The 50,417-nt window shown below is 60.6% G+C and carries 42 protein-coding genes, 2 tRNA genes, 1 rRNA gene and 1 pseudogene; 19 read left to right on the forward strand and 27 right to left on the reverse strand.

Annotated elements, in window-relative coordinates:
• Positions 1 to 85: 85 nt before the first annotated feature.
• The 3 genes from KHO23_RS32190 to KHO23_RS32200 form a co-directional block, all read right to left on the reverse strand.
• Complete coding sequence (locus tag KHO23_RS32190) at positions 86 to 544, reverse strand: HAD domain-containing protein (protein WP_211616748.1); 459 nt, start codon at positions 542 to 544, stop codon at positions 86 to 88.
• A 562-nt stretch (positions 545 to 1,106) separates the two neighbouring features.
• Positions 1,107 to 1,340 carry a hypothetical protein gene (locus tag KHO23_RS32195; RefSeq protein ID WP_211616749.1) on the reverse strand — a complete coding sequence of 78 codons (234 nt, stop codon included), beginning with the start codon at positions 1,338 to 1,340 and terminating at the stop codon, positions 1,107 to 1,109.
• 326 nt (positions 1,341 to 1,666) lie between these two features.
• Complete coding sequence (locus KHO23_RS32200; RefSeq protein ID WP_211616750.1) at positions 1,667 to 2,125, reverse strand: hypothetical protein; 459 nt, start codon at positions 2,123 to 2,125, stop codon at positions 1,667 to 1,669.
• 242 nt (positions 2,126 to 2,367) lie between these two features.
• On the opposite strand from KHO23_RS32200, the gene KHO23_RS32205 reads away from it, so the two are divergent.
• The 3 genes from KHO23_RS32205 (at position 2,368) to KHO23_RS32215 (ending at position 5,797) form a co-directional block, all read left to right on the forward strand.
• Complete coding sequence (locus tag KHO23_RS32205; protein ID WP_211616751.1) at positions 2,368 to 2,655, forward strand: helix-turn-helix domain-containing protein; 288 nt, start codon at positions 2,368 to 2,370, stop codon at positions 2,653 to 2,655.
• A 542-nt stretch (positions 2,656 to 3,197) separates the two neighbouring features.
• Entirely contained in the window at positions 3,198 to 4,169 is a 972-nt protein-coding gene (locus tag KHO23_RS32210; RefSeq protein WP_211616752.1) for a DNA-binding protein, read from the forward strand.
• The gene (locus KHO23_RS32215) at positions 4,166 to 5,797 is read left to right on the forward strand and encodes a tyrosine-type recombinase/integrase (RefSeq protein ID WP_211616753.1); all 1,632 of its coding nucleotides are present in this window, start codon (positions 4,166 to 4,168) and stop codon (positions 5,795 to 5,797) included. The genes KHO23_RS32210 and KHO23_RS32215 overlap by 4 nt, the downstream gene beginning before the upstream one ends.
• Positions 5,798 to 6,210: 413 nt before the next feature.
• Here the strand turns inward: KHO23_RS32215 and KHO23_RS32220 are convergent, their stop codons facing one another.
• The 11 genes from KHO23_RS32220 to fdnG form a co-directional block, all read right to left on the reverse strand.
• Positions 6,211 to 7,635 (reverse strand): TniQ family protein, encoded by a 1,425-nt coding sequence (locus KHO23_RS32220; protein ID WP_211616755.1) that lies wholly within the window; start codon positions 7,633 to 7,635, stop codon positions 6,211 to 6,213.
• 108 nt (positions 7,636 to 7,743) lie between these two features.
• A complete protein-coding gene (locus KHO23_RS32225; protein WP_211616757.1) occupies positions 7,744 to 9,072 on the reverse strand; it encodes a TniQ family protein in 1,329 nt (442 codons plus the stop codon).
• On the reverse strand, positions 9,065 to 10,219 hold the full coding sequence (locus KHO23_RS32230; protein ID WP_211616759.1) for a TniB family NTP-binding protein: 1,155 nt from the start codon (positions 10,217 to 10,219) through the stop codon (positions 9,065 to 9,067). The genes KHO23_RS32225 and KHO23_RS32230 overlap by 8 nt, the downstream gene beginning before the upstream one ends.
• A complete protein-coding gene (locus KHO23_RS32235; RefSeq protein WP_211616761.1) occupies positions 10,200 to 12,905 on the reverse strand; it encodes an integrase catalytic domain-containing protein in 2,706 nt (901 codons plus the stop codon). The genes KHO23_RS32230 and KHO23_RS32235 overlap by 20 nt, the downstream gene beginning before the upstream one ends.
• A 377-nt stretch (positions 12,906 to 13,282) precedes the next feature.
• Positions 13,283 to 13,375 (reverse strand) — tRNA-Sec (locus KHO23_RS32240).
• Between the two features lie 48 nt (positions 13,376 to 13,423).
• Positions 13,424 to 15,337, reverse strand: coding sequence for a selenocysteine-specific translation elongation factor (gene selB, locus KHO23_RS32245; protein WP_211616764.1), 1,914 nt, complete (start codon positions 15,335 to 15,337; stop codon positions 13,424 to 13,426).
• Complete coding sequence (gene selA / locus KHO23_RS32250) at positions 15,334 to 16,764, reverse strand: L-seryl-tRNA(Sec) selenium transferase (protein WP_211616766.1); 1,431 nt, start codon at positions 16,762 to 16,764, stop codon at positions 15,334 to 15,336. Before selA ends, selB begins: the two co-directional genes overlap by 4 nt.
• 50 nt (positions 16,765 to 16,814) lie before the next feature.
• Positions 16,815 to 17,810: a formate dehydrogenase accessory protein FdhE gene (gene fdhE, locus KHO23_RS32255; protein WP_211616820.1), complete on the reverse strand. Its 996-nt coding sequence runs from the start codon at positions 17,808 to 17,810 to the stop codon at positions 16,815 to 16,817.
• A 115-nt stretch (positions 17,811 to 17,925) separates the two neighbouring features.
• A complete protein-coding gene (locus KHO23_RS32260; protein WP_211616768.1) occupies positions 17,926 to 18,600 on the reverse strand; it encodes a formate dehydrogenase subunit gamma in 675 nt (224 codons plus the stop codon).
• Positions 18,587 to 19,519, reverse strand: coding sequence for a formate dehydrogenase subunit beta (gene fdxH / locus KHO23_RS32265; RefSeq protein WP_211616770.1), 933 nt, complete (start codon positions 19,517 to 19,519; stop codon positions 18,587 to 18,589). The genes KHO23_RS32260 and fdxH overlap by 14 nt, the downstream gene beginning before the upstream one ends.
• Positions 19,520 to 19,528: 9 nt before the next feature.
• Positions 19,529 to 22,597 carry a formate dehydrogenase-N subunit alpha gene (fdnG, locus tag KHO23_RS32270; protein WP_211616772.1) on the reverse strand — a complete coding sequence of 1,023 codons (3,069 nt, stop codon included), beginning with the start codon at positions 22,595 to 22,597 and terminating at the stop codon, positions 19,529 to 19,531.
• Positions 22,598 to 22,846: 249 nt separating this feature from the next.
• Between fdnG and selD the strand changes: the two genes are divergently transcribed.
• The 4 genes from selD to KHO23_RS35505 all read left to right on the forward strand — a co-directional run bounded on the left by selD (position 22,847) and on the right by KHO23_RS35505 (position 26,329).
• The gene (gene selD / locus KHO23_RS32275; protein ID WP_211616774.1) at positions 22,847 to 23,911 is read left to right on the forward strand and encodes a selenide, water dikinase SelD; all 1,065 of its coding nucleotides are present in this window, start codon (positions 22,847 to 22,849) and stop codon (positions 23,909 to 23,911) included.
• A 128-nt stretch (positions 23,912 to 24,039) separates the two neighbouring features.
• Positions 24,040 to 25,107 carry a tRNA 2-selenouridine(34) synthase MnmH gene (gene mnmH / locus KHO23_RS32280; protein ID WP_211616776.1) on the forward strand — a complete coding sequence of 356 codons (1,068 nt, stop codon included), beginning with the start codon at positions 24,040 to 24,042 and terminating at the stop codon, positions 25,105 to 25,107.
• A gap of 28 nt (positions 25,108 to 25,135) precedes the next feature.
• Positions 25,136 to 26,191 (forward strand): permease, encoded by a 1,056-nt coding sequence (locus tag KHO23_RS32285; RefSeq protein WP_211616779.1) that lies wholly within the window; start codon positions 25,136 to 25,138, stop codon positions 26,189 to 26,191.
• 3 nt (positions 26,192 to 26,194) lie between these two features.
• Positions 26,195 to 26,329, forward strand: coding sequence for a hypothetical protein (locus KHO23_RS35505; protein WP_268963968.1), 135 nt, complete (start codon positions 26,195 to 26,197; stop codon positions 26,327 to 26,329).
• A gap of 15 nt (positions 26,330 to 26,344) precedes the next feature.
• Here the strand turns inward: KHO23_RS35505 and KHO23_RS32290 are convergent, their stop codons facing one another.
• Together KHO23_RS32290 and KHO23_RS32295 are read right to left on the reverse strand one after the other, a co-directional pair.
• The gene (locus KHO23_RS32290) at positions 26,345 to 27,655 is read right to left on the reverse strand and encodes an MFS transporter (RefSeq protein ID WP_211616781.1); all 1,311 of its coding nucleotides are present in this window, start codon (positions 27,653 to 27,655) and stop codon (positions 26,345 to 26,347) included.
• Positions 27,656 to 27,980: 325 nt separating this feature from the next.
• Positions 27,981 to 28,724: a GntR family transcriptional regulator gene (locus KHO23_RS32295; RefSeq protein ID WP_211616821.1), complete on the reverse strand. Its 744-nt coding sequence runs from the start codon at positions 28,722 to 28,724 to the stop codon at positions 27,981 to 27,983.
• A gap of 155 nt (positions 28,725 to 28,879) precedes the next feature.
• Here KHO23_RS32295 and KHO23_RS32300 point away from each other — a divergent pair, with 155 nt between their 5' ends.
• Entirely contained in the window at positions 28,880 to 30,178 is a 1,299-nt protein-coding gene (locus KHO23_RS32300) for an MFS transporter (RefSeq protein ID WP_211616783.1), read from the forward strand.
• Between the two features lie 2 nt (positions 30,179 to 30,180).
• Complete coding sequence (locus tag KHO23_RS32305) at positions 30,181 to 31,068, forward strand: amidohydrolase family protein (RefSeq protein ID WP_211616785.1); 888 nt, start codon at positions 30,181 to 30,183, stop codon at positions 31,066 to 31,068.
• A gap of 93 nt (positions 31,069 to 31,161) precedes the next feature.
• Here KHO23_RS32305 and KHO23_RS32310 read toward each other — a convergent pair whose 3' ends face one another.
• Positions 31,162 to 32,484 (reverse strand): MFS transporter, encoded by a 1,323-nt coding sequence (locus KHO23_RS32310; RefSeq protein ID WP_211616787.1) that lies wholly within the window; start codon positions 32,482 to 32,484, stop codon positions 31,162 to 31,164.
• Between the two features lie 165 nt (positions 32,485 to 32,649).
• Here KHO23_RS32310 and KHO23_RS32315 point away from each other — a divergent pair, with 165 nt between their 5' ends.
• The 7 genes from KHO23_RS32315 to KHO23_RS32345 all read left to right on the forward strand — a co-directional run bounded on the left by KHO23_RS32315 (position 32,650) and on the right by KHO23_RS32345 (position 38,360).
• On the forward strand, positions 32,650 to 33,471 hold the full coding sequence (locus tag KHO23_RS32315; RefSeq protein WP_236067077.1) for an IclR family transcriptional regulator: 822 nt from the start codon (positions 32,650 to 32,652) through the stop codon (positions 33,469 to 33,471).
• Between the two features lie 75 nt (positions 33,472 to 33,546).
• Positions 33,547 to 34,599, forward strand: coding sequence for a cyclase family protein (locus tag KHO23_RS32320; RefSeq protein ID WP_211616789.1), 1,053 nt, complete (start codon positions 33,547 to 33,549; stop codon positions 34,597 to 34,599).
• A gap of 33 nt (positions 34,600 to 34,632) precedes the next feature.
• Positions 34,633 to 35,334 (forward strand): SDR family oxidoreductase, encoded by a 702-nt coding sequence (locus tag KHO23_RS32325; RefSeq protein WP_211616791.1) that lies wholly within the window; start codon positions 34,633 to 34,635, stop codon positions 35,332 to 35,334.
• Between the two features lie 2 nt (positions 35,335 to 35,336).
• Complete coding sequence (locus KHO23_RS32330) at positions 35,337 to 36,296, forward strand: 3-hydroxyacyl-CoA dehydrogenase (protein ID WP_211616793.1); 960 nt, start codon at positions 35,337 to 35,339, stop codon at positions 36,294 to 36,296.
• A 95-nt stretch (positions 36,297 to 36,391) separates the two neighbouring features.
• Positions 36,392 to 37,720: a short-chain fatty acid transporter gene (locus KHO23_RS32335; RefSeq protein WP_211616794.1), complete on the forward strand. Its 1,329-nt coding sequence runs from the start codon at positions 36,392 to 36,394 to the stop codon at positions 37,718 to 37,720.
• Positions 37,721 to 37,768: 48 nt separating this feature from the next.
• Positions 37,769 to 38,053, forward strand: a complete 285-nt coding sequence (gene catC / locus KHO23_RS32340; RefSeq protein WP_211616796.1) for a muconolactone Delta-isomerase — start codon at positions 37,769 to 37,771, stop codon at positions 38,051 to 38,053.
• Positions 38,054 to 38,063: 10 nt separating this feature from the next.
• On the forward strand, positions 38,064 to 38,360 hold the full coding sequence (locus KHO23_RS32345) for a YciI family protein (protein WP_211616798.1): 297 nt from the start codon (positions 38,064 to 38,066) through the stop codon (positions 38,358 to 38,360).
• Between the two features lie 106 nt (positions 38,361 to 38,466).
• Here the strand turns inward: KHO23_RS32345 and dhaK are convergent, their stop codons facing one another.
• The 9 genes from dhaK to KHO23_RS32390 all read right to left on the reverse strand — a co-directional run bounded on the left by dhaK (position 38,467) and on the right by KHO23_RS32390 (position 48,148).
• Positions 38,467 to 40,173 (reverse strand): dihydroxyacetone kinase subunit DhaK, encoded by a 1,707-nt coding sequence (gene dhaK, locus KHO23_RS32350; RefSeq protein ID WP_211616800.1) that lies wholly within the window; start codon positions 40,171 to 40,173, stop codon positions 38,467 to 38,469.
• Positions 40,174 to 40,478: 305 nt separating this feature from the next.
• Positions 40,479 to 40,555 (reverse strand) — tRNA-Val (locus KHO23_RS32355).
• 124 nt (positions 40,556 to 40,679) lie between these two features.
• Positions 40,680 to 42,170, reverse strand: a complete 1,491-nt coding sequence (locus KHO23_RS32360) for a M81 family metallopeptidase (protein WP_211616802.1) — start codon at positions 42,168 to 42,170, stop codon at positions 40,680 to 40,682.
• Positions 42,167 to 43,447: a Zn-dependent hydrolase gene (locus tag KHO23_RS32365; RefSeq protein ID WP_211616804.1), complete on the reverse strand. Its 1,281-nt coding sequence runs from the start codon at positions 43,445 to 43,447 to the stop codon at positions 42,167 to 42,169. Before KHO23_RS32365 ends, KHO23_RS32360 begins: the two co-directional genes overlap by 4 nt.
• A gap of 33 nt (positions 43,448 to 43,480) precedes the next feature.
• Positions 43,481 to 44,182, reverse strand: coding sequence for an ABC transporter ATP-binding protein (locus KHO23_RS32370; RefSeq protein ID WP_211616806.1), 702 nt, complete (start codon positions 44,180 to 44,182; stop codon positions 43,481 to 43,483).
• Positions 44,179 to 44,946 carry an ABC transporter ATP-binding protein gene (locus KHO23_RS32375; protein ID WP_211616808.1) on the reverse strand — a complete coding sequence of 256 codons (768 nt, stop codon included), beginning with the start codon at positions 44,944 to 44,946 and terminating at the stop codon, positions 44,179 to 44,181. The genes KHO23_RS32370 and KHO23_RS32375 overlap by 4 nt, the downstream gene beginning before the upstream one ends.
• Positions 44,943 to 46,010, reverse strand: a complete 1,068-nt coding sequence (locus tag KHO23_RS32380; protein WP_211616810.1) for a branched-chain amino acid ABC transporter permease — start codon at positions 46,008 to 46,010, stop codon at positions 44,943 to 44,945. The genes KHO23_RS32375 and KHO23_RS32380 overlap by 4 nt, the downstream gene beginning before the upstream one ends.
• The gene (locus tag KHO23_RS32385) at positions 46,007 to 46,867 is read right to left on the reverse strand and encodes a branched-chain amino acid ABC transporter permease (protein ID WP_211616812.1); all 861 of its coding nucleotides are present in this window, start codon (positions 46,865 to 46,867) and stop codon (positions 46,007 to 46,009) included. The genes KHO23_RS32380 and KHO23_RS32385 overlap by 4 nt, the downstream gene beginning before the upstream one ends.
• A gap of 72 nt (positions 46,868 to 46,939) precedes the next feature.
• Positions 46,940 to 48,148 carry an ABC transporter substrate-binding protein gene (locus KHO23_RS32390; protein ID WP_211616814.1) on the reverse strand — a complete coding sequence of 403 codons (1,209 nt, stop codon included), beginning with the start codon at positions 48,146 to 48,148 and terminating at the stop codon, positions 46,940 to 46,942.
• A 275-nt stretch (positions 48,149 to 48,423) separates the two neighbouring features.
• Here KHO23_RS32390 and KHO23_RS32395 point away from each other — a divergent pair, with 275 nt between their 5' ends.
• From KHO23_RS32395 to KHO23_RS32405, 3 genes and pseudogenes are all read left to right on the forward strand, one after another.
• On the forward strand, positions 48,424 to 49,269 hold the full coding sequence (locus KHO23_RS32395; protein ID WP_211616816.1) for a FadR/GntR family transcriptional regulator: 846 nt from the start codon (positions 48,424 to 48,426) through the stop codon (positions 49,267 to 49,269).
• Between the two features lie 266 nt (positions 49,270 to 49,535).
• Positions 49,536 to 50,000: a hypothetical protein gene (locus KHO23_RS32400; protein WP_211616818.1), complete on the forward strand. Its 465-nt coding sequence runs from the start codon at positions 49,536 to 49,538 to the stop codon at positions 49,998 to 50,000.
• 57 nt (positions 50,001 to 50,057) lie between these two features.
• Positions 50,058 to 50,180 (forward strand): annotated as a pseudogene (locus tag KHO23_RS32405) (lipocalin family protein); the annotation flags it as partial.
• Positions 50,181 to 50,318: 138 nt separating this feature from the next.
• Here the strand turns inward: KHO23_RS32405 and rrf are convergent.
• A 5S ribosomal RNA gene (gene rrf, locus KHO23_RS35755) occupies positions 50,319 to 50,417 on the reverse strand; the annotation flags it as partial.

Consider the following 50,417-nt stretch of genomic DNA (forward strand, 5'->3'; position numbering starts at 1 on the left):
TTCAGTGACTCTGTCCATGATCTCCCTTTATGGACACAGTGACATTTGTGCCCAACGAAAGCATGGGGTGCGATGCGACCAGAATCTAGACGGTCAAGATCGGACGCTTACGCCAGGCAGCTGGTTTCCTGCGCAGCACATCTGCCCATACCTGCATGCCTCTTGGCGCCTGCCGGAACGACTCCTCGTCCATGTCTTCGTGATACGTCGCCCCGATCACCCGGGCTTTCAGCTCGGGCGGCAACTTGCGCGCGACGCGATGGACGCTTCTGTACCAGCGCACCCATGACGTGGACAGCACAATGCGGATATCCGGATACGGTCGCAGGGCGTCGGCAAGCAGCGGAGCGTGTTCAAAAAACATGTGACCGGAGGGACTGGCAATGTACGGACCCCGGCCGGTGCGCCGGCGCACGTCTTCCGGGTGCAGCACGCCGTCGAAGTCAAGGTATAGCACCCGGCCGCCGGTGGCGACTGGCGGTGGGATGGTGTGCGGCGGTTGCACGTCAGTCAGCGTAAATCGGCCGCGATACGTGGCGTGCATAGTGCCTACTCCCCGTCTGAGTCCGGTTGATCGATGGATTCGACGCGCGCAGCGAGGATCGGTACAGGTGTCCCCGATGACGTCGAAGGCCGGTTCTCCAGCGGGGCTCGCGGCCCGCGACGTCAGGTGGTGCCAGCACGGCGGATGGCTTGCCGGCCCGACAGATGACGAAAGCCCGACCTGTGCTGACGAGCGGCATCAGCCGCTCGATGCCTGCCTTGACGCTGGACATGCTGTATCGGCGTTTTCTCATTGACCGTCGCTGGGCTCCATGGATGACCGGTTCGCTTTCGCAGCGGCCAGTGCAGGGGATGGACCCGACATATGGATTGCGACGGGCTGGGCCGGCGAGTACGACGATGTTCGAAGGCGAACCCGCATTGATCGCCTGTTTCTCTATCCACGGGTCCGGTCCACGGATATGTCCAGGCACTGCCGCAGCGCATTGGGGAAATCATCGATCTGTCTGCAACCGTGATAAGCGATCGGGGAAGTTGACCAGCTTCGACTCTCTGCCGGAAAAAGCTCGCAGCCGTGTGCGTGCAGCTTCGACCGGCCCACATCACCATCGTGGAAAGCGCCCGGTCAGCCAGTCCGTCCAATCCCAGGCATGGGCGCAATCCCCTTCATCGCTATGGACGGGGCATGCTGATCCTGTGAGCGCCTTGTCAAACTGGCTACGCCACGGTTCGGGAATATCCGCGAGCCGCACGTACGGCGGTCGGCCATCGCTCTCGATGATCGGCACGGCGAGCCTCAGTGACTGTCTTTCATCTTCGTTAATGCTGAGCTTCATGGGAAATTTTCCTCAAGCAGTGTTTGTGTGTTGAGCCCGGCGACCGGCATGGTGGATCAGGTCAGCGATAAAGTTGTCGTTATTGCATCGGGGTGCCGAACACCATTCAGCCTAGCCAGCCCGTGACGCGATGTCGCCAGCGAGCACGAGCAGATCGGCAGGTGATGGCACCACCGGGTTGGAATCCGGAAAGCTGCGGTGGAGCATTTCAGGTGAAGGTCTGACACGATCTGGATGCGCATGCTGCCTGGCGTTCCGGCGGAGGACCGGCCGGTGCAGTTCAACGCGACAGGCGCGCGGTGACAGATCGCGGCTGACGGTTCGCCCTACCGGTTCACCTGCGGGGAAACGGCGCGCGCGTCGATGATCAGCTCGCTGACCAGTTCGGGTAGAGCTTCCGAACGCCGCCGGAAGCGGGAACAGGGTTGGGGCTCGCCGCCGCCAATGGCGTACCAGAATGAAGGTACATCGCCCATCTGGTTCCGCTCGCGCCAGATGCCCGTGACCTGGTCAAAACTCACGTTCCCGTCGTCAGTGGCGCGGCCCACGACATAGACGGAAAAGGAGCCCTTCTCCATCTGCGCGGTAGCTTCGAGCAGTGCCTCCGGCCCGCCCACCAGCCAGCCGTCCGGCAGTTGCACGTGGGAACGCGCGCCAGGCGACGCCACGATCAGGAAGTTCATCGTCTCGCTGGTCCAGCCAACGCATCGCCAGGCCTGATAGGGGTCGGCGAGCGCCCGCCTGACAGGATGGAACTCTGCCCAGCTTGTATCCGTTACCAACATCAATGTTCCTTGAGATATTTCCAGTTCAGAACGCACAGGCTGTCGGCCGGATGAGTCCGTCCGTCTTTCGGATTCGCTGACCGCTATCCCTGTCGCACGGTGAGCGCGACCATTCGGAAAATGGTCAACGGGTTTCTGGCGTTCCGTAAAAAGAGCGGCGAATCATATCAAATGAACACTATAGATTGTAGCCCTTTAGTGTTCGTAATGAGTTCATCAGGTCCTTTATGGGGAGGACTTGCATGCGCTCTACGGCCAATTTCGGCAAGGCACTACAGCGACTTCGGGAGATCGTTGACGTTACGCAGGAACATTTTGGACTGGTATCCAGCCGTACCTACATCAGCACGGTCGAGCGAGGCCTGAAGTCGCCAACGCTGGGGAAAATCGAACAGCTCGCGGAAGTGCTGGACGTACACCCGCTCACCCTGCTGACGGTGGCTTACATGGACAGGCTCACACCCAAAGAAATAGAACGGACTACGGCCCTGTTGCGCGACCGGCTGCTGGCAATTGTCAGCGAGCAGTAGCCGTGGCCTGTCGGCGCCGCTGCCGGGCGATGCATCCGCCAGCGCCCGCCGCCCGATGCCGGACGGGCTGCCGTCCCGCCGCGACAGTCCCGCTGAGCGGGCCATTGCCCGTACGCGCGACATCCGACCGGGCCGGAACCCCCGGCCTTGCCGGCTCAACGCCGGCGACCACCACCGCCGCGTCGCCCGGTCCGGCGCCACGGCCCTGTTGAAAAGCCGGTTTGTTTAGCTAAAACCGCTTCCTTAGCTGGCCAGCTAAGGAAGCGGTTTCACGCGAACCACTGACCCTGACGCGTCACCCTGCCTGGTGGCCAGAGCACCCTGGACCTGACGGGTCGGGCTAGCACGCGACCGGATGAGCCCCGGTGGGCCGTGGCGGGGCGCCGCGGTTTGCCGCGATAAGGGGGTTTATCGCGGCAATGTTCCTTATTCCCGGCCCGGAAACGGTTCTCTGGCGTCAGGCCTGTGCGTAATCTATGCTGGAATTGCCCGCCCGCGCCCGTCTGTACCCGTTTTCGCCCCGGGTGCGCTGGAGTCCTGCCGTGGCCCGCCCCGCCGCTGTTTCCGCCGACCAGATCCGTACCACCGTGCTTGCGATGCTCGCCGAAGCGGACATGGATCCCGGTCACGCGCCGCCCACCCCTGAGCGCTTTCGCAAGGTGGTGTCGGTCCGCAAACTGCGCGCGCGGCTCGGCGCCGGCGATCCCGCGACGCTGTCCCGCATGCTGAACACGATTGAAGCCGACGTGGTGCGCGCTGGTCTCGCGCAGGTCGCGATTCCCGGGCTGCCCGACACGATCGCCGAGCAGATGCGCGCGCTCTGGCAGGCCGCCGTTGCCGTTCAACTCGACGATGTGGCGCGCCTCAGGGATGAAGCGACGCAGGCGGCGGAAGCCTCGGACGCCTCGCGGCGGGACGCCGATCTGCGGACCGAGATGCTGAGGGTCGAACTTGCCGAACTGCGGGCGCAGCTGAGCGCACGCGACAGCGAACTGGCCAACCTGCGCGCGGACTGCCGCAGCCTGACCGAGCGCGCGGAGACGCTCAGGGCTTCTGCAGCAGGCCTGCAGGCGGAACTGGACGCTGTCACCTCAACACTCGCCCAGACCAGACAGGTGCATGCAGACGAGTTCGCCGCGGTTCACGCCCGCTATGAAGGCCTGTCCCGTCAACTGCTGCAGGAAACGGAACACCAGCGGCACGCGCTGCAGGCCGAGCGCGAGCGCCTGTCCGGCCAGATCACGCAGGCCCAGGAACGGGTGGCCGCACTCGAGGGATTACGCGACCGCCTGCTCACCGAACTCGCCAGCGAGCGCAACGCCCACCAGCACGCCGCCGCCGAAGCCGCGGCACTGGCCACGGTCGCCGCTGAGCACCGTGCCCTGCTGCAGGCCTTGCGGGCCACGCCGCGCCGGTCGGCCCCGCCCGCCCCAAGCCGACACCGCAAGACTCCTGTCGCCGACACGCCCTCCCCGGTTCCGGACGGTCCCACCGCGCGCAGGAAGGCGCGATGAACCCCGCCAGCTGGATCGACACTGCCGCGTCGCCACCGCAGCGGCTGCCCGAGACCATCGATGCAGCGCTCGCGTATGTGGCCGACGCGGTTGGCCACCCTGTCCATACCCGCTGGACGCTGACTCGTCTGAAGCGCGGCTGTCCATCGCTCGCTGATGCAAAGCGCGAGCACCCGGCCGTGTTCGCGCTGCTGCTCGAACACGACGTGGCCGTCGAATACTGGGACCGCGGGCGCCTGCGGATTGTCGCGGCGGACGATGCGCCTGCGCCCGAAACCATTCTGGAACGCGTGCTGCACCAGCACCGGCGCCGTTTCCACGAGGTCGCGGACGGGAACGCGCGAGTGCCTGCGAGCGCCGCCGTGCCGCCCGCCGCGACTGCCACGACCGCCGTCTGGCTCGCGGCGCTCGAACCGCCGCACACCGTCGCCACGCGAGTCTCCAGTGCCGCCAATGCCACCAGCGCCACTCCTGCCACCGGAGCATGGCTCGCGCGGGCGGGCCGCTTCGTCAATCCGTCGATGGTCACGAACACCCTCGGCGTAGCCGACGATGCCCAGGCGGTGATCCTCTTCCTGCGCGATCGCGCCAGCCGTTCTCCACACACGCGGCGCGCATACCTCGCTGACCTGAAGCGCCTGATTGCCTGGTGCGAGCGCGAGCAGCTCGGGCCCCTGTCGGACCTCACGCGTCACGACCTGCTCGCCTACCGTCGTGAGGTCGAACTCCAGCCCGCGCACGGCCCCGCCACCGGTGAAGCAACGCTCCCCGGCAGCCGCCAGCCGGCCCGTCGCGGCCATCGGGTTGCCACGGGCATCACACGCCTGCGCTCCGCGGCGGTACCGGCCCGTGCGCTCGCGGTGGTGTCGAGCCTGTTCCGCTACTGGCTCAAGACCGGCTACCTGATTGCGAATCCGGCCGCCGACCTGTCCGGAGGCGGTGCCGCCCGCGCGGCCTGGACGCCCACCCGCATCATCCCGGCCCGCGTGGTCGCGCTGTGCGACGCGCTCGTCGCGGGCCCTGCGCCGACCGGCCTCACCCCGCCCGTCTGGACACGTCGCTGCGCAATCTGGTCGCTGTACCGTTACGGCGGGGTCCGGCTCGCGGAGCTGGTCTGGTCCGAAGCCCTGGGGCTGCCGCGGCTCGATGTCGACGCCGACACAGACACTGACACCCACTGGACCCTGCACGTGCGCGGCAAGGGGAACAAGTTGCGGGCGATTCCGCTCCCCGCCATCTGCGTGCCGCCGCTGCGCGCGTACCGGCTCGCGCGCGGTCTGACGCCCGAGCCGGGTGCCTTCGAACGGCTGCCGCCCGTTCACAGCGAGAAGCGCGATGCGCTCGGGGCAAGCGGCCTCTACGACGAGGTCAAGGCGGTCTTCCATGCGGCGGAAGCACTCGTCGCGCCCGGTGACGGCGTGACGCTGGCCCTGCTGCGCGCGGCGTCGACGCACTGGCTCAGGCATGGCTACGCGCGCACGCTGGTCGTTGATCATGCGGTGCCACTGCCGGTCGCACAGACGCTGCTTGGGCACGCGTCGGTGCAGACAACGGCCGCGTATGCGAAGACGGATCTGACACAGACGCGCGCGTTTGTGGAGGGGAGTTTTCCGAACATTGATCGCTAAAATGCAACCATAGGGCGCGCGGGCAAACGCGGCAAATTTTGGTTGCTCGCGGAGAACAGTCTTGCTCAAACAAACCGCAATTTATTCCCAGCTGCGATGGTAGGGTTCCGTTTAAGGATAGCGCGATCCCGTCGCCCATCATCAGGCAACTCGGAACTATCCTGGACGTGCAACGACGAAAGCAATTTGGAGAAAAGCTGGCGCCCAATGGACTTTCACAACGCAATTGATGGAAGACGCCGCTGGAGAGCTGACGAGGAGTCATCCGTGCCAATGTAGGATTTTCACGACGACGAGATCACTATGGCTTTCCTGGCGGCCAAACAGACGGGAACGATCACCGCAAACAGGTAGGCAGCACCTCTCGTCAATCGCTTTATGCGGGCGGGAGGGTTGCTCGACCTATCGGCAGATCAACCCTTCGTCTCCATATGGCCGGGCGAACTTCGTTGGGAAGACGAATATCGCGAAGGTGCTGAAATGTACGGAATCGCCCGGTCTACTTCATGTCTCGCTTGAGCGATTAGCGGATAGTCGGCCCATCGATATTCGATGCCGTGCTTTGTCAGTTCGGCCTCTACATGGCGACGCGTTGGATCGATTCCGGCAACCAACATTTTCCGCACAATCTGCTTCAATTTGCCTAATAACACAGTGCGCCGCGCCTCCCTTCGGTTGACGCTGTCACGAGTTCTGTGCTCGCGCGCCTTCCTAGAAATCTTTCCTGCGAGTTCCGGAAACTTGGCGTGTAGTTGTGACGGATCAATACCGAGATTTTCTGCAGTCTGCTTCCAGCTCAACGTGCATCTATCGGAATCGGCCACCGTTCGGAGTTTGCGCTCAATCGACGACCAGTCTCGCTCCAAATAGGCAGTTCGCCGCGGAGAATATCCATGGGTGTGTTTTCGGCGCTCGGGGTCAACGGGCCAAGCATCGGAATTCGCACAAAGCCAGTCTACCAAGCGAATCTGAAACTTTTCACAAATATCGAGAATCGTTTGGATGGACGGGATCACCAGACCTGCGCGCCACTCCGATAGACTTGAAGGCGATTTTCCGCATTCGCTCGCAAATCGTTTTGCACTGCCCCCAGCCAATCGATCGATTCCTGATTCAAGCATCAGAACCGCGTTTTCCTGTGACATCTTTATCAGCGTCGTATCTGGAACGTCTAGCAAGGACGCAAATTCGTTTGCGAGCCATTTTTGCCGCGAGGAATTGCGCCTGCGGCAGTGCAGAGATCTCCGATAGCAAGAGAGGCTCGCTCCAAGCCAATAGTGGCAGCGAGCGCAGTGCCCTGAGATGGAGCGGCGGCAAGTCTCGTTGCAGTGCCTGTACTGACAGTTTGGACATTCGCTGGTTAGCGGAACATCATGGATCGGACATCGCTCCACCAGTCTTATCGACCATATCAAGCGTTCGTAAATTTCTGCTCCAGCTAGCAGATCATCCTGCAAGCAGACTGGACACCACCGCCGGCCGTGGCCTACCAGTCCAAATGGATCCCGCAACACTCCGGCAAACGGCAGAAGTGTGAGCGCCTCAAGATCCGTCTGCCCGGTTAGATCAGTAAGGCGCTGTACCCAATACTTTGCTGTTTCGCCGTGTGCATTGGCAAGTGCAAGATGTTGGCCAGACGCAAAAGGCCGACGGGTGGCATCCAAGCCGTCAATACAGGCAGGCCATTGCACCATTTCCATCACAACAACGTCGAACGGCAGCAACGAATCTTTTGCGATCTGGACGACATAATCGGTCAATTTCTGACGGGCCGAGCCCGCACACCGAGCCGGCTTGAGATGAAAGGCAGTTCTCTCAGGAGAAAGATGACCGTTCACCAGAAATTCCTCCAACATTAAAATCAACCAGCGATACTATCCTGCTTCCGATCTAATTCTCAGCGTTTCCATACTAAATGCTTCACCAGCCAGGCGACCAAGCAGCGATCATGCATTGAAATGCTGAATCTCCTCCCAGTAGATCTTCTCTCCCTTCGGAAACAAGCCCCTCCCAAGGCGGGTCGCGACTCTAGTTCGGGTTGGCGGCAGACCTTCCTGAATTAATTGCTCGATGCATTCGCGAATTCTTTGCCTGAGCCGGTGGCTGGCTATTACGCTAGACGCGTTGCGCCTCTGCATCGCCGCATCGCGTACCCGTCGATACACGTCAGGCATCCGTTTTTTGAAGGTTTCGACCGTCATGTACTCCATCTTCGCAGCATCAGTCACACCACGCGGTGGTTCGCTGCTTTCCAATTTTGCAAGAATCCGGGCCGCTACGGCATCCCAATCGCACCAATATGACCTCGTCCTGAAATCTGAATCCCGATGAATATCGAGCGGCAATTCTCTAACACAACAGCAATCCCATGTGTCGACTTGGCCCAGAAGCCATGCACGCATTGGCACACCGTATATCCACGACAGGGAGCTAATGACGGTGAGCGACATCTTCCTCCATCCGCCCACCCAGTTCTTGACAGTTTCGCAACCGAATCGCAAATTTTCTGAGAACACTTGCGGTCTCCCACGACACGCTTTGGCTATCCCTAGTCGCATCATGAGACGCACATTATCGTGCGAAGCACATTCAATCTGATCGCGATCCATATCCAAAAGATTGCCAAAATCTCGCGCCACCCAAAGTTGGTATTCTGACGCGGTACCGTCGCACTCCATTACATCACTGGTCCCCTCTTCGCCCAAGAAATGTTGGCAAAAACCGCAGTGGCCGGGCAGGCAATCCCGAACCAGCTCGTTCGTCTGGCAACGACCACAATGAGGGCAGGCGCATTCAAGAAAGTCCTCGTGTAGCGGGCAAACCACGACCTGCCTCATCGACCACAGCAGTCGTTCGTATGGTAGCTGGCCAGAAGCCACATCATCTTGAAGACAGCGCCTACACCACATGCGGCGCGCATGCAGATGCGCCCCTCCGCCCAATCTGACGAAGTCTGCAAAGGGAAGGAGTGTCAGACCTTCGATATCCGACCTTCCCGCAAGCTCGCTTATGGCGGAGACCCAGTTGCGCGCGCAGTCCGCCGCTCCATTAATATTAGGCGCCTTGCCGGGATCGATCGCGCCCTCCCTAAAACGAACGCCAAAGGGAAATGGTCCATAGTGGTCGCGGAGTGCATGCGGCTGAATCTGCGACGTGATCGCGAGCTCTTGCACGTAGCTGGTGAGTCGCTGGCGCGCCCATGTTCCGATCGCGCGAGGTTCTAGCTGAAAAAGCGCACGCGGGCGCACCCGGTAGCGCGGCGCGAGTTCATGCATGACCGTGCTCCACGGCGCCTCTGGTCGGAATGGTTTTACCGACACGACCGCGCTTCTTTGCAGTTGTAGTAGTAGAAACCTCCGCGCTACCCTCCCCTGTCGTCACTGGCATCAATGCACGCTTGTCGTTGGGATGCTGAACCCCTTCAACCTTGTAGTACCCATCAAACATCTCTAGCTGAAGCTTCTCCAACTGCGCAGGCTTGTAGTAACTTAAGCTCAAGATTTCCTCATCGATCGGCCGTTTGAGCTTGTCTGACAGCGCGATCGCGTTAGTGAGAATTTTTTTCAAAAGTCCTGTCGTAAATAGAGATTGGTTTGAAAGATCGTCGGCGAACGGAGTAAGGTCGCACCCTCCCTTCACTGGCATAAGATCCTGCAACGCATACAGGACCTTTGCGAATTTTCGCTTCTGACTCGGCAGATAGGCCGGCATATGGATTACATCTCCGCGCCGGGCGAGTTGTCCAGTTTGCAGAACCAGATCATATAAATCATAGGCCCCGGACAGGATCATTGTGGTGTTAGAACTGTTGACCATGGACCTTAGCGTGTTCGATTTCGATCGGACGCGATCTGGCTTCGACGACGCTATGATTGCGGACGCCTCGTCGAAAAATAGGACACGCGGCTTACGTTCCCTTATAGATCGTCGCAAACGTGCCCTATACGCGGAAACAGTTGGCGCTCGGCGGTTGGTAATGTCTGGCAGAAAAAACTCTCGACCGCATATGACTCTTTTAACCTCTGGCAATGTATTAGAGATAAGCGGAGCCTGGAGGGCTTCGAGGATCTGTTCATAGAACTCCTTAAAGTCAAACCTACCCTCTTCGCCAGACCATGCCTCTAGCAACACCGATGGAATCGTGTGCTTATCATCCGGATTAGCTTCGAAGAAATCTTCGCTTACTCTCTTGTGCAATACGTCTCCAACAGAGGACTTCCCAACGCCCGCAGGACCAACCAGAACCAGCATTGTTCCAGGCAGCCCGCACTCAATCGCCGCCTCGATTTTTTCGAGGACATCATCAAAAATATCGTGACCTAAAATCGCATTCTTGAAGTACTGTAAGCGAAATTTTATCGGTGCATTCACAAGGTCGTCTGGGCATCTTTCCTCACAATCGCTATTTGTACCTCTTGGCATGGTAACCTCCTGACTTGAGCAATTGCATCTGTTCGGCGAGCGGTTTGTCTTCGTTCGGTCCATCGGACGATTTCGATTCCGCACCGTCCGCGCTATGCTGCCCGCCTTCAGTTTCCTCATCTGTGTCTTGATCGTTCTGATCGCATCCATTCGCAGCGACGCGCTCAGCCCATTTCTGATCCATGCTCTCGACTATTGCAGAGGTCGCCATATTCGCTTCGTGCTGAGATTCAAGGACTCTGCTATGTAGAATGACATTTTCCTCGGATTCCGCCAGCGAAATTAACTCAGTCGATGAGGTATCGGCATCGGTCTTCACACGTAGCATTGGGTACCACTCCTTGTTCACAAACGCGTAAACTATGTTCGGATCAATTGGATGACTCTTAACTTGTACAGACATCCTGTGGTATTGAGGACGCTCCAGGCGAGAATTCCTATATTGAGAATGATTAGTTCGTATTCCGCGCTGACAGTCGATCACCCGTGTAGTTCCCCGCACTGTAGGAAACGCACAAGGAATGCAGTCTTTGAGGCGCCGAAGTCGCCCAAGACGCTTCCCAGAGCGATCTAGACCGCTCTCGAACTTCTGTCGCGGTGACATTAACAATGTACCGTGACGCCGCCTGTCGTATGTGTCAAAGAAGAATTTTTCAAGTCCTTCATAGAGTTCCTCTAAAGTATGGCGTGCCAGACCGCTTGGATCGGATTTCTTCGTCAATCCTCTAGGGTTTTTTCTAAGCTTCGTATTGCCAAATAGATTTTCAATAAAAGCCTTTTGCGACATACAGAAAATTCTCTCGAGCACGTCACCCTCTCGACACGCAGAGGTCTTTCTTGGCTTCTCTCCTATTCGAAGGAAGCGCAACATCCACTTGAAATCAGCTGCCCCAAATTCTGTTCCTCCATCGAACACCACAAATTCCGGTGCACGGCCGAATCGTCTTACCATGTCCATCAATGCGGCCATACACGACAAATATCGCGGCTTACGAATCGAAAGATAGAATCCCAATATTCTTCGACTGAACGCACATATGATTAGAGTTAAAATTGGCCTTCCAATAGACTCTCCTGTTTTCTTAGATACCACTTCTACGTCAAGCTCCGTGTGATCAATGTGAACATACTGCATCGGATAGTCACCATGTACAGGGGTATCGTGCCGTATAGTCCAAACAAATTGCGCGGCTTGATAAGCAGCCTTATCGCCCGCTCGCTTCCTCACGGTCTCAGCGTCTGTCTCTTTCGCTATGCGGCGCAGGAATGTCACCTTAGATATTTTTTCTCCAATTTTCTCCAAACGCCCGCTGAGTTCTCCGTAAACGAACCACTTACGTGGTCCGCGAAGAGATTCATAGTCATTTTTGAAGGCCCTCTCAATTTCCGCTTCGACTTCTTCACTCAACCTGGCTCGACGATTCCCCCGTTCCGGCCACTTAGGCAGGAGAGCTGCAAGAACATCTTCTCCTGCACGCAAAGCACTATCCCTAGCTGCCCGGAAGGTCCTGTATGATCGATCCGTGTACGCTTCTGTGACTGCAGTTGAACGATCACCACCTTCCCACAGAGCTAGCAACTCAAGCTTCCGGACCGCATTTTGAACCGCGGAGACAGATGCATGGCGCCATGGCGAATCCAAGCACAACGTATTCCCATGTTCCCGCGGAATACTTATTATGGTTATCTGATTGTTATGCCAAAAATCAGAAAGATTCGCCGTGGGAATGACAATCGGCTGCCCCCCGTCTTCCGAGTTAAGCAAAGCATCGATGTCTCCACGAACTGCGACCGCAAAGACATGCGAGCACATCACAAACTTTGTTCCAGCCCTGAAGTCAGGTGGTGAATTTTCTAATTCAAGCGTTGATAGCCGTCTCTCTAACTGATAAGCGTCTCGATATACTTCTCGACTTTCAATATCCCGAAAAACCATAAAGCGATTTTTATCGCACACGAAAGCACTTGAAAAGTCCGCTGCAATTCTCCCTTCTGCTAGTGCAACATGAAAATCATCCAGCTTATACTTTGGAAGCGCTTCTTGAAGTTCTTCCAATGTGGTAAATGAGACGCTATCGAAGTACGCTTCCACTTCTCGAATGAAGCTCGAAGGCGGGCTTTCCCTGTCGACCAGATACGATCGCAAAAAATTTCTGTTCCGATCTGTCGTAACGTCAATCTCTTCTGCAATGCGGATCCTGTACGTGATTCCTAACTTGCTGGCGGCCTCCTCGAGGGGAGGACATCGGAAACCCGTATCTTCTCTCTGGTAGCGAGTCGGGTTACGTTTGCATTTTTTATTCAAGGAATCCAACGTGAACCACTCGTCCAAGTAGATGCATGACGATTTGATCACGAGAAATCCTTGTGACCAGTTAAAACGCACCACCTTGTCCCCTCGCCCCATATATTTGATATTTAGCTCAAACGGGCTGTCCAGATAGCCCAGAACGTCGTAGTCGAACAAATAATCGTTCGCAGCGGCTCTCTCAATGGCATTCGCAACATGAATGGTCATCCCCATCTTCGGGCAGGGCATATCCATCGGTGCATGGGCGCGGTTAGGCTGTAAATCGCGTGCAGGTCTCCGGAAACTATCGATAATTTTCATCCTCGCCGCTGGAGGAACGCCAAGCTCGTCAAATAGTTCATACAATCTATCTACAGAAAACACGTTCATTTGCATACCTAATCATATGATGATGACAAGCTTGCTTATCGCCGCAACAAATGTCTGCCCGGCAAGCAACGTCACGCTAGGTATCGCGAACGGAATTACTTGAGAGGCGCGTTTGAACCAACGCTATAAACTTAACTGGCGTTGGTCAAGCAGATGAGATTTGACAACAAGGCAACCGAGCGACTTGAGCCTCATGTCGAGACGCGCATCCCTCTCGGGCCTTGTGCCGGCGGGCTTTGCATGTATTGCCGTTAATTGCGGCGACATAGCTCACAGATGTAACAAAATGTAAATTATTATTTTTTTGATTAAACCAAAAAGCTTCCAAACGGAAGATTTATGGTAACCGCTACATATCGGAATGCCCGGGAAGCCATGCCGGGCGGAAGGCAGCCGGAGTCGAACCGACCTGAGCGCGTCTGACGCCCTCAACTGGGTTTGAAGCCCAGCCGCACCACCGGATACGAATGCCTTCCTACGGTGATTGAACAACTGAAACTACGCGTTGCGACCCAAACGTCGAGTCAAAGCAGATCGAGCCAACGGCTATCCGTGCGCATCAGGTGCAGGCCACGGTGGAAGCGAGTATATCCAACCCGGTCGAAGAATTCCAAAAGCTGAATCGCGCGCTTTCGGCCAAGACCGGTGACATCGCGAAACGGTGCAGCCGCAACCGTACCCGCATTCCTTTGCGCTTCGACACCCGCGATCAATGCCAGTTCACGAATCGCCTCATGGTGATAAAAGAGGTCGCGCACGACTTGAAACAGTTCGCCCTGCCGAGCGAGCTTGCGCAGCAACTGCCTCACGCGGTCTTCGGATACGCCCTGTGCATTTGCCAGATCACGCACCCAAGGCGGATCGAAACGTCCTTCTTTCAGCGCCGGCAGCAGCGTTGCCGCGAGTGCGCGATCAGCGTCGTCGAGCGTCACCGCGTGGTCCGGCAAATGCAGCCACGGCCCGCGTCTGACGATCTCGCCGCGCGCCGCCGCATCGTCGATCAGCGCGCGCCACACAGCATCGTCGACGAGAGGCGCTGCGATCCGTCGCAGGCGCGATACATCCGGGCCCAGTTCGTCGGGCGAGCGTTCGTGGTACTGCTTTAGCGTCGTAATCAGTCGCGTATTCAGCGCCCGCCACGACGCATCGGCGATCAACAGCGCGTCATGACCAGGAAGCTCGACAACACGCGTGTCGGACGGCAACGCGAGTACGGCCGCCTGCCTGCCGGTTAGCCTCTCCAGCGACGCACGGGACAACCCGAACGGAGCCCTCGCGAGCAGCGAATCCAATGCGCCGGTGTCGAGCATGGTCTGAATCGCATCAAGCCACGCCAGCCGCTCAATTGAGCGACGCTTGCGCGAAGGCGCAAACGGGTCAAGCACATAACCGCCGCCAATCGTGCGATCGGCTTGCGCATTGCGCACCACAAAGCGGTCGCCAGGAAGCGCACACACCGGCCGCTCGAACACGAGCTGCACACGCGCCGACTGACCAGTCCCGAGTGTCTCGCCATCGAGCAACGCGGCGTGCGCGACCTGATGCTGCGTGCCCAAATGCACATGGAGCGGCGCCCAATGCTCCAGCGTCAGCGGTGCATCGGCGAGCAGCGTCAGCATGACGTCGATGCGTACGGACGCTTGCGAAAGACGCGGATCGACGATCCAGTCGCCGCGATCGATCAGGCTCTTCTCGATGCCAGCAAGATTCAACGCACAGCGCTCGCCCGCCCGTCCGATTTCAGCCGGACGATTCTGCGCATGAATGCTACGCACGCGCACTGGCTGATTTTTCGGCGCGAGCAGCATTGTGTCGCCCACCGCTACGCGTCCCGACACCACGGTTCCTGCCACGATCGTCCCATGGCCCGCCAGCGTGAAAACCCGGTCGACCGCGAGACGGAACAGGCCGTCGTCGCGCTTCATGCGCCACGCTGCTGCCGCTGCGTGCAAATGCGCCTTCAGCGCAGCCACGCCAGGATCATCGTCACCTAGCGCGTTGGTATCGAATACCGGCGCGTCCTGCAGCACGCTGCCGCTCAGAAACACTGCAACCTCGGCATGCACTTCCTTCAGCCGCTCCGCATCAACGCGATCTATCTTGGTCAGCGCTATCGCGCCGCGCTTGATGCCGAGCAGTTCCACGATCGCCAGATGTTCGCGCGTTTGCGGCATCACGCCGTCGTCGGCAGCAATCACGAGCAGGACGAAATCGATCCCGCTTGCGCCCGCTGTCATCGTATGGACGAGCTTTTCGTGGCCCGGCACGTCGATCAGGCCGAGCACGTCGCCGTTGTCGAGCGGCACGTACGCATAGCCCAGTTCGATCGAAATGCCACGCGCTTTTTCTTCCTTGAGTCGATCCGTATCGACGCCCGACAGCGCTCTCACCAGACTGGTTTTGCCATGGTCGATATGCCCCGCCGTCCCTACGATCATGCGTGCTCGCCCTTCAGTTGATCGATCAACTGCGCCTCATCAGCGGCTTCGAGACAGCGCAGATCGAGACGCAATGCCTCGTCCGCGATGCGACCGATGACCGGCCGCGCCATCTCGCGCAAGCGCTTCTCGAGTGCGAGCAATTGACGGCCGCCGCGCTTGCCGTCTGCGGCCCTGATGACGAGACCGTAGCTCGGCAACACGTCAACGGGCAACGCGCCGCTGCCAATCTGGCTGAGCATGGGCTCGGCCACCACGGCGTAGCGTTCGCCGGCCGCGCACTGCAGCGCAGGCTGTACCCGCTCCGCGGTGAGCCGGATTTCGTCGCTCGGGCGCGTGAGCAAACGCAGCGTGGTCAGCCGCTCCGCGAGCTTCTCCGGTGCGCGGTACATCTGCAGCACGGGTCCCAGTGCCGCGAGCGTCAGTTTGCCGACCCGCAGCGCGCGCTTGAGGGGATGTTTTTTGATCCTGGCAATCAGATCGCGCCGGCCGACGATCAAACCGGCTTGCGGGCCGCCGAGCAATTTGTCACCGCTGAACGTGACAAGGTCGGCGCCGGCTTCGATGGTTTCGCGCACCGTCGTCTCGCGTGGCAAACCCCATTGCGTCAGATCGACCAGCGTGCCGCTGCCGAGGTCCACGGCAACGGCGATACCGCGCGCGTGGGCGAGCGGCGCGAGGGCATTGACTCCTACCTCTTTGGTGAAGCCGTTGATCACGTAGTTGCTCGTGTGGACTTTCATCAACAGTGCGGTTTGCGGACCAATGGCTTCGTCGTAGTCCTTGAGATGCGTACGATTGGTGGTGCCGACTTCGCGCAGCTTCGCGCCCGCGCGGCTCATGATGTCGGGAATGCGAAACGCGCCACCGATTTCAACCAGCTCGCCCCGCGACACAATCACTTCTTTCTTCGACGCCAACGCGGACAACGTAAGCAGCACGGCGGCAGCATTGTTATTGACCACGGTCGCGGCTTCGGCGCCGGTCAGTTCGCAGATGAGCTCGTCGATCAGATCGTCGCGGTCACCGCGCTTGCCCGTGCCGAGATCGAACTCGAGGTTGACCGGTTGCGTGAGCGCCTTCATGACGGCTTGTACCGCTTCGTCCGGAAGCAAGGCGCGGCCGAGGTTGGTATGCAGCACGGTGCCGGTCAGATTGAAGACGCTGCGCAGACGGGCCGCGTTGCGCCGGCGCAGCGCGGCTTCGACCGATACCCGCAGTTGCGCGACATCGAGCGCGCTCACCGACGCATCGCCGGACTGCGCGCTGGCGCGCCAGGTGTCAAGCGCATGACGCAAGGCATTCAACACCTGCGTGCGGCCGAACTCGCTCAGCAGCGCTGCGAACTCGGCCGACGCCATCACCTTTTCCACCGACGGCACACGCGCCATCAGCGCGCGCAATTCAGAGCCGGTTACGTCGCTCACGAGGTCATCCCTTTTCTTGAGTCGTGCTTCAGTCGCGCTTGAGTCGCGCTTTAGTCAAACTCGCCGGAAGACTCAGCCGCGGTGCCTGTCTGCTCCGGCCACAACCACGGATGCGGCGACGCGCGCAGGTAACCCTCCGCCCCCATCAGCAGGTCCAGCGTGAGACTGGCGAGATCGTCCGCAAACGGTTCGAAATCGTAGTCCTTCGATTGAATGCCGATCTTCCGGTAAGTATGGCATTCGTCGCACGACTCCGCCTTCAAGGCCGCATTCCTGGAATCGGCCTCCCGGGTCGCCTCGTCGGCGTCCTGCGCGCCGACAGCGTGATAGGCAATGCCCTTGGTCGAGTCGCAGTTCGAACATTTTGACCGGACCATGTGCCACTCCGTCGCACATAAACCGCATTGCAGGTAGCGGTAATTGTCATACGCACCGCCCACGCGCACTGTACTCGCCACCGGATGGGATCCGCATACCGGACACAGGCCGAGCGTTTCGATGTACGGCACCTCGCGCTTGTCGATATCGGCGGCGAGATCGGTCCAGACCACTTGCAGCGCGGCCATGATGAACGGCGCGCTCGCCGGATCGACTTCGTCGAATCGCTGCGCGAAGATGGCATCAGCCTGAGCTTCGAGCGCGGCTATATCGAGTGTTCGCAGTCTGACGAACAGCGCTTCGAGCGGCGGTGTGAGCGGTCCGGCGGCTTGCACCTTGTCGACCAACTGCAGCAAAACATCGTGCCACGCTGGATCGCGCACGCCGGAGAGCGCCGGAATCAGCGGCATGGAATGTTGCTGTGCGCTCGCGATCGAGTCAGCGCTGGGCGGCTGTGCCTTAAAGCCGGTCATCACGGCTTGCTGCGCATCCGCCAGTACCGCCATCAGGCGCAAATAGCCGGCAATCGGATTGCCGAGCGCCGCCAGTTGACGCAGCCGCGCGGCGCGCACGGAAAAGACCGCTAGCCGTTCCGGCGTGCGGATGCGGGGAATCGCCGTGTGATCGAGCGACTCGATATCGCCTGCTTCAAGAATGCGTTGAACCAAAGTATCGACCTCTGACAATTGCGCAGCCATTGCGCTAATACTGAAGAGCCGCCGCAGTTCATCGAACAGGAGCGGCGGCCCGGGGTGCGGTGCGCGGCACATCGTGCCGCGCTTCTTACCGATCCTGCTTGCCGATGATTTCCTTGAACCAGTTCGGATGATGCTTTCTCGCCCAGCCGTAGGTCACGGTGCCGCGCGTCATCGCGCCAATCGAGCCCTTGATCCACAACGCCGCGTAAATATGCACGACGATGCCGACGATCAGGACGAACGCCGCAGCAGCATGAACCAGCGCCGCGAAGCGGATGACCTCAATCGGGAAATAGAACGAGAAATAGCGCCGCCATATCACAATACCGCTCGCCAGCAACAGTAGCAGGCAGGTCACCATGGTGAAAAATAGCAGTTTTTGGCCGGCGTTGTACTTTCCGATCGCGGGGAGCTTCTCCTCGCGATTGTTGAGCACGTCGTCAATCTGCCTCATCCACTGGATATCCGCGCGGTCGAGATAATTGTGATGCCAGAAGCGCAGCGCAAGAATCAGAAACGACAGGAACATCACGCAGCCGACAAACGGATGCAGAATCCGCGTCCATTGCCCACCACCGAAGATCGCATAAAGCCACGACATCGCCGGATGAAACATGGCAAGGCCGGACAGCGCCAGCAAAACGAACGTGATCGCCGTGATCCAGTGATTCGTCCGTTCATTCGGCGTGTAGCGCTGGATCAGGCTGTTGCCCTTCACGTCTTTCAGCACAACGTGCTCCTGGTTTTCAGCGTGCTTCATCGGATGCCTCCCGCGAAGGGCGTGCCTCGTCGGCTTCATGCTGTGCTTCGGCTTCGTCCGCCTCCGTCACCTCGTTCGGACCGACGCGCGTGTAGTGGAAGAACCCCGCCACAGCCGCGAACGCGATCCCTGCCAGTGCCAGCGGTTTCGCCAGACCTTTCCATAGATAAACCATCGCGCTGATCTTCGGATTCTGTGGCAAGCCGTGGTACAGGTTGGCTTTGTCGGCGTGATGCAGCACGTACATCACATGCGTGCCGCCCACGCCGGCAGGATCGTACAAACCGGCGTTCTGGAAGCCGCGTTCCTTCAGATCGACGATCCGATCCGCCGCCTGCTGCTTCATGTCCTCCTTGGTGCCGAACATGATCGCGCCGGTCGGGCAGGTCTTCACGCACGCCGGCTCCTGGCCGACGGCCACACGGTCCGAACACAGCGTGCACTTGTACGCTCGATTGTCTTTCTTCGAAATGCGCGGCACGTTGAATGGGCAACCGGTGATGCAATAGCCGCAACCAATGCAATTTTCCTCATGAAAATCCACGATCCCGTTCGTGTACTGCACGATCGCCCCCGGCGAAGGACACGCCTTCAGACAGCCCGGATCCTCGCAGTGCATGCAGCCGTCCTTGCGGATCAGCCACTCGAGATCGCCCTCGGTATTCTCGTACTCCGAGAACCGCATGACGGTCCATGAATGCTCCGACAGATCGCGCGGGTTGTCGTAGATGCCGGTCGTCGTGCCAATCTCGTCGCGCAGATCGTTCCACTCCATACAGGCCGTCTGACACGCCTTGCAGCCAATGCACTTCGATACATCGATGAGCTTGGCGACCGTCCCCGTAGCCGGCTCGCGCACCTGCGGCTCCGGCAAGGTCGTGGCGGAGAGGCGTTTAATATCAAGTGATTGCAGTGCCATCTCTTCCCCCTATGCCTTTTCGACCTTGACCAGGAACGACTTGAATTCCGGTGTCTGCGAATTCCCGTCGCCCACGGAAGGCGTCAGCGTATTGACGAGATAGCCCGGCTTCGCGAGTCCCTTGAAGCCCCAATGCAAAGGCAACCCGACTGTCTGGACCTTTTTCCCTTCGATCATCAGCGGTTTGATCCGCTTGGTGACGAGCGCCACGGCAATAATGTGCCCGCGATTGGACGACACTTTCACGCGATCCCCCGCGACCACGCCCACCTCCTTCGCCAGATCCTCGCCGATCTCCACGAACTGTTGCGGCTGGATGATCGCGTTCAATCGCGCATGCTTGGTCCAGTAGTGGAAATGTTCAGTCAGACGATACGTGGTGGCCGTATGCGGGAAGTTCTCATGCGTGCCGAAGGCGGCCCGATCATCCGGGAATACGCGTGCCGCCGGATTGCTAACAACCGCCTTGTTCTCCGGATGCAGCGGGTTGTAACCGAGCGGCGTTTCGAATGGTTCGTAATGCTCGGGGAATGGACCTTCCACCAGCCCGTCACGCGAGAAGAAACGCGCCACGCCTTCCGGATTCATGATGAACGGATTCATGCCGTTTTCAGGCGGTTCGTCGATCTTGAAGTCGGGAACATCCGCGCCAGTCCACGCGGTGCCATTCCAGGCGATCAGCTTGCGCGTGGAGTCGAACGGCTTGCCGCTGACGTCGCACGAAGCACGGTTGTACAGAATCCGCCGGTTCGCGGGCCACGCCCATGCCCAGTTCAGCGTATTACCGATACCGGTCGGATCGGAGTTATCGCGCCGGCCCATCTGGTTGCCCGCCTGGGTCCACGAACCGCAGAAGATCCAGCAGCCGCTTGCCGTGCTGCCATCGTCCCGAAGCTGCGCGAAGCCTGCCAGTTGCTCACCCTTTTTGGCGAGCACCTTGGTTTTGTCGGTCGCATCGGTCACGTCAGCCAGCGCCTTGCCATTGAACTCCATGGCGATTTCTTCAGGCGTCGGGCTTTCCGGATCGGAATACGGCCAGCTCATCTTGAGAATCGGATCGGGATACTTGCCGCCCTTCTCCTGATAAGCCCGACGAATGCGCAACCAGAGCCCTGACATGATCTCCAGGTCGCTCTTCGATTCGCCCGGGCCGACCGCGCCCTGCCAGTGCCACTGCAGCACGCGGCTGGAGCTGACCAGCGAGCCGCGCTCTTCCGCGAAACACGTGGTCGGCAATCGGAAAACTTCCGTTTGAATCGAGGCCGGATCGACGTCGTTGAACTCACCGAAGTTCTTCCAGAACTCGGAGGTTTCGGTGGCGAGCGGATCCATAATGACGAGCCACTTCAGCCTGGCCAGACTCGCGCCGATCTTCGCCTTGTTCGGCGCCGCGGCAAGCGGGTTGAAGCCCTGCGCGATGTAGCCGGTCATCTTGCCTTGATTCATCAGCTCGAAGACCTGCAGCATGTCGTACGACTTATCGAGCTTCGGCAGATAGTCGTAGCCGAAGTTGTTCTCCGCGGTCGCGTTATCGCCCCACCACGACTTCATGAAGCTGACGTGGAACGCGCGATAGTTGCGCCAGTAGCTGAGCTGGTTCGGCCGCAGCGGCTGCGTCGCACGCTTGGCGATGAAAGCGTCGTAGTCCTGCTCGGCCTCCATTGGCAGCGTCATGTAGCCCGGCAACAGGTTCGACATCAGGCCAAGGTCAGTCAAGCCTTGAATGTTCGAATGGCCGCGCAGCGCATTCATGCCGCCGCCCGCAATGCCAATGTTGCCCAGCAGCAATTGCACCATCGCGCCCGTGCGAATGATCTGCGAGCCCACCGAGTGATGTGTCCAGCCGAGCGCGTACAGGATCGTGCCGGCGCGACCTGGAACGGCTGTCGACGCCAGCATTTCGCAGACCTTCAGGAATTTCTCCTTCGGCGTGCCGCAGATTTTTTCGACCTGCTCGGGCGTATAGCGCGAGTAGTGCTGCTTCATCAACTGATAGACGCAGCGCGGGTTTTGCAGCGTCGGGTCGATCTTTGCAAAGCCGTCGTCGCCGCGCTCGTAGTCCCACGAACTTTTGTCGTAGCTGCGCTTGTCCGCGTTGTAGCCGGAATAGAGACCGTCAGTAAACGAGAAGTCCTCACGAACGATAAACGGCATGTCCGTATAGTTCTTGACGTACTCGTGCTGAATCTTGTCGTTCGTGAGTAAATAGTTGATCACCCCGCCCAGAAACACGATGTCCGAGCCGGTCCGGATCTGCGCGTAGTAATCCGCGACCGATGCCGTGCGCGTAAAGCGCGGATCGACCACGATCAATCTTGCCTTGCGGTGCGCCTTTGCTTCCGTGACCCACTTGAATCCACACGGGTGCGCCTCGGCCGCATTGCCGCCCATCACCAGAATCACGTCCGCGTTCTTGATGTCGACCCAATGGTTCGTCATCGCTCCACGGCCAAACGTCGGGGCAAGACCTGCCACCGTCGGGCCGTGTCAAACACGCGCCTGGTTATCGAATGCGAGCATGCCAAGACTGCGGACAGTCTTGTGCGTCAAATATCCCACTTCATTACTACCGGCAGATGCGGCGAGCATGCCGGTGGTCAGCCAGCGGTTGACCTTCTTGCCGTCTTCCGTCGTTTCGACGAAGTTGGCATCGCGGTCCTCCTTCATCAGCCTGGCGATGCGATCGAGCGCGTCGTCCCAGGAAATCCGCTGCCATTCATTCGATCCGGCCGCGCGGTATTCCGGATACTTCAGACGGCTTGGACTATGAATGAAGTCGATCAGGCTCGCGCCCTTCGGGCACAACGTGCCGCGATTGACCGGATGATCGGGATCGCCTTCGATATGGATGATGCTGGACTTTGCATTCTTGGCGTTGTCGCCGAGTCCGTACATCAGGATGCCGCAACCCACCGAGCAGTACGGGCAGGTATTGCGGGTTTCAGTTGTGCGCGACAGTTTGTACTGACGGACCTCAGCCAGCGCGGGTGCCGGAGAGAAGCCCATGAGGGCCAAACTTGATCCGGCGAGCGTGGTGGCGGAGACCTTCAGGAACTGTCGCCGGGACATGTGGGGCATTTGATGGGCCTCGGCTGTTGTGGGGTACTGAAATTGATTATAGGACCCCAAATAGAGTCCTGCAGCCAGGGGTACAACCCTTTGACGGGGCAAGGGCTGAAACGACGTGATGGGTCTCCGTAGGCGCTCTGATGACTGTTCCTGGCGAATTGCCCGTGCAACGGCCGCATGTGGCTTGCGTCCGCCGTGCCCACGCGGTGCCGCAACAACCATCATAATGTCGTCATTCAGAGCCTGAAATCCGCGCAAATGACCGATACCACCGCTAACAACATCCAGTCGCCCCGCCTGACCAGCCTGTCGCACGGCGGAGGCTGCGGCTGCAAGATCGCCCCCGGCCTGCTTGCCGATCTGCTCAAGCGCAGCGCGCCGTTGCCGTTCTTTCCCGACCTGCTGGTCGGCAACGATACCGCCGACGACGCTGCCGTCTACCGGCTCAACGACGAGCAGGCGATCGTCGCCACCACCGACTTCTTCATGCCGATCGTCGACGACCCGTTCGACTTCGGCCGCATCGCCGCCACCAACGCGCTCTCCGACGTCTACGCCATGGGCGGCAAGCCGATCATGGCGCTCGCGATCGTCGGCATGCCGATCAATGTGCTGCCGCACGACGTGATCGCGGCGGTGCTGAAGGGCGGCGAATCCGTCTGCGCCGAAGCCGGCATTCCTCTCGCCGGCGGCCATTCGATCGATTCGGTGGAACCCATTTACGGCCTTGTGGCGATCGGCTTAGTCGATCCGCGGCGTGTCAAACGCAATGCCGGTGCGCAGGCCGGCGACGTGCTGATCCTCGGCAAACCGCTGGGCGTGGGCGTGCTGTCGGCGGCGCTGAAAAAAGACCGGCTCGATTCAAACGGCTATGCCGCGATGATTGCCGCCACAACCAAGCTCAACCGGCCGGGCGCGGCGCTATCCTCGCTCGACGGCGTGCATGCCCTCACCGACATCACTGGATTTGGCCTGCTGGGCCATACGCTGGAATTGGCCCGCGGTTCGAACCTGACTGCCCGCGTGCGCTATGCGGATTTGCCGTGGCTGCCGGACGTGGTCAGCTTCGCGGAAGCCGGCATTTTTACCGGCGCTTCGGGGCGCAACTGGGACGCCTACGGTAAAGACATCGTGTTACCCGGCTCATTGCCGTCCACGGCCCGCACCCTGCTCACCGATCCGCAGACCTCGGGCGGATTGCTGGTTTCGTGCGCACCGGAAGCGGTCGACGAGGTGCTCGCCCTGTTCCACGCGGACGGTTTCGACGAAGCACGCGTGATCGGCGAAATGGTCAGCGGAGTGCCGCGGGTCGACGTTATCTGAGGCAGGACGGTTTTCCGGGCGAGGCGAGGCGCGGGCCCTGGAAGCCGGGCTGACCGGCTCGCCAGCCGGCATTGTCGGGGCATGCGATAATTTCGCTTCTCCCGCCGGTCCGTTTCGTCCGTAACCCTTTGAAAAACCTACTCGTCAGCCTCGATCAAGCCGGTGATTTCGATGAAATCATCGATGTGCGCACGCCTCTCGAGTTCGCCGAAGACCACATTCCCGGCGCGCTCAACGCGCCTGTGCTGAGCAATGAAGAGCGTGTTCTGGTCGGCACGACTTACAAGCAGGTTTCGCCGTTCGAAGGCACGCGGATCGGCGCGGCGCTGGTCGCGCGCAACATCGCGCATCACCTGGAAACGACTTTCGCCGACCGGCCGCGCAACTGGCGGCCACTGATCTACTGCTGGCGCGGCGGGAAACGCTCGGGTTCGGTCACGACGCTCTTCAATATGATCGGCTGGCAGGCACGTCAGCTGGACGGCGGCTATAAAGGCTACCGGCGCGCGACGCTGGACACCCTCGACGCGTTGCCGAAGCAGTTCACCTACATCGCGCTGGTGGGCCCGACCGGCAGCGGCAAGACGCGCTTACTCGAAGCGCTGACCCAGGCGGGCGCGCAGACGCTGGACCTCGAAGCACTGGCGGCCCATCGCGGCTCGCTGCTCGGTGCGTGGGAGGGCGTTGCGCAGCCGTCGCAAAAGCGCTTCGACACGCTGCTGGTGACCGCCCTGCGCCGGTTCGACCCCAAGCGGCCGGTATTCGTCGAAGCAGAGAGCCGGCGGATCGGTTCGGTTGCGCTGCCGCTCGCGCTCGTCGAAACTTTCCACCAGGGCGCCTGCGTCGAAGTGTTATCGAGCCAAGAAGATCGCGCGGCGTTCCTGCTGCAAGACTATGCGCATCTGTTCAACGATCCTGCATCGCTGAAAGCGCAACTGCAGAAGATGATTGGTCTGCATAGCCGGGAGCGTGTCACGGGCTGGCAACACCTCGTCGATGAAAATAGCCGGGCCGAGCTCGCCCGCGAGCTGATTGAACGGCACTATGATCCCGCGTACGCCCGCAGCAGCCATCAGCATTTCGTCCAGCTGCCGCGTGCGTTGCAATTGAATTTCCGGCCCAACGACGCCGATGTCGTTGAACAGGCAAAAGCACTGCTTGCTCAACTCGAAAACAGCGCCCTCGCGGTCACCTGATCCAAAACCAAAGCTAAGACCATTCATCATGCAAACAACCCTTCGGCAGCCCCGTGTCGCCCTTGGCTGGATCGTGTTTCTGCTGATCGCCGTCGTCGGCCTCTTCTATGTGAAGTGGTTCCCGTACTACAACCGCGCCTTCGTCGCCGCGAGCCAGCATTCCATCGGCAAGTCGATCCTGATGGGCACCTCGTCGAGCGCGCCGGCAGCCTCGTGGCAGGCAGCTATTGACTACGCGCTGGCCTACGGCAAGGCGATCTGGCAAGCGATGGTGCTGGGCCTTCTGCTGGGCTCGGCGGTGCAGGCGCTGATTCCGCCGCAGTGGGTCGCGCGCGCGCTCGGCCGAAGCGATTTCAGCAGCGTGGTGAAGGGCGGCCTGATGTCGTTGCCGGGCATGATGTGCACCTGCTGCGCGGCGCCGGTGGTGGCCGGCTTGCGCGCCCGTCAGGCAGCACCGGGCGCGGCGATCGCGTTCTGGCTGGGTAACACTGCCCTCAATCCCGCCACGCTGATCTTCATGGGCTTCGTGCTCGGCTGGCAATGGATGGGCTTGCGGCTCGCCTTAGGCCTCGTCATGGTGTTCGGCCTCGGCTATCTGGTGAACCGGATGGTCACACCGAAAGAAGCCGAAGCGTCGCGTGAAGCCATGGCGCAACTGGTCTCCTCCGACGATCCGGGCACCGCGTTCACGCGCTGGGTGAAAATCCTCGGAACCATGACGCTGCGGCTGATTCCTGAATACATCGTGCTGGTGCTGATTCTCGGCGCGGCGCGGGCATGGCTGTTTCCGCACATCGGACCCAGCATCGATAACAGCCTGCTGTGGATCGTCGCTTTGGCGGTCGCCGGAACATTGTTCGTGATCCCGACCGCAGGCGAAGTGCCGATCATTCAGGCCATGCTCTCCTTCGGCATGGCGGCCGGCCCGGCTGGCGCGTTGCTGATGACGCTGCCGCTGATCAGCGTGCCGTCGATGGCGATGCTCGGCCGTTCGTTTCCCAGGCGCGTGCTGACGGTGGTGGCGCTGGCGGTGGTGGCTTGCGGAGTGGTCAGCGGATTGCTGGCTATAGCATTGGGGTTTTAAAGCATGAAACGTATTGCAGCATTCACGGCGACGAGCTGGTCGGCCGCGGCCCTTCTTTACTTCGGCCAGCATTCGGTCGCGCTGATCATGGTGAGCGGGGTTGTCGTGCTGGCCGGCTTCGATCTGCTTCGCCCCTGAGGAGATTGGAGCGACCTACGTCGGACGAATAGTCGTCGACTCGAGCGTCATCCTGCGACGTGCGCCGATCAGCGCGGCGAGCGCCGTGCCAATCCCCAACGCGAACAGGCACGCGGTCGGCACCAGCATCGGCGCGACATGGCTGTGCGTCACCTTGCCGACATAAGGCATCAGGTTCTGCCCGGCAAAGCCGCCTAGATTGCCGATTGCGTTGATCGCCGCCACGCTCGCCGCAGCTCTTGCGCCGGAGAAGAACCGCGGGGGCAGCGACCAGAAGCACGGATAGAGCAACGGGATACACGCCCCGCCCAGACACAGCGCGGCAAAGCGCAACGACGCGGTCGGCAAAACGAGGCTCGACGCGAAGCAAACGACGCCGACGCCAGCCACCACGCTCATCGCCTTCAACACCACGCGCTCACGCTTGAGCTTGCCAGGCAGCCACAATAGAAGCAGTGTCGCGAGCGCCCACGGAATCATGTTCAACAGACCGTTCAGCGACGACGACACGCCATCGCTTTTCAGCAGCGTCGGCATCCAGTAGGTCACCCCGTACAACGACGTCGACATCAGCATGTACGTCAACGCGAACATGAGAACTTTCGGATCGAGCAATGCGCCCCAAGGCCGCGTGGACTTGGCATCATCCGACGCTTCCCGCTTGAGCGCGGCGATGACGACGTCCTTCTCCTGCTGCGAGAGGAACGACGCCTCCTTCACCGAATTCGGCAAAAATTTGAGCGCGACGAACGCAATCAGAATGGCGGGAATGCCGGTGGCGATAAACACCCACTGCCAACCGGCAAAGCCCCATGTGCCCCCCAGCGTCAGCAGAAGACCGCCAACCAGCGAGCCCAGCATATTGGCGAGCGAACTGCCCAGCGTGAAGAACCCCAGCACTTTGGTGCGATAGCTTTGCGGGAACCACTGCGTGAGGTAGTAGATAACGCCGGGATAAAAACCGGCTTCGGCAACGCCCAGTGCGAAGCGAAAGGAGTAGAAGACTGGCAGCGAGCGCGCAAACGCCATTAGCACCGTGACCACGCCCCAGGTCATCATGATGCGAGCGAGCCAGGTCCGCGCGCCAAAACGATGCAGCGCCAGCGTGCTGGGCACCTCGAAGATCAGGTAGCCGATGAAGAACAGCGAGGCCCCAAGCCCGTATGAAGCTTCCGTCATGCCGAGGGCGTGCACCATCTCCAGCTTGGCGAAACCGACGTTCTGGCGGTCGATAAACGAAATCAGAAACATGACGATCAGAAGCGGCATCAGCCGCCACGCCATCTTCCTCATTACCTGCTGCTCAAATCCTGCCTGCGTAGACATGTCCGCTCCGGTTTTCTCGCCCGCCGCCATCGACACTCGCCTGACGGCACGGTAGCCGCTACGCCGAGGAAAATGGCCAAATTGATACATTCATATATATGTTTATATGAATTGGCATCGGACACCATGAGGTGATACCCGAATAGGCCCGCGACCCCAGCGACCTTGGCGGCGCAGTGTTCAAAAAGCGGGGTGAGGTTGCGGTGCTCCAGCAAGCGCGGAATCAATCACGATGGACCCCGTGGGAGCAGATGGAGCGAGGTCAGATACAGCGCGATCGATCACACGCCAGATCAGCCCTGCGGCATTCCAGCGTGTCGCCGACTCAGCGGATTTCCACCTGGTACTGAAACGTCGTGGCGGCGCCGCGCGTGCTGCGCCATTCGAACGGCGTGCCCGCAAAGTCTGACGCGACACGGTGGACCTGAATGACGGGGCTGCCGACCGCTACATTGAGAAGCGCGGCATCGCCAGATGTGGCTTGTTCTACTTTTAAAATTTCCGTAGCGGACGCCACGATCTGCCGGCAAAGACGTTCGTACAACGGATACAGCAAGTCCTCGAAATCGCCGAGCGGCAACGTGACCAAGGGCTCGAAACGCGCGCGCGGCAACCAGATTTCTTCAGACAGAACTGCCTGCCCTTCGATCAGGCGCACACGCGACAGGTGAATTGCTTTTTCAGACGCTTTCATCCGCAAAGTAGAGCGAATTTCTTCGCCAGGCTTCACGACTTCGCGCTTGAGCACACGCGCTGTCGGCCGCACCGGCTGACCGTCGCGCGACTTGAAACGAAAGAACCGAAACAGCGACGAATCGAAACGGGGCCGGCGGATGAACGTGCCCTTGCCCTGGCTGCGCGTGAGCACGCCGTCGGCAACGAGCAGATCAATCGCCTTACGAACCGTTCCCGTGGAGACGTTGTAGAACTGCCCCAACTCCGCCTCAGTGGCGATGGCTTCCTCGAGCGCCCATTCACCTGAGGCAATGCGGCCAACCAGGTCGTCACGCAATTGCTGATAACGGGGCAACCGATCATCCGGCTTGGTCACGAAAGGGGCCGCTTCCATAGTATTCATATAGTTGTTCAGAGGAGTAACTACTGTACAACATCGCGTGACGACAACGTGAGCAAGGGTTAATACTCAATGACTTTCCACAACGTTACGATCACCATTCATACATTCATATATATGACTACATGAATTGTATAACGGAGACGGCTATGTTCACGTGGTACAAGCAGGGCACGCGCCTCGAACGCAACACCTTTTGGGGGTGCTTTGCGGGCTGGGGGCTCGACGCGCTCGACGTGCAGATGTTCACCCTGGCCATCCCCGCGATCATTGCCGCTTACGGCATTGACCATACGCAGGCCGGCGCGATCAGCAGCGTGACGTTGATATCTTCGGCACTCGGCGGCTGGATCGCAGGGGCGTTGTCGGACCGCATCGGGCGTGTCCGGACGTTGCAAATGACGATTCTCTGGTTCGCCGGCTTCACCTTTCTCTGCGCGTTCGCGCAAAATTTCCCGCAACTCCTGGTTCTCAAGGCGCTTCAAGGATTCGGATTCGGCGGCGAGTGGGCAGCCGGTGCGGTACTGATGGCGGAAACCATTCGTACCGAACACCGCGGCAAGGCAATGGGAGCCGTGCAAAGTGCCTGGGCGGTTGGATGGGGCGCGGCCGTGCTGGTGTATGCCGCGGCGTTCTCCTGGTTACCGTCGGACACCGCATGGCGCGTGATGTTCGCCGTCGGCCTGGTGCCGGCCGGTCTTGTTCTATTCGTACGGCGCAATCTGAAGGAACCGGCACGTGTCGCGCCGGCAAGCGCCACCCCCAAGGTCTCGGTACTCGGGCAGATAACCCAGGTCTTCCAGCCACATGTACTCCGAACAACCGTGATCGGCGCCGTGCTGGGCACCGGCGCTCACGGCGGGTACTACGCGATCATGACCTGGTTGCCCACCTTCCTTGCCAAAGAACGGCATCTGTCGGTTCTGAACACCGGTGGCTATCTGGCGGTTGTCATTGTGGCGTTCTGGTGCGGCTGCATGGCGAGTGCCTATCTCCTCGACCGCATTGGCCGCCGGCGCAATGTCGCCCTCTTCGCGTTCTGCTGCATCGTTACGGTTCTCGCGTACGTGATGCTGCCGCTGACCAATACGCAAATGCTCGTGCTGGGCTTCCCGCTTGGTTTGTTCGCCGCAGGGATCCCCGCGAGCCTCGGCCCGCTTTTCAACGAACTGTATCCGGCCGACATGCGCGGCACAGGTGTCGGATTCTGCTACAACTTCGGACGGATCGCCTCGGCGGGCTTCCCTGTTCTCGTCGGCTACATGAGTCATTCGATGTCGCTCGGCATGGCAATCGGAATCGATGCGGCCGTTGCTTACGGCCTCGCGATGATCGCCGTGTTGCTGCTTCCCGAGACACGTGGCAAACGTCTGCGTGGCGTGGTACCTGAATCGGCACCCGATGCGCTCGACAACGCGCGATTGACCCTGGACCCGCCGCGGAGCTGACCATGAGTGCTCCCGCATCCCTCGCTCAGTCCCATTCCTGCCGCGTGGACAGTCACGCGCACGTCTTCCAGAGAGGCTTGCCGCTCACGGATGGCCGGCGCTACGCGCCTGGCTACGACGCAACGCTCGACACCTATTTGCAACTGCTGAACGCGCACGACATCGGACGCGCGGTTCTGGTGCAGCCGAGCTTTCTCGGGACGGACAATCGCTATCTGCTACAAGCACTGTCCAGAGACACACACCGTTTAAGGGGTGTAGCGGTGGTCACGCCCGATGTTTCCGAGGAAGAGCTGGCCGAGCTGCACGGTCGAGGCGTAACCGGCATACGGCTCAATCTGATCGAGCAGGCATTGCCGGATCTGGGAGCGAAATCATGGGCGCTGTTGCTCGAGCGATTGTCAAGACTGGGTTGGCACATCGAACTACACCGGAACGCGCAGGACCTGGCACCGATGCTCGACCGGTTGCTGGCGGCTGGGGTACCCGTGGTCGTCGATCATTTTGGACGGCCTGACCCTGAGAAAGGAATTCACGATCCCGGCTTCAAGACTTTGCTCGGTTATGGCGCAACCGGGCGCGTGTGGGTCAAGGTCTCGGGCGCCTACCGATGTGCGGTGTCCGGTTCTGGCTTTGCGCATGAGGCAACGAGCCAGCTTGTCGAACACTTCGGTGCTGAGCGGCTGATGTGGGGAAGCGACTGGCCCCATACGCAGTACGAACAGGTGATGAACTACGGCCAGTCGCTATCGACGCTATTGGAACTCGGTCTGAACGCAGCGGTGGTCGATGCGATTCTATGCACGACCCCTGCGTCGTTCTACGGATTCGATCAGCAATCCAGGAACCGCTGCACGTCGACAGCGATGGCGCTGCAGCGCGCTTCCTGAGCGAAGCGGCCAGATCAAAGTCCGCCGTGGCTCATCGACGACAGCGGACTGCTTCTTCTGGTTGGTGGCAGCGCCCTTTCGTTTGAATGTCGATCAGCTCTGCGCCAACGCAGCCGAACGTGCTGCGTCGCGCGCACCTTCCTGATGCATGCGCGTGATCAATCCCAACGCGCAGAACAGCGTGATCAGCACGTGCACGATCCCCAGCGCGACGACCGACAGAATCGAACCGGTCGCGCCCAACAAGTATTGCCCGAGGATTGGCGTAGTACCGGCGAACACCATGCCGCAGATCTGATAGGAAAGCGAAATACCCGTGTAGCGCACCTGAACCGGGAACGACTTCGCCAGAATACCGGCCATTGCCGCGTAGTACAGCGAGTGCGGAATCGAGGCGAGCGCCATACCCAGCATCGCCAGTTTCGTCGAGCCGGTGGCGATGAGTGAGAACATCACCGGCAATGCGATGATTTCCGGCACCAGCATGTAAATGACCGCTTTTTTCAGGTCCATTTTCGTGGCAAGCACCGCGCCGAACGGCTGCACGATCAACTGCACAATAATCGCACCGGTAATCACCGTCAGGAACTGCGTACGGTCGAAGCCGATACTCGTCACCGCCCAGGACAGCGCGAACGTCGTCTTGAAGTAGGTCGCCGACAGGCCGATTACGCAGGCGCCCACGCCCATCGCCACCAAACCTTTGTGGTTGCGCAGTACTTCGCCGATCGGCAGTTTCGCAACCTTGTTCTTGTCCTTCAATTCCTGCATGGCCGGTGACTCTTCGACGTTCATGCGGATAAACATGCCGACCACCACCAGCAACGCCGAAAACAGGAACGGGATACGCCATCCCCAGGTCATGAACTGGTGGTCCGGCAGCATCGACGTCAACAGGAAGGCCACCGTTGCCAGCAGATTGCCGGCGGGCGAGCCTTGTTGCGCGAATGCGGAGTAGAGAATTTCCTTGCCCTTGGGTGCATGTTCCGACGACAACACCACCGCCCCGCCCCACTCGCCCCCCATCGCTATACCCTGCATCAGACGGAGCAGAATCAGCAGCGCGGGCGCCAGCAGCCCAACCTGGTTGTAGGTGGGCAGCAAGCCCATGCCGGTCGTGCAGCAACCCATCAGCATCAGCGTGATAATCAGCGTCTTCTTGCGCCCGACTTTGTCGCCGAGGTGACCGAAGATGATCCCGCCGATCGGCCGCGCCAGAAAGCCTACCCAGAAAGTCGCGAACGCCGCGAGCGTGCCGGCTAGCGCGGAGGTCGTCGGGAAGAAGATTTTGCCCAGCACTAGCGCCGCCGCCGTGCTGTACGCATAGAAGTCGTACCATTCGATCGTTGTCCCAACGAATGATGCGATACCCGCCTTGCGGGCATTCCGGTGTTGCGTGTCGAGCGTGAGCGCCATCGTGGTACGTCTCCATTTTGTGTCGCGAATGCACGGGAACGACACAACGTCCGCCCATCGCAATTGTTCAACTGTCGAACTTACATTCCGTTAACGAACAAGAAGCGCGACTATAGGTATCGCTCACAACAGGCGTCACTTAAGGGATTACCCTGCGGTCACCTCATGGCACGACATGTAGAGCCTAGGTGTATACCCCGCTCCCTATTGCCATCTCGCTATCGGCATACCGATAATATTCTCATGGATGTGAAAACTGCAGTACGCGTCTTCGACGTGATAAACCTCTTTGCCGAAGTGCGGCAACCCATGATCTACAGCGAGATCGCGCGTCGAACCGAGATCCCGCTGTCGAGTTGTCACGCACTTTTGCAAACCATGGTGGCCAAGGGCTACCTCTACGCGCCGGGCGTGAAGGCCGGCTATTACCCAACGCAACGGCTGTTGCATGTCGCCCGCGACATTTGCAGCGAAGACCCGCTGACACTGCTGTTCCAGCCACTGCTCACCGCCCTGCGCGACGCCACCGGCGAGACAGCGGCGCTCGCCACGCTGGCCGGCAACCGCGTCGTCTACCTCGACGTGATGGAGTCGCGCCAGAAGATCCGCTATAGCGACGAGCCCGGTGGCTTCATGTACGTGCATGCCAGCGCGGCGGGCAAAGCTCTGCTCGGCGCCCTGTCCGTGGACGCACGCCGCAAGCTGCTCGACAGTTGCGAGCCCTTGAGCGTATCGACCGATGGTTCGGTAATCGAACGGAAAGCGCTCGAGATCGAAGTGGAGCAGGGCGTGAAAAACGGTTGGCATCGATCGACGGGCGAAAACGTCGAAGACGTCGCCGGGCTGGCGCGCGGCTTCCTGATCCACGGCGAGGCATTCGCGCTCGTGATCGGCGGCCCGAAGGCACGGCTGTTGAAAAACGAACCCCGCGCGATCGAAGCGCTGCTCGAAATTTACGGCCAGATCCCGCCCGCACTGCTCGCGTGACGGCATGCTGCACTGTTCACTGCCCTCTTGTGCGGCCAGTGCAGCGCTTAGGCCAGATCAGCAAAGGAAGTTGAAATGCGCTGGAAGAATAAACCCGCAGGATCGAACTGGGGCGACTTCGGCCCCGACGACCAACTCGGCAGGCCGAATCTGATCGGCGCGGAACAGGTACTCAAGGGCGCGCGTGAAATCCGTGCGGGTTTGAGCTTCTGCCTGTCGTTGCCACTCGACTTTCCCGGCGACAGCAAGCTGAACGTGCGCCGTCATCCCCCTGTGCTGCGTCCGACCTTCAAGGACGGCCTGCCCTACGTGAACTTCCCGTTCGCGCGCAACGAAGCAGGGGCCACCGACGTGGTCAGCGACGACCAGGTGCTGCTGAGCCTGCAATACTCGACGCAATGGGATTCGCTCGCGCATGTGGGCGCACGCTTCGACGCGGACGGCGACGGTGTAGCCGAGAGCGTCTACTACAACGGCTATCGCGCCAATGCGGATATCGTCGGGCCGATCGAGTATCGGGCGGACGAAGGCTTCGCGCCGCACGCCTGCGGTGGCGAACACAGTCACGCCGACGCGCTCGGCATCGAGAACCTCGCCGTGAAGGGCATGCAGGGCCGCGGCGTACTGGTCGATCTGGTGGCGCACTATGCGCGCGAACATCGTACGGTCGGCTATGACGATCTGATGTTTGCGATCGAAGCCGATCGTGTCGAGATCGAACGTGGCGACATGCTGGTGCTGCGCACCGGGTTCGCCGAGATGGTGCTGGAAATGAACCGCCAGCCCGACGAGGCCGTGCTCAACAGCCACTGCTGCGCACTCGATGGCCGCGACGAACGCCTGCTGCAATGGATCACCGATTCCGGCATCGCCGCACTGGCTGCGGATAACTACGCGGTGGAGCGCTATCCGGCGCGCGCCCCTGCCATGCCGGGCGAGCATCCGCTGCTGCCGCTGCACCACCATTGCCTGTTCAATCTGGGGTTGCCGCTCGGCGAACTCTGGTACTTGCGCGATCTCTCCGCGTGGCTGCGCGCCAACGGCCGCTCGCATTTCATGCTGACGGCGCCGCCGCTCAGGTTGCCGGGTGCGATGGGTTCGCCCGTCACGCCGATCGCCACCGTCTGAGTCTTTCCTCTCTTATTACCCCGAATCCGAAACATGCTCAAAGAACGAGTTTTGATTACCGGCGGCGCTGCCGGCATCGGCGCGGCGTGCGCTGAGCGCTGCAAGGCGGATGGTTACGACGTGGTCGTGATCGATCGCGTCGGCGATGGACTGATCGCCGATCTGTCGGACCCGCAAGCAACAGCGGCGGCGCTCGAACGCTCACTCGAAGACGGTCCGATCACGCGCCTCGTGAATAACGTCGGCGTCGTCGTACCGGCCAAAGCGGAAGAGCAATCGCTCGAAGAACTCGAACGCGCGTGGGCGCTCAACGTGCGCTGCTCGCTGCAATGCATGCAGGCGTTGTTGCCGGGCATGAAGGCAGCGGGCTTCGGCCGGATCGTGAACATGTCGTCGCGTGCGGCGCTCGGCAAGGAATTGCGCACCGCCTATTCGGCAACCAAAGCCGCGCTGATCGGCATGACGCGCGTATGGGCGCTCGAACTCGGTGCGTTCGGCGTCACCGCCAATGCGATCGGTCCAGGCCCGATCCGCACCGAACTGTTCGATCGCGCGAATCCGCCGGATGCACCGCGCACGCGCGCGATCATTGACAGCGTGCCAGTGAAACGCGTGGGAACGCCCGATGACGTCGCGCATGCTGCGTCGTATCTGCTCGACGCGCGCAGCGGTTTCGTCACCGGCCAGGTGTTGTACGTGTGTGGCGGCATGACCGTCGGCGTCGCTGGAGTCTGAGCATGAATGCACAGGCGACGCGACGGGTGGGCATCGTCGGCGGAGGCAGTATCGGCATTGCGTTCGCCGTGGTGTTCGCGCGGGCCGGCTGGCACGTGCGCCTGTTCGATCCAGCGGCCGAGCGGCGTGAATTTGCGCCGGCGGAAATCATGCAACGGCTTGTCGAGTTGGCGCGCTTCGGTCTGCTCGACGAAGCCACCCACGATGTGGCCGCGCGCGTCGACATCGTGGCGACTTTGGACGCGGCAGCAGCTAACGCCGATCTCGTGCAGGAATGCGCACCGGAGCGCGAAGAGATCAAACGCGAGTTGTTTATCGAACTCGATCGCGCTGCGCCGCCGCACGCGATTCTGGCGAGCGCGTCGTCGTTTCTTGCGACGTCACGCTTTGTGGATGAAACGCTGCCGGGACGTGGCCGCTGTCTGGTCGCCCATCCTGGCAATCCGCCCTATCTGATTCCGGTCGTCGAAATCGTGCCCGCGCCCTTTACCGATGACGAGGCCGTTACCCGTGCAATTGACCTCTTCTCCGAAGCCGGCCTTCAACCGGTGCGCGTCGCGAGAGAAGTAGAAGGCTTCATCTTCAACCGGCTGCAAGGCGCGCTATTGCGCGAAGCGTATTGCCTCGTGCGTGATGGCGTTGCTTCTGTGGACGACGTCGATACGGTAGTACGCGAAGGGTTGGGGTTGCGCTGGTCGGTGATCGGACCGTTCGAAACCGTTGATCTGAATACCCGCGGCGGCATCGCCTCGCATGCGCAGAAGATGGGACCGTCGTATGCACGCATGGGCGCAGAGCGCGGCCAGAACGATCCGTGGACGCCGGAGCTCATCGCCGGCGTTGAAGCAGCGCGCCGCAGTGCGTTGCCGCTCGAACAGTGGGAAGAACGCGTTGCGTGGCGCGACCGCGCGCTGATGAGGCTGACCCGCTATCGCAAGGACTCCGCACAAAACGATTCATAAGCAACGCCCGACATTACCCACTATCACCCGCCGTATCCGTCGTACTCGCCGCATGACCCGATAAATACTATTCGACCAACACCAGAGACAGTCACATGCAGAAAATCACCGCTTTCTTCACGGAACTGATGCGCAAGTATCTGCCCGATCCATTCGTCTTCGCCATCGGCCTCACCCTGCTCACGATGATTCTCGCCGTGCTCGTTCAGGGTCAGGCCGTCAGCGCACTCGCCCTGAGTTGGGGCAAAGGCTTCTGGGCGCTGCTCGCGTTCACGACCCAAATGGCGGTGATTCTCGCGATGGGCTACGTGCTCGCCACCGCACCGCTCACCGAACGCTTTCTCGATCGGCTCGTCGCACGGGTGCACGATCCGCGCATGGCGGTGATCGTCGCGACGCTGGTCGGCGGTATCGGTAGCTATCTGAACTGGGGCTTCGGTCTGGTGATCGGCGGGATCGTGGCGCGTAAGCTGGCGATGAGCATCAAGGGCGTGCATTACCCGCTGATCATTGCGTCGGCGTATAGCGGCTTCACGATGTACGGTCTCGGTTTGTCGGCCAGTATTCCGGTGCTGATCTCCACGAAGGGTCATCCGATGGAAGCGCAGATGGGTGTGATTCCGCTGACGGAAACGATTTTCTCGCCGGCGATGCTGATCACGAGCCTTGTCGTCATCATCACGCTGCCGCTGCTGAATGCCTGGCTGCATCCCAAGGCGGGCCAGCCAGTCACGGAGATCGACCGCGCGCTGTACGACGCGCCCAGAACCGCGGCACCTGCAGTGGATATCGACGAAAGCAACACGCTCGCTAATCGCCTGAATAACAGCCACCTGCTGAGCTACCTGATCGGCGCAATCGGCGTGGTCTACGTGGTGCTGTACTTCCACGGTGGCGGTTCGATGGACCTGAACCTGATCAACTTCATCATTCTGTTTCTCGGCATCATTCTGCTTGGCACACCGATTCGCTATGTCGAAAAGCTGAACGAAGGCATTCGCACGATCGGCGGCATCATTCTGCAGTATCCGTTTTATGCAGGCATCATGGCGATCATGGCATCGTCGGGTCTGGTCAACACGTTCTCGCATTTCTTCGTCAAGATCGCGACGCCCGCGACGCTGCCGTTCTGGGGGTTGATCAGTTCGTTCTTCATCAACTTCTTCGCCCCGTCGGGCGGCGGTCACTGGGTGATTCAGGGACCGTTCATGATCGAGGCGGCCAAGTCGATCGGCGCCTCGGTGGGACATACCGCGACCGCCGTCATGCTCGGCAATGCATGGAACGATCTGGTGCAGCCGTTCTGGATTCTGCCGGCGCTCGCGCTGTCGAAGCTGAAACTGAAGGACATCATGGGCTATACGGTCATCATGATGTTCTGGATCGGTATTGTGTACACGGTGGCGATTCTCGCCTGGGGTTAAGCAAACATCCGGCCGCCGCAGGGCGGCCTATTCGATGGAGGTGTTCGAATGCTGTATCTCGTTCATATGCAGGTTCAGATTCCTGCCGACGCCGACAAGGCGCTCACCGATCGCCTGAAGGCTGAGGAGAAGGCGTTCTCGCAGAAGCTGCAACATGAGGGCAAGTGGCGCCATCTGTGGCGCGTGGCCGGTCAGTACGCGAACTACAGCGTGTTCGACGTCGAATCGAACGACGAACTGCATACGCTGCTTAGTTCGCTGCCGCTGTATCCGTACATGGCTGTCAACGTCACGCCGCTCGCGCAGCATCCGTCCGCGATCGCGCCGAACTAAAGGAACGCGCATGCCCTATATCATCGAAACGTTCGACAAACCTGGCCACGCCGACGTGCGCACGCGTGAGCGCGAGACGCACCTGGCGTTTCTGGAAAAGAACAAGGCACTGCTGCTCGCCTGCGGCGCGAAGTTAAACGAGGACGACAGCGGCGCGGGCGGCGGTGTGTATGTCGTCGATCTGGAAACGCGCGAGGAAGCCGAAAAGTTTATTGCCGCCGATCCGTTTTCTCTGGTCGACCTGTTCGAGCGTGTGACGATCACACGCTGGCGCAAGGCGTATTTTGATGGCGAGTGCTGTCTTTAAGCTAAGCGGTCAGGGCCAAGCCCGCCGTCAGTCGCACGGGCTTCTGCATTCCTTTGCTGCGGTTCTCGGTTGGCGCTTGGCCACTCGCGGTTGGCGGGTCCGCCGTTCAATCAGCCAGCGCCGCGCGAATCGCAGCGAGCCACAGCGCCACGGCATGTGCACCAGGGTCCGCGTGACCGAGCGCGCGATCGCCAACATAACTCGACCGACCTCGCCGTGGATGCATCGACGCTGTGTGCGCCGCGCCTTCAGTCGCTGCATCGACCACGGCTTTCAATGCCGCGTCGATCCCGCGTTCTGAATTTGCGAGCGCGGCTTGCAACGCATCGGCGGCAGGTTTCAGCGCATCGACCATCGTGCGATCGCCCGGATGTGCGCCGCCTAACTCCATCAATCCGGTGACGCCCTCGCTGAACGCCGCCGACCAGGCCCTTGCCGACGATCCACCTGCTTGCTCGAGCGCGACCGCGCCGCGCAACAACATCACCGCGTAAAGCGGTCCCGAGGTACCACCGACCACGCGCCGAACCGTTGCGGACATGCTGCGCAATACGGCACCCGGCGTCGATTCCGCAGGGTAAGCATCGAGTTCATGGAGAATGCCGTGCGCCCCGCGCGACAGGCTGATGCCGAGGTCGCCATCGCCGACGCGTTGATCCATGTCGGTCAAGATCGGCTCGGCTTCGAGCAGGCACGCGCACACGGCTTCGATCACGCGACGCAAAGTCGCTTCTCGCGTAAGCGTCGCGCTGTTTGTACGATCCGGTGTGGCGGGTGTGGGCCGCACGCAAACCTGCGCGACGCGACCGCTCAATGCGGGCCATGCGGTGGTGTGCGCGGCGGCGTCGAGCCAGCCGAGCCGCTCGTCGTCCACGCGCAGCAGTGTCAGCGAGACGCCCGCCATCTCGAGCGCACTCAGGAACGTGCCGGACCATGCACGCTCCACATGGATGCCGCGTGCCGCCAGATAACGAAGTGCGGAGCCGGCCACGATGCTCAATTCGCTCGATGGCGTGCCGCCGAGATTGTTCACCAGCAACGCCACCCGCGCACCCGATTGCAACGACAGGTCGCCGACGATCTTCGCCAGCAGCCTTTCGACGATCGCGTTGGCCGGTTCCATCGCGCCACGCTCCACACCGGGTTCGCCGTGAATGCCGAGACCCCATTCGATTTCGCCATCAGCCAGCTCGAACCCCGGCTTGCCCGCAGCCGGCACTGTGCATGGCGTGAGTGCGACACCCATTGTGCCGAGCGAGGCCGCTACGTCGCGAGCAATCCGCGCAACCTCGGCCAATGGACGTCCCGCTGCGGCAGCCGCGCCGGCAATCTTGTGAACCAGCACAGTCCCCGCGAGCCCGCGGCGGCCCGCATGGTCACCGCTCGCAGCCAGGGCGACGTCGTCTGCGACGATGACCATTTCTGTGGGGATACCCTCGGCACGTGCAATTTCGGCAGCGAGGCCGAAGTTGAAGCGGTCGCCCGTATAGTTCTTCACGATCAGCAGAGCACCCGCAGCGCCGGCTACTGCGCGAATCGCGTCGAGCACGGCATCCGTGGAGGGTGACGTGAACACCTCGCCCGCTACCGCGGCGCTTAGCATGCCGTGACCTACATAGCCGCCGTGAGCCGGTTCGTGGCCCGAGCCGCCACCCGAGATCAGCGCAACGTCCCCGCGTGCGGCAACGGCGTCGGCATCGGCGCGCACGACGATCGTGCTGCCTTGCAACAAGGAGAGATTGGGATTGAGCGCCGCGAGTCCGTCGAGCATGTCCGGGACAACCACGGAGACGTCATTGATGAGTTTCTTCATTGCGTCAGCTTCCTTTCAAGCTGCCGGCCCTGTGTTGCAAGCTCACGGCAGTTTATGCAGTTGCGAGACCTGGAGGCTTAACTGTACCGCGCATCAGGAAAGTGCGACGTGAAGCAGCGACCGTGAACGCGCAAAAGCATCAGCGAACGAGCCGGACTCTGGAGAAATAGAAGCGATACGGGGAGAGAGACTGACGGACCAGCCACACGATGACGATGTGCGCCGATGACGATGTGCGCCGATATGATGCTGGAACATGACAGTAGACGAAAGCGGAGCCGCTTTCGTCTACGTCACTTTTGCGTTGGTAGGCTCGATTGGATTCGAACCAACGACCCCCACCATGTCAAGGTGGTGCTCTAACCAACTGAGCTACGAGCCTTTAGAGGCGCGAATTATAGAGACTCCGCGCGCGTCGCACAAGCCCCGTACGGCAAGTATGTTCGCCCGCGCGTTTCCATCGGTTCGTCGCACAGTGAGCGGCGTGGTTCGTTGTTCAACTTTCTTCAGTTCGTCAAGGCCCACTCGGTCTGCGTATCGAGCGGAAAAACCGGCCGCTTCATGTGCTTGAATCTGAACAGCCCATAATCCGAACTCGTCACACCACGGCTATCGCACTCCACCAGCGCCGCAGCGATAGGGACAAAGACCGGGCGGCAATACATGCGTGATTTGAGCAGCAGGAAACGCGCACGGCGCGGATCGATGCCGACGCTCTCGAATACACCGAGGTCCCATGGTTCGTGCGTACGCTCGGTCATCACGAGCTTGACCGTGCCGGTGTCGAGCACCGCCGCGCGCCCCATGAACGCGCGCTGGCCTGTATAGGTCGGGCCACTGATGACGTATTCGCCATCGGTCAGCGCGCGCACCACGCCGGTCACCGCAACCGGCGGCTTCGGCGTCACCGCGCGGCTTGTGACCTTGTTGCCGATCGTCACCGTCACCTTGCTGCCTACGCCCGCCGCCATCAGCGCCGCCACGGCTTGTGGATCGCACAACGGCCCGCTTACAACGCCTTCGAGCTTCTGCCTGAGCGCTTCCTCCAGCAGGTCCATCGTGTCGCACGTGCCGCCCGACATGCAGTTGTCGCCGTGATCGAGCAACAGCACCGGTTTGTCCGCGCCCTGCGCGAGTGCTGCGGCCTGCGCGACCGACTCCGCCAGCGGCTCGCTGCGATAAACGAAATCCTCGCGCTCGCGCCAGATCTGCCGCGCGATGCGCTCTGCCACGGCTTCGGCCTGCGCGCGCTCGCCGTTCGCCACCACCACCACGCTGATACATGGCGACGCGATATCGGCTAACGAGAAACCGGACAACACCGACACCGCGAGCATCCCATCGGCCTCTGCTGCGCGAGCGGCCTCTACCGCACGCTTCATTGCACCTTCGGCCGTCGCGCTGCGCAGCGTATGCGCGAGCAGCGGCGGCTGGCGCCATGCGATCACCGGTTTCGCCTTACCGTGGATAAGATCGAATATCAGACGCGCCGCATGCGCGCCGGTCTCGTACATATCGACGTGCGGATAGGTTTTGAAGCTGACGATCACATCGGCGTTGTCGATCATCTTCTGCGTGACGTTGCCATGCAGATCGAGTGCAACCGCAATCGGCGCGTTCGGCAGTGCGGCGCGCACGCGTTCGAGCAGATCGCCTTCACCGTCATTTGAATTCTCGGCAACCATCGCGCCATGCAGGTCGAGCATCACAGCATCGCAGCCTGTTGCGGCCGCAACGATCGCGTCGGAAATCGCGTCGTAAGCGGAGGCTTGGACCGGTCCGCTCGGATTCGCCGATGCGGAAATGGGCGTCACGATCGCGGCATGCTCGCGTGCGGCAGCGTCGATGAACGCAGCCATGGCCGTCTGCATACCCTCGTTTTCGTTGAACGCGTCTTCGCCGTAGCTCGGTCCGTTGCGGCCAAACGCGGCAAGCGGCGTGGCCACCGGCGAGAACGTGTTGGTCTCGTGGTTCATCCTTGCAATCAGGATCTTCATGCTTCAGTGCTCCCCGCCGTTTGCGCGGCGTTCAGCATGGCCTGCAACAGGACGTTGCAGCCGGCTTCCAGGTGATCCGCGCGCGCGTCCTCGATTTCGTTGTGGCTGATGCCGTCCTTGCACGGCACAAAGATCATGGCTGCCGGTGCCACGCGCGCGAGATAAACCGCGTCGTGACCGGCGCCGCTGATGACGTCCATCGACGAAAAACCGAGTGTGTCCGCACCCTGCTGAACCGCTGCGACCAGCTCCGCCGCGAACGGCTGGGGTGGGAAATACACCACCTGGTCGACATCGACGGTAATGCCTGCCTTCTCACCCGCGACCGTGCAAACAGCGCGTAAGGCCGCATCCATCTCTGTCAGCGAAGCATCGTCAGCGGCGCGCAGATCGACCGTGAGGGTGACGCGGCCAGGAATCACGTTGCGTGAGTTCGGATGCACGTCGAGCCAACCGACCGTCCCACGTCCATGCGGCGCGTGATCGAGGGCAATGCGATTCACCGCGTGAATCAGATCCGCCGCGACGAGCAGCGCGTCGCGGCGCAGTGCCATCGGCGTGGGACCCGCGTGCGCTTCCATACCGTGCACCGTCACGTCGTACCAGCGCTGGCCTAACGCACCCTGTACGACGCCAATCGTCGTGCCATGCGCCTCCAGCACGGGCCCTTGTTCGATGTGCGCTTCGAAATACGCACCGACCGCATGTGGCTTTCCGCTTTCGCCCGCGTAACCGATTGACGCGAGTGCGTCGCGCACCGAAATACCCTCGCGATCGCGTTGTTCGAGGGCATGCTCCAACGTGAACGCCCCAGCAAACACACCTGAGCCCATCATCACCGGCACAAACCGCGAGCCCTCTTCATTGGTCCATACCGCGACTTCCAACGGCGCGAGCGTCCGTACGTTGGCATCGGCCAGTGTGCGCAATACTTCGAGACCGGCCAGCACGCCGTAATTACCGTCGAACTTGCCGCCTGTGGGCTGCGTATCGATGTGGCTGCCGGTCATCACCGGCGGCAGGTCGTCACGCAAACCCGCACGACGCGCGAAGATATTGCCGATCGCGTCGATCCGCACGCCGCAACCCATCTCCTTCGCCCACACGATAAAGAGGTCGCGAGCCTTGCGGTCCAACTCGGTCAACGCAAGCCGGCACACACCGCCTTTATCCGTCGCGCCGATTTGCGCGAGTTGCATGAGACTGTCCCAGAGACGCGTGCCGTCGACACGCAGATCAGCAAGCGTTCCGACGGCTGTTGATTCATGACCTTGCATCGATGCTTCCTCGTAATGAAGACAGTGTTTGCGTCAGACGACGCCGACGCCCAGATAACGGTCCTTGATCGAGTCGTCGGCGGCGAACGAAGCGTTGTCGCCTTCGTAGACGATCACGCCCTGTTCGATGATGTAGTGACGATCCGCGAGTTGTGTGCAGACTTCCAGATTCTGCTCGACCAGCAGAATCGCGACGCCCGCTTCTCGGATCAACTTGAGTTGCGCGACGATCTCTTCAACGATCACAGGCGCGAGACCTTCAACCGGTTCGTCGAGCATCAACAGGCGCGGATGATTCATCAACGCACGACCGATAGCGAGCATCTGCTGTTCGCCGCCGGAGAGTTGCGCACCACCATTCGTACGCCGCTCTTTCAGGCGCGGGAAAATGCGGTAGATATCGGCGAGTTGCCATGGCGAATCCTTGCGCGCGCCGAGCTGCAGGTTTTCTTCTACGGTTAGCAGACGAAAGACGCCGCGATGTTCGGGCACGAAGCACACGCCGCGCGAGGCGATCCTGTGTGGCGGCATGCCGCTGATTGCCGTGCCGTTGAACGTCACCGTGCCGCGCTGCGGAGTGACAACACCGGCAATGGCCTTGAGCGTGGTCGACTTACCCGCGCCGTTACGGCCCAATAGCGTGATCGTCTCGCCGTCGTTGACTTGCAGGGACACACCTTGCAGGATGTGGCTCTTGCCGTAGAAGCCATGAATCTGCTGCACGTCGAGAATCATGAGCGGCCTCCGGTAATCATGTTGCCGAGATAGGCGCTGCGTACACGTTCGTCGCCGCGAATATCGTCCGGGCGCCCTTCCACCAGCACGCGTCCTTGCTGCATGACGGTGATCGTGTCGGAGATGTCCATCACGATGCCCATGTTGTGCTCAATCAGCACGACCGTGTAGTCGTCACGCAGGCCACGGATCAGTTGCTTCATGTCGTCGAGGTCGTCGATGCCCATGCCGGAAGTCGGCTCGTCGAGAAAGATCGCCTTGGGCCGCGCAGCGAGCGCCATGCCGACCTCAAGCCGCCGCTGCTGACCATGCGACAGCGCGCCCGCAGGCACCTCGCTAAAGCGCTGCAACGCGAGGCGTTCAAGCACATTGTCAACAGTGTCCGCGTGCGTGAGCGCACCATGCGGCGGCGTCCATGCGTTCAACGCACGCACCGCATCGACACCTTGCGCCGCGAGCCGCAGATTTTCGCGCACGCTCAGATTGGCGAACAGGCTCGTCACCTGAAACGAACGCGCGACGCCACGGCGCACGCGTTTATGGTCGGGTTCATGCGTCACGTCGTGGCCGTCGAAGATGATCTTCCCGTCGGTGATGGGCAACGTGCCGGTCAAAACGTGAAACAGCGTCGTCTTGCCCGCGCCATTCGGCCCGATGACCGAATGCACGGTACGCGGCATGACACGCAGATTGACTTCGGAGAGCGCCGTGAATTTGCCATACCGCTTCACCACGCCGCTCGCTTGCAGAATCGGTTCGCTCATATGCGCTCCCTGGCTGCGTGGCTCCCGGTATCGTTGTCAGCATCGGCGGGTGGGTTGCGCCGCAACGCTTGCCAGATTCGTTCGCCCAAACCCCATAGCCCGCGCTGCATGAACAGGCTAACGGCGATTAGCACGATGCCGAGTAGCAACAGCCAGCGCGGCCATAGCGTGGAAAGCCAATCGGCGAACAGGACATAGAACGCCGCGCCCAGCACCGACGCGAATAAATTGCCCGTACCGCCGATCACCGTCATCACAAGGATCATCTCGCTCGTGTGGTAATCGATGTTGGACAGCGGCGCGATGCCGGTCATCAGTGCATGCAACGCGCCAGCAAGGCCCGTCACCGCGCCGGAGATCACAAACGCCATGAGTTTGAAGCGTTTGACGTCATAGCCGACCGCGGCCGCGCGCGCCTCGTTGTCGCGAATCGCCAGCAACGTCCGGCCGAACACCGAGTGCGAGACCCGCATCAGCAACCAGAACACCACGAGAAACAGCACGGCGACGAAACCGTAGTACTGCCACGGCGAAGTCAACGGCACGAGTGCTTTGCCGAACAACCCCAACGCCGGGCGTGGAATGTCGAGCAAGCCGTTGTCACCACCGGTCAGATTGGGCGTGGTGTAAGCGAGGAAGTAGAACAGTTGCCCGAAGGCGAGCGTCAACATGACAAAGTAAGTGCCGCGCTGACGAATCGAAAACCAGCCGACTACCGCGGCGGCAGCCGCGCCGATGACGATCGCGGCGAGCAGCGCCACGGGTATTGGCAGCGCCGTTTTAGTGAGGACGAGACCCGCGCAATAGCTGCCAAGTCCGAAAAAGATGCCCTGCCCGAACGAGAGCAAGCCTGTGTGACCGAGCAGTAGATTGCAACCGAGCGCGGCGAGCGCGAACACCAGCACTTCAGTGGCTAACGATCCAGAACGCAGCGTCAGCGGCAATATGCACACGACTAGCAACGCCAGCAACAGAAAGCGATAGCGATGCAGCGCGTGCTTCAAGCCGCGTTGAGTTGGCTGCGAGGAAGCGTCTTGCACGCGAGGCTTCGAGGTATCGATCATGCCGCTCTCCCGAGCAAGCCGTTCGGCCGTAGCAACAACACTGCGGCCATCGCGACGTAGATCATCAGCCGCGCGCCTTCCGGCCACAAGGTACTCATCACGCTCTGCACGATCCCGACCAGCAACCCGCCGACCAGCGCACCCAGAAAATTGCCCATCCCGCCGACCACCACCACGACAAACGCGACGCTGAGCGCCTCGATGCCCATGAACGGATCGACGCCACGAATCGGTGCGGCGAGCACACCCGCCAATGCGGCAGTGGCGGCGCCTAGCGCGAACACCAGGCTGAAAACGCGCATCACGTTGATGCCGAGCAGCGACACCATCTCCGTCGATTCGCTGCCGGCGCGCACCGCGCTACCGAGCCGCGTGCCTTCCAGCACCCACCACAGCAGCGCAGCCAGCACGGCCGTGAAGCCGATCACGAACAGGCGGTACTTCGGATACACAAAGCTGCCCCAGATCACCACGCCATTGAGCATGTCCGGAACCGGCACGTTGTCGCCAAGCGGCCCCCAGATCAGAATCGCGCATTCCTGTACGACCAGGGCGAGACCGACTGTCACGAGAATATGAAACTCATGCTGTTGCGCGTAAACGTGTCGCAGAATCAGCTTCTCGACGACCCACGCGAGCGCGCCAACGACAATCGGCACGACGACAAGCGCAGTCCAGAAATTCATCGACCATTGCATCGCCTGATAGCAGAAATACGCGCCGAGCAGATAGAACGCGCCGTGCGCGAAATTCACGAAGCGCAGCAAGCCGAACACGATCGACAAACCGACCGCGAGCAGGAAATACAGCATTCCCACTCCGATGCCGTTGACGATCTGCAGGAGATAAACGTTCATGGCGTCCGTCTAGAGGGTGTAGCGATGATGTGCCGCTAACGAGCGTGCCGCGTTGCGTGCGGCACGAATGCATCAGGCCATCTTGCAGCCGGTCTTGTCGAGCGGCAGGAACGACTGGCCGGAACTCACGATATCCGCATAGTCGTCGGCGTTTTTCATCTTGTTCTTCGCCTTGCCCTTCAATAGATAGTAGTTCTTCAGTACCTGATGGTCACCCTTTCGGACTTCCTCCGGCCCCGTCAGGCCGTCATATTTCATGCCCTCGAGCGTCGCGACCACCTTCTTCGGATCGACTGTGCCCGCTTTTACGATGCCGTCGAGCAGGATCTTTGTGCAGATGTAAGAACCTGCGAGGCTGTAATTGGGGTTGGCCTTGAACGCGGCATTGCTGCGTTTGACGAGATCGCGGTTGAGCGGCGAGTCGATGTCATGCCAATACTGTGCGCCGAAATAAACGCCTTCGCACAGGTCAGCGCCGAGCGATTCGAACTGCTCCAGCCCGGAAGCCCAGGCGATCAGAATCGTGCAATTGTTCTTCAAGCCGAAGCTCACGGCCTGGCGCAACGTATCGGACGATTGTGAACCGAAGTTGAGAATCAGCAGGACGTCAGGCTTCGCGGCGACTGCATTCGTCAGATAGCCGCTGAATTCCTTCTCATTGAGCGAGTGGTAGCTATTGCCCACATGCTCAATGCCCTTCTCGTTGAAGATCGCCTTCGCCGCCGATAGCAAACCGTCGCCGAATACGTATTGCGGCGTGATGGTGTACCAGCGTTTGGCTTTCGGCATCATCTGGATCAACGGGCGCACGGTCTGTTCGATTGCACCGTAGGTCGGCACGGACCAGCGGAAAGTCGCGTCGTTGCAGTCCTTGCCGGTGATTTCGTCCGCGCCCGCCGTGGTGATAAAGATCCCACCGGCCTTCTGGACTTCCTTGCCCATCGCCAAAGCTTCGGAGGACAGAATACCGCCGGCGAAGAAGCGCACATTCTTCTGTTGCGCGATTTCCTGTACACGGCGCACTGCCGTTGCGGGCTTGCCTTCCGTATCGAGCACGGTATAGGCCAACGGTTGACCGAGTACTTTGCCGTACTGCTCGATGGCGAGCTTCATGCCGAGGTCGGCGTACTTTCCGTTCGCGGCAAACGGGCCCGACATCGGCACCGGACAGGCGAACTGCAAGGCCCCGGCCTGCGCGAACGCGCTGCGCGCGACCAGCGAGCCCAACGTCCCCGGAACGGCCGACAACGCGGCCAGCTTCAACATATTTCGGCGATTCAAAATGACGCTCCTTAAGAAAGAGACACGCACTGACCGACTGCGAAACTGAAAGACTGCGCGAACGACTAGGGACGCTTGCTGGCCGCCGAGAAGTTTTCCACCACACCGGCTTTGTTCTATTTATCATGATAAATAGGTTGGACTCGATCGTAGGTACAATAAATTCGAGTGTCAATAAGGCAAAATTCCTGGCGGCAGCGAGGCAGCCTTCCGTGTCGTGGCTAGCCCGGCCGGCCGATGGAAGAACGTGCAGGACAAAACTGGGAGCATCGAAAATGGCCATGGATCGCGCCAGAACTGGCGCCGCGATCGAGATCAAGCAGCAAAAGCGCGGCGATCTGGTCGCCGAGGAAATCAAGCGGCTCATCACGGAGAAGGATCTGAAACCGGGTGACCGCCTGCCGCGCGAGGTGGAACTGCAACAGCTCTTTTCGGTGAGCAAGAGTACGATTCGCGAGGCGCTGAAGTCGCTCGAGGTGCAGGGTCTCATCAAGGTGACCACGGGCCCAAGCGGCGGCGGCATGGTGGTCGAAGTGCCGCTCGACCGCACGTTACAGCTCTTGCAGAACTACCTGTTCTTCAAGGATGTATCGATCGACGACATTTACACCGTGCGTAAATTGCTGGAGCCGGAGTTGGCCGCGGGTGCGGTGCCGCATTTGACAGAGCAGGATTTCGAAGCGCTCGAAGCCAGCATTGCGTGCTGCGATCGGCCCGCTTCGTCACATGGCGGACAGGACATCGTGCGACAACGTCAGGAAGACGTGAATTTTCACGACATCCTCGCGGCGGCCAATCCGAATCCGTTCCTGCGTTTCAGTTGCGAACTGATCAACGAAATGATCCGGCAATTGATTGAGTTTCGTAACGATACTCCACAGGCGGAACACGAACGTTTCGGTCTCGCGAACGTGAAGATTCACAAGGCGATCACGAAAGCGGCGCGCGAACGTGACGTGGAAAAGGTGCGCGAGCTGATGGTGGTCCACATGACCGAAGCGCCACGCTATGTGAAGCGCATGAAGGGCAAGCTGCGGGGGCGACTGATTCTCGACTCCGAGATTCGCCGGCGCGTGAGGGCGCGCAGTGTCGCGCCGGTTGATGACGCGGATCCGGAGTGAAAGTGCCGCTGCCTGGTGACGTGGCACCTGCAGCGGATGGTGCGCTGTGCGCCCGGGGTTTGAAGCGGACAGGGCGAGGGGAATCGAAAGGGTCCGGTAGGTCTAAATGAAAGCCCGGGCGCATCAGGATTGCGACTGACGATTAGCTTGTATACAGCCATCCCACTGTTCAAGACGGCCAATTGGGTGGCGGTAGCCGCGTAAGGGCTCAACCTTTTCCGGCCCGCGCCGTTATTGCATCTGCACAGGCATAACACTGGACCGTCATGGCACAACCTATTCCGTTTTCCCGCAACACCGGCGCTGCACGCGCCCGGCATGACAAGGCCATGCTGCTGCCGATCGCCCGGAAGATCGCCGACGACCTTGCCCTGCGCGTGCATCTGACGCTCGACGCCCTGCGCCGCGGCGTCGGCAGCACGAGCGATGCGCAAACACTCACGCAAGTCATGCTGTTGACGGGCTTTCTGGCTGAGTCCGGCTTCGGCTCGGTAACCGGCGAGCAACTCGGTGCGGCGGAGGGCGCGGTGTCAGCGGTTTTCGATATCGGCCGTGAGACCGGCGAGTGGAAGTTGGATAGCGCAGGCGTCGCGATTTTCGCGGAGATCGCGACGAATTACGATCGGCAACTGCACAGCGCGCCCCTTTGGGCGATTACCGATGCCAGCGAGCGACTCGACCGCTTTACCGCAGGCATGCCGAATCAGACACCAATGCGGAAACGGGCTTAACCGGATCGGATGACATAGGGGGGCGAGGGAAACCTCGCTGGCGATTTCCGTAAATAGAAATCGACCGGCGCGGTGTATTGGGAAGGTGCCGTGCGGGTGAGCCGTGACGGTGCGGACGTCGGACGGGCTTACCTGAAGCTGACGGGTTACGCGAACGCGCTCCGGATCGGGAGGGAGTAACGCCGGAGGACCGGGCGCCGCATCGGGCAAGGCCCCAAGGCAACGATGGTTTCAGATGCCCGTTTTCAGCCTCTTTTCTAGGCCGTAAACGCAGAAACCCCACCTTTGCGGGGTGGGGTTTCTGTTTGCTGCTAGGGAGCCTGACGATTACCTACTTTCACACGGGAATCCGCACTATCATCGGCGTGGAGTCGTTTCACGGTCCTGTTCGGGATGGGAAGGGGTGGGACCGACTCG

The organism is Paraburkholderia haematera (assembly GCF_905220975.1).
Classification (GTDB): Bacteria; Pseudomonadota; Gammaproteobacteria; order Burkholderiales; family Burkholderiaceae; genus Paraburkholderia; species Paraburkholderia haematera.

Coding starts and splice junctions, on each gene's coding strand:
- KHO23_RS32190 (WP_211616748.1), bottom strand. CDS start 544: ATGCACGCCACGTATCGCGGCCGATTTACGCTGACTGACGTGCAACCG.
- KHO23_RS32195 (WP_211616749.1), bottom strand. CDS start 1,340: ATGAAGCTCAGCATTAACGAAGATGAAAGACAGTCACTGAGGCTCGCC.
- KHO23_RS32200 (WP_211616750.1), bottom strand. CDS start 2,125: ATGTTGGTAACGGATACAAGCTGGGCAGAGTTCCATCCTGTCAGGCGG.
- KHO23_RS32205 (WP_211616751.1), top strand. CDS start 2,368: ATGCGCTCTACGGCCAATTTCGGCAAGGCACTACAGCGACTTCGGGAG.
- KHO23_RS32215 (WP_211616753.1), top strand. CDS start 4,166: ATGAACCCCGCCAGCTGGATCGACACTGCCGCGTCGCCACCGCAGCGG.
- KHO23_RS32225 (WP_211616757.1), bottom strand. CDS start 9,072: ATGCATGAACTCGCGCCGCGCTACCGGGTGCGCCCGCGTGCGCTTTTT.
- KHO23_RS32230 (WP_211616759.1), bottom strand. CDS start 10,219: ATGCCAAGAGGTACAAATAGCGATTGTGAGGAAAGATGCCCAGACGAC.
- KHO23_RS32235 (WP_211616761.1), bottom strand. CDS start 12,905: ATGCAAATGAACGTGTTTTCTGTAGATAGATTGTATGAACTATTTGAC.
- selB (WP_211616764.1), bottom strand. CDS start 15,337: ATGATCGTAGGGACGGCGGGGCATATCGACCATGGCAAAACCAGTCTG.
- KHO23_RS32260 (WP_211616768.1), bottom strand. CDS start 18,600: ATGAAGCACGCTGAAAACCAGGAGCACGTTGTGCTGAAAGACGTGAAG.
- fdxH (WP_211616770.1), bottom strand. CDS start 19,519: ATGGCACTGCAATCACTTGATATTAAACGCCTCTCCGCCACGACCTTG.
- selD (WP_211616774.1), top strand. CDS start 22,847: ATGACCGATACCACCGCTAACAACATCCAGTCGCCCCGCCTGACCAGC.
- KHO23_RS32285 (WP_211616779.1), top strand. CDS start 25,136: ATGCAAACAACCCTTCGGCAGCCCCGTGTCGCCCTTGGCTGGATCGTG.
- KHO23_RS35505 (WP_268963968.1), top strand. CDS start 26,195: ATGAAACGTATTGCAGCATTCACGGCGACGAGCTGGTCGGCCGCGGCC.
- KHO23_RS32290 (WP_211616781.1), bottom strand. CDS start 27,655: ATGTCTACGCAGGCAGGATTTGAGCAGCAGGTAATGAGGAAGATGGCG.
- KHO23_RS32295 (WP_211616821.1), bottom strand. CDS start 28,724: ATGGAAGCGGCCCCTTTCGTGACCAAGCCGGATGATCGGTTGCCCCGT.
- KHO23_RS32300 (WP_211616783.1), top strand. CDS start 28,880: ATGTTCACGTGGTACAAGCAGGGCACGCGCCTCGAACGCAACACCTTT.
- KHO23_RS32305 (WP_211616785.1), top strand. CDS start 30,181: ATGAGTGCTCCCGCATCCCTCGCTCAGTCCCATTCCTGCCGCGTGGAC.
- KHO23_RS32310 (WP_211616787.1), bottom strand. CDS start 32,484: ATGGCGCTCACGCTCGACACGCAACACCGGAATGCCCGCAAGGCGGGT.
- KHO23_RS32315 (WP_236067077.1), top strand. CDS start 32,650: ATGGCACGACATGTAGAGCCTAGGTGTATACCCCGCTCCCTATTGCCA.
- KHO23_RS32320 (WP_211616789.1), top strand. CDS start 33,547: ATGCGCTGGAAGAATAAACCCGCAGGATCGAACTGGGGCGACTTCGGC.
- KHO23_RS32325 (WP_211616791.1), top strand. CDS start 34,633: ATGCTCAAAGAACGAGTTTTGATTACCGGCGGCGCTGCCGGCATCGGC.
- KHO23_RS32330 (WP_211616793.1), top strand. CDS start 35,337: ATGAATGCACAGGCGACGCGACGGGTGGGCATCGTCGGCGGAGGCAGT.
- KHO23_RS32335 (WP_211616794.1), top strand. CDS start 36,392: ATGCAGAAAATCACCGCTTTCTTCACGGAACTGATGCGCAAGTATCTG.
- catC (WP_211616796.1), top strand. CDS start 37,769: ATGCTGTATCTCGTTCATATGCAGGTTCAGATTCCTGCCGACGCCGAC.
- KHO23_RS32345 (WP_211616798.1), top strand. CDS start 38,064: ATGCCCTATATCATCGAAACGTTCGACAAACCTGGCCACGCCGACGTG.
- dhaK (WP_211616800.1), bottom strand. CDS start 40,173: ATGAAGAAACTCATCAATGACGTCTCCGTGGTTGTCCCGGACATGCTC.
- KHO23_RS32360 (WP_211616802.1), bottom strand. CDS start 42,170: ATGAAGATCCTGATTGCAAGGATGAACCACGAGACCAACACGTTCTCG.
- KHO23_RS32365 (WP_211616804.1), bottom strand. CDS start 43,447: ATGCAAGGTCATGAATCAACAGCCGTCGGAACGCTTGCTGATCTGCGT.
- KHO23_RS32370 (WP_211616806.1), bottom strand. CDS start 44,182: ATGATTCTCGACGTGCAGCAGATTCATGGCTTCTACGGCAAGAGCCAC.
- KHO23_RS32375 (WP_211616808.1), bottom strand. CDS start 44,946: ATGAGCGAACCGATTCTGCAAGCGAGCGGCGTGGTGAAGCGGTATGGC.
- KHO23_RS32380 (WP_211616810.1), bottom strand. CDS start 46,010: ATGATCGATACCTCGAAGCCTCGCGTGCAAGACGCTTCCTCGCAGCCA.
- KHO23_RS32385 (WP_211616812.1), bottom strand. CDS start 46,867: ATGAACGTTTATCTCCTGCAGATCGTCAACGGCATCGGAGTGGGAATG.
- KHO23_RS32395 (WP_211616816.1), top strand. CDS start 48,424: ATGGCCATGGATCGCGCCAGAACTGGCGCCGCGATCGAGATCAAGCAG.
- KHO23_RS32400 (WP_211616818.1), top strand. CDS start 49,536: ATGGCACAACCTATTCCGTTTTCCCGCAACACCGGCGCTGCACGCGCC.